We start from the raw sequence: 54143 nt of genomic DNA on the forward strand, positions 1-54143 counted from the left end.
GTAGCTCACGAGTTGCATCGGTGGTCTCCGGCGGGGTGCTCTGCAGGGATGACGAACGGCGCGGGCGCGAATCGACAGTCAGCGCGAATCAGGCGGCCACGGCGATTTCGGGGAAGGGTTCGCGCCAGGTTTCGAGCTCGTTCATGCGCTCGTGCCAGCGCTGGACGGCAGGGAACTCGGCCAGCGGGATGTGCGCGCGGGTCGCGTGCGGAAGCGCCACGGCGAGCGCGAAATCGGCCAGCGTGAGCGAGTCGCCGACGACGTAGTTGCGATGTTGCAGATGGCCGTCCAGCACCGCCGCAGCGCGGCGCCATTCGTGAGAAGCCCGCTCCACTTCGGCGGCGTCTGCCTCGCCCAGGTTGAAACGCGGCCTGATGATGTGCTCGAAGTAAAGCGCGCCGCCGGGCCGGGTGAAGTGCTGATGGTTCCAGCTGAACCAGCGGACCACCTCGATCTGGCGTGCGTCCTGCGGCCACAACTCCGAGTCGCAGCGCGCGGCGAGGTGGCACATGATCGCGTCCGCCTCCCACAGCGCCAGCGCGCCGTCGACCAGGGTAGGCACCTTGCCGTTGGGATTGAGCGCCAGGTAGTCGGGGCGGCGGTGCTCGCCGCGGCCGAGGTCGAGATAGACGTATTCAACCGGGGATTCCAGGTATTTCGCGACCGCGCACGCGGAGCGCGGCTTCAACACGTCGGACCAGTAGAGCTTCATGGTGGGGATTCCTCGCGAAGGTGGGGACTTCCTGCCACGACGAACGGCATCCCCGTGAATCGACAAGCGCCGCTCACCCGCGCGGATGATGCTGCGCGTGCAGCCGTTTCAGCCCCTCCTTCGCCACCAGCGTGTAGATCTGGGTGGTGCTGAGCGAGCTGTGGCCGAGCAGCATCTGCAGCGCGCGCAGGTCGGCGCCGTGGTTGAGCAGGTGGGTGGCAAAGGAATGACGCAGCACATGCGGCGAGATGCGTTTGGCGTGGATGCCGACCTGCTGCGCGTAGCGCTTGACCAGGGTCCAGAACATCTGCCGGCTCATGCCCTCGCCGCGGTTGCTCAGGAACAGCGCCGCGGGCTGCCGGCCGCGGGCCAGCGCCGGCCGGGCGTCGGCGAGGTAATCGCCGATGCGCGCCAGCGCTTCCTCGCCCACCGGCACCAGCCGGTCCTTGCCGCCCTTGCCGGTGATCCGCAACACGCCTTGGCGGGTGTTCAGCGCCGCCAGCGGCAGTTCCACCAGCTCGGACACGCGCAGGCCGGAGGCGTACATCAGCTCCAGCATGGCGCGGTCGCGCAGGCCCAGCATGGTGCCGGTGTCGGGCGCGCCGAGCAGGCCCTCGATCTCGCGTTCGGCCAGCGCCTTGGGCAGGCTGCGTGGCATTTTTGGCCGCTCGATCAGCAAGGTGGGGTCGACGAAATCCGGCTCGTCGCGGGCCACGCAGGCGTAGTAGCGGCGAAACGCCGACTGCCGTCGCGCGATCGAGCGGACGGCCGCCGCCTGGGTGCCGTGGTAGGCGGAGATGTCCTCGCGCGTGGCCGTGCGCAGGCTGCGTCCGCGCGACGCCAGCCAGCGCGCCAGCGCTTCCAGATCGCGCCGGTACGCTTCGAGCGTGCGCTCGGCCAGGCCGTCCTCTGACCACACCCGCTCGATGAACAGCGCGATGCCGCGGCGATCGGCTTCGGCGATACTGGCGGGGTTTTCTTCCTTGTCCATGCGCACGATGCTGACCATCGCGCGCGCTCCACGCAAGCGATCCGATGCCGATGCCCGCCCGTTCCGACACGCCCTCCGCCATGCCCTGTCCGCTGTGGCGGCGCCTGCTCGCACTGGTCTACGACCTGCTGATCGTGGTGGCGATCGTGATGGTGGTGGGCCTGCTCAGCCAGCTGGCCACCGGCGGGCAACTGGTGCAGGGCGCCGATCACGCGCAGGTGCCGGCGTGGTACCGGCCGCTGCAGGGGCTGGTGGTGTCGGCGTACTTCATCGGCTCGTGGCTGCGCGGCGGCCAGACCGTGGGCATGCGGCCGTGGCACATCCGCGTGACCGCTCGCGACGGCGCCGCGCCGACCTTGCAGCAGGCGGTGCTGCGTCTGCTGGTCGCTGCCGCGCCGATGCTGCTGCTGATGCTGGCGCCCGTGCTGGGCCTGCGCGCCACCTTGTGGCTGCTGCTGGCGGCCTGGGGTGCGTGGTTTGCGGTGGCCTTGTTCGACCCGCGCCGCCGCGCGCTGCACGATATCGTCGCGGGCACCGAGTTGCGGCAAACGGGCTGAGCTTCACGTATTGCACAGCGCCGACGCGGTTCAATCCGCCGATGCCCTCCCCGCCCGCCGCCGAGCTTCGCAGCAACGACGAGTCGATCCGCCGCAACCGTGGCTTCTACGAGCCGTTGTGGACGCGGGCGAACCTGGTCGAACCCTCGCGCTTCAATACCTGGCCCTTGCTGCAGGCGTTGGCGGACGAAGCACCGCGCCGGCTCGAAGTGGCGCCCGGACTGCGCCCGCGGCTGCCGCTGCGCGGCACCTGCTTCGTCGACTTGAGCCATGCCGCAGTACGGCGGCTGCAGGCCAGCGGGGCCACCGCGGTGCATGGCCTGATCGGCGCGCTGCCCTGGCGCGACGCCAGTTTCGACCTGGTCTGCGCGCTGGACATCCTCGAACACGTCGCCGACGACCACGGCGCGCTGGCGGAACTGGCCCGCGTGGCGGCTCCCGGCGCGCGCGTGCTGATGTCGGTGCCGCTGCACCCGCAGGCATGGACCGCGTTCGACGACTGCGTGGGCCACTGTCGCCGCTACGAGCCGGCGCAGATCCTCGCCCTGCTGGCCGAACACGGCTTCGTGCTGGAACACAGCGCGGTTTACGGCATGCAGCCGAATTCGCCGCGGTTGCTGGCCATGGCCGAGTGGTTCCTCGAGCACCAGCGCGAACGCGCGATGTGGTGGTACAACCGCGTGTTCATGCCGCTGGGCCTGCATTTCCAGCAGCCGCTGCGCTGGCGCGAGGGACTGGGCAATACCGACGGCGTGGACGAAATCCTGCTGCGCTGCCGCCGCGCAGGTTGAGACCCAGCTCTCTGCCGCATTGCAACACCAGCCGGTCATTCCCGCTAAGATGCAACGGTTTACGACCAACGGCCACCCCATCCGATGCTCTATCAAATCCATGAATGGCAGCGCTCGCTGCTCGGTCCGCTGAGCTACTTCGCCGAGGCCAACGCCCGCATGCTCAGTGCCCGCGGCAACCCGTTCGCCGCCTGGCCCGGCGTGCAGCGGCTGTCCGCCGCCAACGAGCTGGTCTACCGGCTGGGCAAGGATTACGAGAAGCCCGCGTTCGGCATCCATGCCGCCGAGGCGCACGGGCAGGAAATCGCGGTGATCGAACGGGTGGCGCTGGCCAAATCTTTCTGCCAGCTCAAGCGCTTCAAGCGCTTCAGCGACGACCCGGCCACCATCGAGAAGATGAAGAAGGACCCGGTGGTGCTGGTGGTGGCGCCGATGTCCGGCCATCACGCCACCTTGCTGCGCGACACCGTGCGCACGCTGCTGCGCGACCACAAGGTGTACGTCACCGACTGGGTCGATGCGCGCATGGTGCCGGCCGCCGAGGGTACCTTCAGCCTGGACGACTACGTCGCCTACGTGGAGGATTTCATCCGCCACATCGGCGCCGCATCGCTGCACGTGATTTCCGTGTGTCAGCCGACCGTGCCGGTGCTGGCGGCGGTGTCGCTGATGGCCGCGCGCGGCGAAGCCACCCCGCGCAGCCTGACCATGATGGGCGGCCCGATCGACTCGCGGCGCAGCCCCACCAGCGTCGACAACCTGGCCACCCGCCAGCCGCTGTCGTGGTTCAAGGGCAACGTGATCCATACCGTGCCGCCGAACTATCCGGGTCACGGGCGCGAGGTCTATCCGGGTTTCCTGCAGCACGCCGGCTTCATCGCGATGAACCCCGGCCGGCACATGAGCTCGCACTGGGACTTCTACCAGGACCTGCTGCGCGGCGACCAGGACGACGCCGAGGCGCACCGCAAGTTCTACGACGAGTACAACGCCGTGCTGGACATGCCGGCGCGGTTCTATCTCGACACCATCGAGAAGGTGTTCCAGCAGTTCCTGCTGCCGCGCGGGCTGTGGGATGTGGCCGGCGAACGCGTGGAGCCGGCCGCGATCCGGCACTGCGCGCTGCTGACCATCGAGGGCGAACTGGACGACATCTCCGGCCTGGGCCAGACCGAAGCGGCGCACGACCTGTGCAGCAGCATCCCGGCGAAGCGCCGCGCGCACAAGGTGATCGAAGGCGCCGGCCACTACGGCATCTTCAGCGGCAGGCGCTGGCGCGAGACGGTCTACCCGCAGGTGCGCGACTTCATCCGCCAGTTCGACCAGCCGTACAAGCCCGCCGGACGCCGCCGCGGCGACGCGAAGTAGCGCAACGGCTCAAGCGCCAGGCCAGCCCCACAACTCGTGGTCGAGGTCGCCGTCCAGGCCGAAGCGCGACAGCGGCACGCGGCCGTTGACCACCTCCACGCCCTCGGCGCGCAGGCGTCGGCACTGCTCGCGGAAACCGCGGCTGCCCGGCGGCATCGCGACGTGGCCGCTGGCCCGCAGCACGCGGAACCACGGCAGTTGCATGCCCTCGGGCACCTCGCCCAGCAGCCGCCCGACCAGCCGCGCCCGCCCCGGCAGGCCCGCGCGTGCCGCGATCGCGCCGTAACTGGCAACGCGGCCGGGCGGAATCGCGGCGATGGCGGCATAGATGCGGGCGTTGCGGTCTTGCATGGCGGTTCCGACCAGGTGGGGTGACTCGGCAGGCGAGGCCCGACAGAGTAACCTCGGGCTCTGTCCCACGGGAATGGCACCATGCGCCACTTCGAAGCCGTGCGCTCCCACCTTGCCGGCGCGCACCAGCTGCACCACAACGACCCGTACCTGATCAGCTTCGACCTGGCCCTGAGCCAGGGCCGCTACCAGGGCATCTACCTGGCCGAGCTGGAGGGCGAATCCGGCCGTCGCTACCTGCGCGTGTCCACCCCGATCGGCCCGCTCGCCGGCACCGATCCGCAGCGCTGCCTGCGCTTCAACTGGGAACAGCGTACCGGTTTCCTGGCCGTGGCCGACCTGGACGGCTCGCCCTACCTGCACCTGTGCGAGAACCGTCTGTACGAATTCCTCGACGCCGCCGAGCTGGACCGGGTGATCCGCGTGCTGGGCAAGCTGGGCGACCGACTGGAGCAGGTCATCGCCAGCGAAGAGGATGCCTTGTAGCGGCGGCTCAGAACGCCGCGCGATACGCCATCACGAAGCCGTAGGCCAGCAGCGCGGTGATCGGCAGGGTCAGGATCCACGCCCACACCATCCGCTCCACCACCGACCAGCGGATCGCGCTGAAGCGCTTGGCCGCGCCCACGCCCATGATCGAGGACGACACGATGTGGGTGGTCGACACCGGGATGCCGAACACCGAGGCGCTGAGGATCACCAGCGCACCGCTGGTTTCGGCGGCGAAACCGTTGATCGGATGCAGCTTGACCATCTTGTGGCCCAGCGTCTTGATGATGCGCCAGCCGCCGCCGGCGGTGCCCGCCGCCATGGTCAGCGCCGAGACCACCTTCACCCACACCGGGATCACGAAGCCGCCGGCGGGGTTCTCGTCGATGCGCAGGAAGCCGAGCATCCACGGCAGATGGTCGAACTGATGCGCCGCGGTGGCGCCGGCCAGCGCCAGCGCGATGATGCCCATGCTCTTCTGCGCATCGTTCATGCCGTGCGCCACGCCCATCGCGCCGGCCGAGAGGATCTGCGCCTTGCCGAACAGCGCGTTGACGAACGGCGTGCGGCCGAACCGACGCGACCAGCCCTGACGGCTGGCGAACCACGACAGCAGCGCGTACAGCAAACCCATCACGATGAAACCGATGATGAAGCCGCCCACCGGCGACACCACCATCGGGATGATGACCTTGGGAATGACGCCGCTGCCTTCGAACCAGCCGCCATGGATCCAGATCACCGAGTCGAAGTTGTTGCCCGACGCGGCCAGCGCGGCGCCGACCAGGGAGCCGATCAGCGCGTGGCTGGAGCTCGACGGCAGGCCCAGCCACCAGGTGATCAGGTTCCACACGATCGCCGCCAGCAGCGCGCAGATCAGCAGCTGCGAGCTCACCTCCAGCACGCCGGCATTGATCAGGCCCGAGGCGATCGTGGCGGCCACGGCGGTGCCGAGGAAGGCGCCGACCAGGTTGGTGCCGGCGGCCATCAACACGGCCTGGCCCGGACTGAGCACCTTGGTGGCCACCACCGTGGCGATGGAATTGGCGGTGTCGTGGAAGCCGTTGATGTAGGTGAACGCCAGCGCGATCACCACCACCGCGATGACGACGCTCATGCGCGAACTCCCGCGGCAAGGCGGCGGCCGGCGGCCGAACGAGGCGAAAGGCGCAGGGTCACGAGCGGGCCCTCAGGAGTTCTTCAGCACGATCGAGTAGACGATATTGCCCACGTCGCGACACTTGTCGATGGCCTTCTCGATCAGCTCGAACAGATCCTTGGCCAGCATCGCGCGCATCGCGTCGCTGCCTTCGACATACAGGGTGCGGTACGGCGCCAGCAGCATGCGATCGCCCTCCGACTCCAGCGCCTGCAGGCGATCCTGCAGCTTCTTCACGCGATCGATGCGCAGGCCGTTGCGCAGCTCGCCGACCATCTCGGCCACCACCTCGCTGGAATGCAGCAGCACCTGCGCGCGCTGCGCGAAATCCACGCCGCCCAGGCGGGCGGAGACGATCTCGTAGCGCTCGGCGAATTTCTCGATGGTCTTGGGGATCTTGTAGAGCGAGGAGTTCAGCGCCTCGATGTCCTCGCGATCCAGCGCGGTGACGAAGGTGTTGACCAGCCCCTCGCTGATCTGCGCGGCCAGCTCCTTCTCCCGCGCGCGGGTCGCCGCGAAGCGCGCCATCACCGAGCCCTGGTCCGGCTTGGTCAGCAGATCGTGCAGGGCCTGGGCGCTTTCGCTGGCGGCGCTGGCGCTCTGTTCAAGCAGGCCGTAGAACTTGTCGCCTTTGCCGAAAATCGTCTGCAATGAAAACATGCTGGCCATGCCTGAAGGAGCGGGATGACGGAAATGTTACAGGATGCCCGTGCTGCCATGCATCAATATCCGCGTGAAGCGGAGCCCCGCTGCCCTTACACTGTGCCCATGCACCCTCCGACACCTTCGCCGCGATGCTGACCGAAATCGCGCTCGTCTTCGTGCTTGCGCTGTGCAACGGCTTCTTCGCGCTGTCGGAGATGGCCATGGTCGCGTCGCGGCCCAGCCGCCTCAAGCAGATGGCCCGCACCAGCCGCAAGGCCGCGGCCGCGCTGCGCCACGCCGAGGCGCCGGAGCGCTTCCTCTCCACCGTGCAGGTCGGCATCACCCTGGTGATGCTGGTGACCGGCGCGGTTGCCGGCGATGCACTGGGCGCCCACATCGCCGCCGTGCTGACCGGCGAGCACATGGCCTGGCTGCTGCCGTACGCGCGCGGCGCGGGCATCGTGCTCGGTTTCGCGCTGATCTCGTACATCCAGATCGTGATCGGCGAACTGGTGCCCAAGCGGCTGGCGCTCGCCGCACCGGAGAAGGTGGCGTCGTACGCCGCCATCCCGATGCTGGTGCTGGCGCGGATCACCTCGCCGTTCGTGTGGCTGCTCAACGCATCCAGCGGCCTGCTGCTGCGCCTGCTGCGCATCAATACGCACGGCCGCGGCGTGGTCACCGAGGAGGAGATCCGCCTGCTGGTTGCCGAGAGCGTCGAGGCGGGCGTGATCGACGAGGACGAACACAACATGGTCAACCGCGTGCTGCGCCTGGGCGACCGCACGGTGGACAGCGTGATGACGCCGCGCATGCGCATCGCCTGGCTGGACCTCACCGCATCGCGCGAGGAGAACATCGAGGTGATGCGGCAGACGCCGTACTCGCGCTACCCGGTGTACCGCGGCGACGAGAGCGACGTGGTCGGCGTGGTCGAGGTCAAGCGCATGCTGCACAGCTTCGCCGAAGGCAGCCCGGAGTTGTTCGGCCATCTGTCCCGGCCGCTGTTCGTGCCGGCCACGGCGCGCGCCCTCGACCTGCTGGAGGAGTTCCGCGACGCGGAGACGCCGCTGGCCCTGGTGGTGGACGAGTACGGCGACATCGAGGGCGTGGTCACCGTCAACGACCTGCTGGCCGCGGTGGTCGGCGCCAGCCAGATCGGCCACGGCGGCAGCGACGAAAGCCCGATCAAGCAGCGCGCCGACGGCAGCTGGCTGATCGACGGCAGCCTGTCCACCGACGACCTGCGCGAACTGCTGCGCACCGGCGAACTGCCGGGCGAGGCGGACCACGATTTCCGCACCGTGGCGGGCATGGTGATGACCGCGTTGGGCCACGTGCCGCAGGTCGGCGAGGTATTCGCCTGGCGCGGCATCCGCTTCGAGGTGGTCGACCTGGACGGCGCCCGCATCGACAAGCTGCTGGTCACCCCGGCGCCGTCGCTGGCGGAAGAAGGGGAAGAGGAGAGTGGCTGAAAGCGCAGCTCAGGCGTGAGTGAAGAGAAATGTAGGGCGGGCACCGCCCGCCGCCCTTGCCCCGTTGCGGCATCGCCAAAAATGGCGGGCAGTGCCCGCCCTACGGATCGTGCCGTTTCGCCAGGCCGGCCATGCGCTGCGCGTCGGCCAGGATGCCGTGCAGCACACGCAACTCGCGCTGGTCCGGCTGGGCGCGCTGGAACAGCTTGCGCAGGCGCAGCATGATCGTGGTCGGCTCGCGGCCCTTGTGGAACTCGATGTCGTCCAGTGTCTGCGCCAGATGGCGGTAGAACTGTTCCATCAGGGCGGCATCGGCGAGCGGCTCGTCGTGCTCCGGCGGTGGCGCGGGCACTTCGTCGCCCAGGGCCGCCATGCGCAATTCGTACGCCATCACCTGCACCGCCTGCGACAGGTTGAGCGAGCTGAAATCGTCCACGCTGGGAATCCGCACCATCGCGTGGCAGTGCGCCAGCTCCTCGTTCGCCAGCCCGCTGCGCTCGTTGCCGAACAGCAGCGCCACTTGTTCGCCGCGCCGCGCGACAGCCAGCGCCTGTCGCGCGGCTTCGCGCGGCCCGATTTCCGGCAGGGTGATGCCGCGCCGACGCGCGGAAAGGCCCAGCGCGAAACTGCAGCCGGCCAGCGCGTCGACCAGCTCGCCGTGCACGCCGGCATGCTCGAGCACTTCATCGGCACCGGCCGCCAGCGCGTTCGCCTCGCGGTCGGGGAAATGTGCCGGGCTGACCAGCTCCATCCGCGCGAAACCCATCGTGCGGATCGCCCGTGCCGCGCTGCCGATGTTGCCCGGGTGCGAGGTACGCACCAGCACGAAGCGGAGGCGGGAAGCGAGGTCGGCGGTGTCGGGCATGCGCGGATCGGCGTGGCGGGCGGAACACGCAAGGATAACGGACAAGTGCCGGCGCCGGCCGCTTTCCGCCCGCAGCGGCGGGCGGCCTGCTAGAATCGGCGGCCGCAAACCCCGCTCTCTTCCAAAGTCGATACCCATGGCCAGACCACACGTCACGATCGCGGCGCGCGCCGCGCGTTCCGCAGGCAATGTGATCCTGCGCTACATGAACCGCATCGACGGCCTGCACGTGGTCGAGAAGCAGCAGATGGATTTCGTCTCCGAGGTCGACAAGCTGGCCGAGGCGGAAATCGTCAAGGAACTGCGCCGCGCCTACCCCGACCACGCCATCCTCGCCGAGGAAAGCGGCGCGACCGGCAAGGGTCCGCTGACCTGGGTGATCGACCCGCTGGACGGCACCCACAACTACCTGCGTGGCATCCCCCACTTCTGCGTGTCGATCGCGCTGCTGGAAAAGGGCGTGCCGATCCACGCGGTGGTATTCGACCCGCTGCGCGACGAGCTGTACACCGCCAGCAAGGGCGACGGCGCCTACCTCAACGATCGCCGCATGCGCGTGGGCAAACGCGAGAACCTGGGCGGCGCGATGATCGCCACCGGCTTCCCGTTCCGCCAGCGCGAGCACCTCGGCCCGCAGCTGGACATGACCCGCGCCATCCTCGGCCAGGCCGAGGACATCCGCCGCTCCGGCTCCGCCGCGCTGGATCTGGCCTATGTCGCCGCCGGTCGCTACGACGGCTATTTCGAGATCGGCCTGAAGCCCTGGGACATGGCCGCGGGCGTCTTGCTGGTGCACGAGGCCGGCGGCCGCTACTGCGACTTCGCCGGCCGCGACGGCATCCCGGAAAGCGGCAACCTCATCGCCGGCAACCTCAACGTGGCCAAGGCGATGGTCGACGCCATCGGGCAACAGGCGACACCGGCGCTGCTCAAGGCTTGAGGTAGCCGCGCGCTACTGTGCCCACGCAGTTCACCGGTTCCCATCTGAAAGCGGCGGACACTTCGCGATATCAGGTTCACCGATGCGAGTCGCCGAAATGATGTCCGGCGGCACGGGCGGTGAATCGGGTGCCACGGCCCCGACAGCACCTCCCCAAATAGCGCTCGTGCCGCCGAGCCCCGTCGGCGTAGGGTGCAGACTTACTCCGTAACCACCATCGGGGGAGCGCACGAGTTCCAGTTCGACGGTGTGTTCGCGCAGGCTCCAGGAAAAGAAGCCTTGCGCGGGAACGTAGTCACCCTCCGCTGGTGCGCCAACGCGTTCAAGCACGAAGCAGGCATTGTCAGGATCACGCCGAAGCGAATCGCGAAACGTGTAGCCCTGCCGATCCAGCAGGGGTTGCTCGAAGAGAACCATCGTCCCGCTACGGAACACACGAGCTGACGACCCTGCACAGGAACCATGGCAGATTCGCACCACATAGGTGCCCGCGTAAACCGCAGGATGAGTTGCCGAATAGGGCTCGACCGTGCTTCCAAGAAGCGCCGCGATCACGACGCCGGAGAACAGCCACGACATGGCATCGACTCCCGATGTTGCTCCGAGGAATCATGCGCGTGCGAAACAGCTCGCACAAGAACGACTCGACAACTGCGCGCGCCAACAAGGCCATCGGCGCCTGGCGCGGTTCGCCCGGTCGCACGCTGGCGACCGGGCAATGGACAGACTACTTCACGACCAGGTTCGCCTGCATCGTCGGGTGGAACTTGCAAAACACCACGAAGGTGCCGGCCTTCGCCGTCAGGCGCGCCGTGGCGCCCGGCTTGAGATCAACGTCGAAGCTGCCGTCGCGGGCGGTGGCGCTGTGTTCGAGGATGCCGTGGTTGGCCCATTCGATGATGTCGCCGGCGCGCACGTCGGCAGGCATCGGGCCGAAGGCCATCTTGTCGATCACGACCACGTGCACGCGCGGGGCGGTCGCCGCGCCGGCGGCGGTGGCCGACACGAAGCCGCCCACCAGCGCCAGCGCGATGCCGAGCCAAAGCATCATGCGAAGCATGGCGCGCGCCCTACTTCAGGCTCTGCGCCAGATGCTCGGCATGCATCTGGTGCGACTGGAACAGCTTCAGCCCGGTTTCCAGCAGCGACTTCAGCTCCGCGTTCTGTGCCGCCGGAATCAGCGTGCCGCTCAACGCACCGTTGACGGTCTGGTGGAAGGCGACTTCGTTGGCAGCGTAGGCCTTGTCGTAGGCATCGCCGCTCAACGCGGCGAGTTTGGCCTGTTCGGCCGCGGCGGCGCTGGCCAGCGACTGGCTGGTCGCGTTGTCCTCGGGCGTCACGCCCAGCTTCTTCACCAGCGCCAGCGCCTGCTCGTTCACCGCCGCGTGGTCGCGTGCCATTTCCTCGGCGAAGGCGCGCACCGCCGGGTTGTGCGACTTCTGCAGCGCCTGCTTCGCCGCGGTGACGTCGATCGCGCCGGCGGTGTAGGCGATGTGCGCGATCTGCGCGTCATTGGGAGCCGGCGCGGCGGCATCGGCCTGCATGGCGGGACCGGCGGCCAGCGCCAGACCGAGGATGAGGGCAAACAGCGGCTTGTTCATGATGGGTGATTCCTTGGGTTTGATGGGCGGCACGCAGCGGCCGCCCGTGCCCATCTGATGCAACCGCGGCGCGCCGGTTCCCGCCAATCGGTCACGGGCCGCGGGAACCTCGCGGCATGCAAATGCATCGGATCGGGTGTAGAAGGAGGAAACCATGCCCAACCAAGCCCGTATTGCACCCGTCGACTACGCCACCCTGGATGACCACGCGCTGGTGGCGTGCGTCCGCAACGGCGAGCGCGCGGCGTTCCGACACATCATGCAGCGCTGCAACCAGCGCCTGTTCCGCGTCGCGCGCGCGGTGATCGGCGACGACTCGGAAGCGGAAGACGTGCTGCAGGAATCGTATATGCGTGCCTATGACAAGCTGGATTCATTCCGCGGCGATTCGACCCTGTCGACCTGGCTGACCACGATCGTGCTCAACGAGGCCCGTGGCCGCCTGCGCAAGCGCCACACCATGGTCGGGCTGGAACAGGTGGACGCCGCACCCGACGACACGCACCAGATCATCCGCTTCCCCTCGGCCTTCGGCAGCGAGGACCCCGCCGCCTCCGCCGCCCGCGCGCAGATCCGCCACCTGCTCGAGCACGCCATCGACGAACTGCCGCCGGCTTTCCGCGTGGTGTACATGCTGCGCGAGGTCGAGGAATGCAGCGTGGAGGAAACCGCCAGCCAGCTCGGCATCAAGCCGGAGACGGTGAAAACCCGCCTGCATCGCGCCCGCCGCCAGCTGCGCGCCGCGTTGCACGACAAGCTCGCCACCACCGTCGGCGAGGCTTTCGCCTTCATGGGTCGCCGCTGCGCCCGCGTCACCGACGCGGTGATGGCGCGACTGGACGCCGAGACGGGCGAGGCCTGACGCCGGTCAGGACGCGCCAGCCCCACCCTCGCGCAGGAAATCGCGCAGGAACGGGATGGTGACGCGCCGCTGCGCGGCCAGCGAGGCGGCGTCCAGCTTGTCGAGCAGGTCGAGCAAGGCGCCGAGGTCGCGCGCATAGCGGGCGAACAGCCAGTCAAGCACGCTGTCGTCCAGCTCGATGCCGCGCGAGGACGCCTGCGCCTTCAACACCGCGCGCCGTTCGTCGTCGTCCAGCGGCTTCAACGCGAACTGGGTGCAGGCGCCGAGGCGCGAGCGCAGGTCGGGCAGCTCGATGCCCATCTGCGCGGGCGCGGCGTCGGCGGCGAACAGCAGCGCGTGACCTTCGGCTCTCGCGCGGTTGTAGAGGTCGAACAGCGCATGTTCCGCATCGCGCTTGCCGGCGATGGAACCGAGATCATCCAGCGCCAGCAGCTCGCTGCCGGCGACGCCGCGCATGACGGCCGCGGCATCACCCATCGTGGCCAGCGGCAGGTATTGCGCGCGCCGGCCGGCCGCGGTGGCGGCCTGGCAGGTGGCCAGCAGGAGGTGGCTGCGGCCGCTGCCGGCCACGCCATGCAGGTAGATCCAGGGCACACCGGGCTCCACCGCGAAGCGGCGCAGCGCGGCCAGCGCGGCCGCGTTGGCGCCGGCGTGGAAATGCTCGAAGCGCTGGCGTCGCGGCCAGCGCAGCGAGAGCGGCAGTTGCCGGTTCATTCGGCCGGCCGGTCCCCCGGCGCGGGCGCCACCTGCGCCCCGGCAGCGACGTCGCCATCGGCGCGCACGGCCACCTCGACCTCGGCGATCACCGGATCGGCGGGCCCCTCGTCGTTGTAAAGCTCGCTCATCCGGTAGCGCTCGACCAGATAGCGCAGCAACACCACGATCACCGACGCGGCGGGCAAGGCCAGCAGCACGCCGAGGAAGCCGAACAGGTAACCGCCGGCCAGCACCGCGAAGATCACCGCCACCGGATGCAGGCCGATCTTGTCGCCAACCAGCTTGGGCACCAGCACGTAGCCTTCCAGCAGCTGGCCCAGCATGAACACGCCGCACACCATCAGCACGTGGGCCCAATCGCCGAACTGCACCAGCGCAGCGATGATCGCGGCGACGAAGCCGATGATGAAACCGAGATACGGCACGAAACTGAGCAGGCCGGCGACCATGCCGATCAGCAGGCCGACCGACAGGCCCACCAGGCCCAGCCCGGTGCCGTAGAACACGCCCAGCGCGAGCATCACCAGCAGCTGGCCGCGCACGAAGGCGCCGAGGATGGCATCGGACTCACGCGCCAGGTGCGCGATGGTCGGCTGCACCGAGCGCGGCAGCATACCGTCGATGGTGGCCACCAGCCGATCCCAGTCGCGCAGCAGATAGAACGCCACCACCGGGATCAGCACCAGGTTGGTCAGCCACATGGCGATGCCGACGCCCGAACGCGAGACCTTGCCGATCACCGCGGTGGCGACGCCGCCGATCGAGCCGATGTGCGCCTTGAGGGTGCCGAGCAGGCGCTCGCTGTCGAAGGTGTGCGGGTCCAGGTGCAGTCGCGCCTGCAGCCATGGCCAGGCCACGTTCTGCGCCCAGTCGCCGTAGCGCGGCAAGTTGCTGACCAGGTTCTCGACCTGGTGAACGATCATCGGGATCAGCAGCAGCAGCACGCCGACGACCACCACCAGGAGCACCACGAAGACGATCGTGGCCGCCCACATCCGCTTCAGCCCCAGCCGCTCCAGCCGGTCGGCCAGCGGATCGCCCAGGTAGGCCAGCATCGCGGCGATCGCGAACGGCATCAGCACCGGCGCCAGCAGCCACAGCAGATAGACAATGACGGCGGCGAGCGCGAACAGCTGCCAGCGCCGCGAGATGTCCTTGTCCCGGGTCACCCGATCCACCGCCTTCACCGCAGCCAGCGCAAGTTGGCGTCCGCACCCTCGTGCGGTTCGCCCTGCAGCAGCAAGCGCCCGCCCGCGGCGAGGCTGGTGGCCAGCGCCTTGATCGGCATCGACGCGGTGACACCCAGCAGGACGCCGTCGTTCAGCGCACCGATCGTGGTCACCTGGTGCACCGAGGGATCGCTGTCGAGCGTGGCGAGCAGGCTGGCGTACTCATCGGCCGAATCCACGCCGCTGATCCACAGCTTGCCTTCGCTGGTCGCCGCGCCGATCACGTTGAGCTGCTTGCCCAGCCGGTCGACCAGGCCGTTGCCGGCATCGGCCAGCACGCCATCCTCGTCCGTACCCTGGTTGCTCCAGCGCTGCGCCTGGCCGCCGGCAATCAGCGTCCAGTCCGCGGTGCCGGCGTGCAGGCTGCCGAGCAGGACCAGGCCGGTGTGGTACTGCCGGTTGATGCGCGCCAGAGTGGCCGGGTCGGCCGCCGCGACCAGCGCCGGATCGGGCTCGCTGCCGGGCTCGGGGAAGACCACCGTGGTGCCGCGCGCCGCGGCAGTGGTGGCCAGGCTGGCCAGTTGCGCCGGATCGACGGCGCTGCCGTCGGCCTGCCGCACCAGCAGCAGCACCGGCGGCTTGATCCCCGCGCTGGCCACGCCGAGCTTGCCGATCAGCCGACGCACCGAGGCCGGCGCGAAATCCACGTCCAGCACCAGGCCGGTGGCGGCGCGCTGGTACTGGAACTTCTGCACCAGCGAACTGGCGCTGCCCAGCGCCTCGGCGTAGCCCGGGTTGGCGCGCAGGTCCTGCCCGCCGGCCACCCGCGCCATCACCTGCGCCAGCGCGGTGGAGAACGCCTGGTCGCGCTGCTCGTCGCTGGTGTCGGTCACCGGCACGGTGACCGAATACGGCGAGCCGGCCGCCTGCGCATGCAGGCGCGGCAGCGCCGCCAGCCCGAGCAGCAGGAACACGATCCACAGACGGTGCAGGCGCATGGGCACGGCGATCTTCCTGAAGAAAACACGGGTGAAGTCTGCCCAATCCCGCCCGCAGCGTCCATCCATGCGGTGCGGCGGCGACCGGATGCCGCGGGTTTCGGTGGCGCATGCTGCTAAACTTGCGTGTTTCTGCCACGCCGGTTTCCGCCATGTCCGACGCCCTCACCTACCGCGCCGCCGGCGTCGATATCGACGCCGGCAATGCCGTGGTCGAACGCATCAAGCCGCTGGTCAAGCGCACCTTCCGCCCCGAGGTGATGGGCGGGCTGGGCGGCTTCGGCGGCCTGTTCGATCTCTCCGGCCGCTACCGGGAGCCGGTGCTGGTCTCCGGCACCGACGGCGTCGGCACCAAGCTCAAGCTCGCCCAGCAACTGGGCCGGCACGACACCATCGGCATCGACCTGGTCGGCATGTGCGTCAACGACGTGCTGGTGCAGGGCGCCGAGCCGCTGTTCTTCCTCGACTACTTCGCCACCGGCAAGCTGGACGTGGAGACCACCGTGGCCGTGGTCGGCGGCATCGCCAGGGGTTGCGAGCTGGCCGGTTGCGCGCTGATCGGCGGCGAAACCGCCGAGATGCCCGACATGTACCCGCCCGGCGAATACGACCTGGCCGGCTTCACCGTCGGCGCGGTGGAAAAGTCACGCATGCTGAGCGGCGCGTCGATCGTGGCCGGCGACGTGGTGCTGGGCGTCGCCTCGAGCGGGCCGCACTCGAACGGCTATTCGCTGGTGCGCAGGATTCTCGAGCGCGCCGGCAACCCGTGGGAGCTTGATCTCGGCGGCGTGACCCTGGCCGATGCGCTGATGGCGCCAACCACGATCTACGTGAAGCCGATGCTGGAGTTGTTGAAGGAAAGCGTGGTCCACGGACTCGCCCACATCACCGGCGGCGGCCTCAAGGAAAACATCATCCGCGTGGTGCCCGACGGCCTCGGCCTCACGCTGGACGCATCGGCCATCGTGCTGCCGCCGGTGTTCGACTGGCTGATGCGCGAAGGCAAGGTCGCGCGCGAGGAAATGTGGCGCACGTTCAACTGCGGCATCGGCTTCACCGTGATCCTGCCGCCCGACGCCGTGGCCGACGCGTCCGCGCTGCTGGCGCAGCACGGCCTGGTCAGCTCGGTGATCGGCGCGGTGGTGAAGGCACAGGACGACGAGCGCGTGCATATCGGCTGACATATCGTGCCCGCCCGCGCTGCGCCGACATACCGTTCGCCCTGAGCGCAGCGCACGCGGAAAGCAGCCGGAAATGGCTGCTTTTTCAGGAAGCGAGGAAGCCGAAGGACCCTTCGACTCCGACCCTGCGGGTCCACGCTCAGGGCGAACGGCGAAAACCATGACCTCACCAACACGCATCGCCGTCCTCGCCTCCGGCCGCGGCAGCAATCTCGCCGCGCTGATTGCCGCGCGCGACGCCGGCACCCTGCCGGTGGAATTCGCCCTCGTGGCCAGCGACAAGGCCGACGCCGGCGCGCTGCGCCTGGCCGAGGCGGCCGGCATCCCCACCCTGGCGCTGTCGCCGAAAGCCTATCCCGATCGCCGCGCCTACGACCTGGACCTGTTCGGCCGCGTTGCCGCCAGCGGTGCCGAGCTGCTGGTGCTGGCCGGTTTCATGCGCGTGATCGACGCCGAGGCATTGCGTCCGTGGGTCGGCCGCGTGATCAACATCCATCCTTCGCTGCTGCCGAAGTACCGCGGCCTGCACACCCATCGGCGCGCGCTGGAAGCCGGCGACGCCGAACATGGCGCCAGCGTGCATTTCGTCACCGCCGAGCTCGATGGCGGCCCGGTGATCGCCCAGGCACGGCTGGCGATCGAGGCCGGCGACGACGAACAGCGCCTGGCCGAGCGCCTGCTGCCGCTGGAACACCGCCTGCTGCCGGCCGTGCTCGGCCTGCTCGCCAGCGGTCGCCTGCAATGGCGCGACGGCACGGCGCACCATGCCGGGCAGCCGCTGTCGGCCCCGCTGCTGCTGGGCGACCACGGCCTGGAGTGATGCACCATTCAGGCCGGCGCGGGCAGACTCCGGGCATGACCATGCGACCCCTGCTCGCCACCCTGCTGGCCCTTTCCTTCTGGCTTGGCACCGCCACCGCGGCCACCACGCCGGGCGCCTTCACTGCCACCTACGAGGTGTCGCGCGACGGCAGCCCGATGGGCACCGCCACGGTGAGCCTGCAGAACGACGGCAACGGTCAGTGGACCTACCGCAAGGCGGTCAAGGGCACCGGCGGCCTCGCCGCGCTGCTCGGCGCCAGCACGGACGAGACCTCACGCTTCCGCTGGAAGGGCCAACTGCCCGAGGCGATCAGCTACGACTATCAGCTGCGGACCGGGATCAAGGACAAGACGCGCCACCTGCGCGTGGACTGGAACGCCCGCCAGGTGCACGTCGAGAGCGGCAAGGGCAGCGAGAGCTATCCGGCGCAGCCGGGCATCGTCGAGCGCAACACCTTGCCGCTGGCGCTGGGCGTGGCCCTGCAGGACGGCCAGCAGCAGGTGGCGCTGGCGGTCGCCGTGCGCCAGCGGGTGGAAACCCAGCAGTTCAGGGTCGTCGGCAAGGAAAACATCCAGGTTCCCGCCGGCAGCTTCCAGGCCCAGCGGGTCGACCGCACCGATGCCGACCGCGGCTTCAGTGCCTGGTATGCGCCCGAGCGCTACCCGCTGCCGGTCAAGCTGTCGCAGCACGATGGCGGCGACCTCACGATGGAGCTGGTGAGCTACAAGGCCGACTGATCCGTAGGAGCCCGCTCGCGGGCGATGCTTTTGGCGAATCCCCAATGCCGAGTCCCGGCACAAAAGCATCGCCCGCGAGCGGGCTCCTACGGGTGGGGACGCGGTCCTAGGACGCCGGATCAGCTCGGCAGGCGGCGGATACGCGCGCCGAGCACGCCGAGCTTCTCCTCGATGTTCTCGTAGCCGCGGTCGATGTGGTAGACGCGGTCGACCACGGTTTCGCCGCTGGCGACCAGGCCGGCCAGCACCAGGCAGGCCGAGGCACGCAGGTCGGTGGCCATGATCGGCGCGCCGCTCATGTGCTCCACGCCCTTCACGATCGCGGTGTTGCCTTCCAGTCGGATGTCGGCGCCCAGGCGCTGCAGTTCGTGCGCGTGCATGAAGCGGTTCTCGAACACCGTCTCGGTGACCACGCCGGTGCCTTCGGCCACGCAGTTGAGCGCGGTGAACTGCGCCTGCATGTCGGTCGGGAACGCCGGGTACGGCGCGGTGCTGATGTTGACCGCCTTCGGCCGGCGCCCGCCCATGTCCAGCTCGATCCAGTCGTCACCGGTGGAAATCTGCGCGCCGGCTTCCTCCAGCTTGGCCAGCACCGCGTCCAGCGTGTTGGCGCGGGCGTGGCGCGCGCGCACCTTGCCGCCGGTCATCGCCGCGCCGACCAGGAAGGTGCCGGTCTCGATGCGGTCGGGCAGCACGCTGTACTCGGCGCCGTGCAGGCGCTCCACGCCGTGAATCACCATGGTGGAACTGCCGGCGCCCTCGATCTGCGCGCCCATCGCCATCAGGCAATGCGCCAGATCCACCACCTCGGGCTCCTGCGCGGCGTTGTCGATGATGGTGGTGCCCTGCGCCAGGGTCGCGGCCATCATGATGTTCTCGGTGCCGGTGACGGTGACCATGTCCATGGTGACGCGCGCGCCCTTCAGCCGCGACGCCTTCGCCTTGATGTAGCCGTTCTCCACCGTGATGTCGGCGCCCAGCGCCTGCAGCCCGCGGATGTGCTGATCGACCGGGCGCGAACCGATCGCGCAGCCACCGGGCAGCGAGACCTCGGCCTGGCCGAAGCGCGCCACCAGCGGGCCGAGCACCAGGATCGAGGCGCGCATGGTGCGCACCAGGTCGTACGGCGCCACGCAGGTGCTGGTGGTGCGCGGGTCGACGTGCATCTTCATGCGGTCATCCAGCACCAGTTGCACGCCCATCTGGCCGAGCAGCTCGATGAAGGTGGTGACGTCGTGCAGATGCGGCACGTTGCCGATGCTGACCGGCTCGTCGGCCAGCAGGCAGGCGGCGAGGATCGGCAGCACGGCGTTCTTGGCGCCGGAAATGCCGACCTCGCCATGAAGTGGCACGCCGCCGTTGATGAGGATTTTGGCCATTGAGCTGGGAATCGGGAATTAGGGAATAGGGAATGGAAAAGCCGGGATTGTCGCGAGTCAGGATGGGGAGCGGCTCTTGCCATTCCCTATTCCCTACTCCCTGTTCCCGGCCTCTTCCGGCGTCAAGGTCTTCAGTGCCAGCGCGTGGATCGCGCCGCCCATCAGCTCGCCCAGGGTGGCGTAAACCAGTCGGTGGCGCGCCAGCGGCAGCTTGCCGGCGAACTGGCTGGCGACGACGGTGGCTTCGAAATGCACGCCGTCGGCGCCGTCGACCTCGGCCCGGGCGCCGGGCAGGCCTGCTTCGATCATCGCCTGTATGCGGTTGGGGTCCATGGGCGTTCCATACGGAGTCGTGCCGGCGAAGCCATGGGTGGCGCGCGTGGCGGCACCATGGGGCAGGCAAAGACGTTAAAATGCGAATATGCCATGGTAATGGAATTCTTCTGGCACAGAAACGACGTCGGCGCCCTTCCCCCACTTGAGCTCACATGAACGCACGCATCGCCCCACCCGCGTCGAACGCACCGAGCCCCGACGCCATCATCCGCAGCGCCCGTACCGTGATCGCCACCGAGGCGACCGCGATCGCCGCGCTGGAGCAGCGCATCGGCGACGACTTCGCCGCCGCCTGCAGCCTGATCCTGGCCTGCAAGGGCCGCGTGGTGGTCAGTGGCATGGGCAAATCCGGCCACGTGGCGCGCAAGATCGCCGCCACCCTGGCTTCCACCGGCACCCCGGCGTTCTTCGTGCACCCGGGCGAAGCCAGCCACGGCGACCTGGGCATGATCCTGCCGCAGGACGTGGTGCTGGCGATCTCCTACTCGGGCGAGACCGACGAACTGCTGTTCATCCTGCCGGTCATCAAACGCCAGGGCATCCCGCTGATCGCGATCACCGGGCGCGCCACCTCCTCGCTGGCGCGCGAGGCCGAGGTACACTTGGATGGCAGCATCTCCAGCGAAGCCTGCCCGCTCGGGCTGGCGCCGACCACCAGCACCACGGTGGCGCTGGTGCTGGGCGACGCGCTGGCGATCGCGCTGCTGGAAGCGCGCGGCTTCACCGCCGACGATTTCGCCCGCTCGCACCCGGCCGGCGCGCTGGGCCGGCGCCTGCTGCTGCACATCAGCGACGTGATGCACAGCGGCGACGACGTGCCGCGGGTGTCGCCCGATGCCTCGCTCACCACCGCGCTGATGGAAATGACCCGCAAGCAACTGGGCATGACCGCCGTGGTGGATGCCGAGCAGCGCCTGCTGGGGGTGTTCACCGACGGTGACCTGCGCCGCGCGCTGGACGACGAGGAGGTCGACCTGCGCGGCGCCCGCGTCGCCGACCTGATGACCCGCGGCCCCAAGACGATCGGCGCCGAGCGCCTGGCCGCCGAGGCCGCGCAGCTGATGGAGAAGCACCAGATCCACGCGCTGCTGGTGGTCGACGACGAACAGCACGTCGTCGGCGCGCTGAACATTCACGATCTGCTTCGTGCGCGCGTGGTCTGATTTGCCTTGGCAAATCAGAAAATCAGGCAAGCTCGCGCTTTCGCTCTGAAACCCGAAATCACAATCGTGCCCAATCCCGTCTATCTCACCAATCTTCCGGCAGCGATCCTTGAGCGCGCGGCCCGCGTACGCCTGGCCGTGTTCGATGTCGACGGCACGCTCACCGATGGCCGCCTGTGGTACGGCGAGGACGGCCGCGAGACCAAGGTGTTCCACGTGCACGACGGGCTGGGCCTGAAACGGCTGCAGGCCTACGGCGTGCAGGTCGCGCTGATCACCGCGCGGATCAGCCATCCGGTGGCGCTGCGCGCCGAGGAGCTGGACATCGCCCACGTCTACCAGGGCCAGGGCAACAAGCGTGCCTGCCTGAACGAATTGCTCGACGCGCTGCAATTGCAGCCCGCGCAGGTGGCCTACGTCGGCGACGACCTGCCCGATCTCGCACCGATGCGCGTGGCGGGCCTGGCCGTGGCGGTGGCCAATGCACACCCGTGGATCGCCGAGGCGGCGCACTGGCAGACGCGCGCGCCCGGCGGCGAAGGCGCGGCGCGCGAGGTGTGCGACCTGATCCTGCATGCGCAAGGCCACGGCGACGCCGAGCGGGAGCACTGGCAGTGAGCTTGCGCCAGTGGCTGCGCGACCGGCGCCTGCCGGCCGCCATCGTGCTGGTCGGCCTCGCCGCGGGCACCAGCCAGTTGCTGCTGTGGTGGCTGGGCCCGGCGCCGCGCGCGCGCGACTTCGTCGGCCCGCCGCGTTCGAGCTACACCTTGAACGATGCCCGCGTCACCGAGTTCGGCGTCGACGGCAAGCCCAGCGTGTACCTGCAGGCGCCGCGGGTGGACCGGCGCGAAGGCGACGAGTCGCTGTATCTCGACTCGCCCACGTTCCAGATTCCTGCCGAACAGGCCGGCGTGCCGCCGTGGCGCGGCAAGTCGCGCTACGGCTGGGTCAACAAGCCGGGCACCGTGCTCAAGCTGCAGGGGCCGGTCGAGCTGCACCGGGATGCCTTCACCGACGCGCACGGCGTGGCCCGCCCCGATGCCGGCGTGAAGACCTCGGAAGTCACCGCGTGGCCGCGCGAAAACCGCCTGGAAACGGCCCAACCCGCCCAGCTCACGCAGGGCGACAGTAGAATGAACGGGGTCGGCATGCGCGCCAACCTCTCTGACAACCACCTGGAACTTCTCCATGACGTCCACGGCATCCTCTTTCCGCAGCCACGGAATGCTCCGGCTCGCCCTGCTCGTGCTGGGGGCGCTGCTGCTGCAGCCCGCCCTGGCCCGGAAGGATGACCGCAGCCAGCCGATGCGGGTGGTGCATGCCGATTCGTTCAGCGGCTTCAATGCGCCCAACAGCGTCACCACGCTCAACGGCCACGTCGAGCTGAGCCAGGGCACGCTGCGGATCACCGGCGACCTGGCCAAGATCTACGTCGACGGCAACCAGCAGCTGAGCCGCATCGTGGTCACCGGCAACGCCCACATCCAGCAACTGGACGATGCCGGCAACCTGATGTCTGGCGACGCGCGCACGCTGGACTACGACAACATCAAGGGCATCGCCACGCTCAAGGGCCAGGCCGCGGTGCACCAGCAGGGTCGCGGCGAAGCCCATGGCGACACCCTCACCTACAACACGCAGACCAGCGAGATGACCGGCAGCAGCGGCAACGACGGCATGGTGCACATGATTTTCCTGCCCAAGCCGCAGCCTGCTACCGCGCACTCCGCCACCATCCCTCCCGCCCCCGCGTCTTCCGCCGCGGCGCCGGCCGCCGCGGCCAGCAGCCCGGCGCCGCAGGGGCAACACTGACCCCATGCTCTCCGCCGAAGGTCTGCAGAAAAGCTTCAAGTCGCGCCAGGTCGTGCGCCATTTCGCGTTCTCGATCCGCGAGGGCGAAGTAGTCGGCCTGCTCGGCCCCAACGGCGCCGGCAAGACCACCTGCTTTTACATGGTGGTCGGCCTGATCGAGGCCGATGCCGGCACGATCACCCTGGACAAGCGCGACATCACCGGCCTGCCGATGCATGCACGCGCCAAGCTTGGCATCGGCTACCTGCCGCAGGAGGCGTCGGTGTTCCGCCGGCTGAGCGTGGCGGACAACATCATGGCGGTGCTGGAACTGCGCGAGGGGTTGACCTCGAAGCAGCGCGACAGCGAGCTGGAAAGCCTGCTCGACGAGCTGAAGATCGCCCACATCGCCGGCCAGAAGGGCATCAGCCTGTCCGGCGGCGAGCGGCGCCGCGTGGAAATCGCCCGCGCGCTGGCGGCCAATCCGCGCTACATGCTGCTGGACGAACCGTTCGCCGGCGTCGACCCGATCTCCGTGGGCGAGATCCAGCGCATCGTGCGCCACCTCAAGGAACGCGGCATCGGCGTGCTGATCACCGACCACAACGTGCGCGAAACCCTGGGCATCTGCGACCGCGCCTACATCCTGAACGAGGGCGAGGTGCTCTCGCGCGGCACGCCGGCGCACATCCTGGCCGACGAAAAGGTCCGCGAGGTCTATCTGGGCCGCGAATTCCGGCTCTGAACGAGGGCGTGACGGGCCGCGCTGGCCGCGTCTCCGGCCACGCGCTAGGATGGCCGCACGTTCCTTCGACCTGGCTGGCATGAAACCCGCATTACAGTTTCGCCTCCACCAGCAACTGACCCTGACGCCGCAACTGCAGCAGGCGATCCGCCTGTTGCAGCTGTCGCAGCTGGAGCTGGAAGCCGAACTGCGGCAGATCGCCGAGAGCAACCCGTTGCTGGAGTTTGCCGAGGAGGTCGAGGACGAGGAAACCGAAGGTCTCGACGACGCCGAGAGCAATTTCCAGCTCGCCGACAAGGCGCCCGAGAGCCACAGCGAGAACGATGAAGGCGCCATCGACTGGGCCGACGGCGGCGGCGTGGCGGAGTCGCCGATCGACTTCTCCAGCAACAGTCCCGGCAACGGCAGCGGTTCGCGCGGCGACGAGGATTTCGAGCCGCAGAACGCCGCCCCGGAAACCCTGCAGCAACACCTGACCTGGCAGCTCAACCTGGCCTCGTTCAACCCGCGCGAACACCTGATCGCCACCGTGCTGATCGACGCGCTCAATCCCGCCGGCTACCTGGCCGAGGGGATGGAAGCGGTGCTCGCCGCGCTGCCAGCCGGCTTCGACGCCAGCGTGGAGGAAGTGGAGGCGGTGCGTCGCCGGCTGCAGGGCTTCGACCCGGCCGGCGTCGGCAGCCTGGACCTGCGCGACTGCCTGCGCGTGCAACTGGAGCAATTCGACCCCGACACCCCGCATCGCAGCCTGGCGCTGCGCATCGTCGACAGCGAGCTGGAATTGCTGGCGCGCAACGACATCGTGCGACTGGCGCGGCGCCTGCACGCCACGCCCGACGACGTGGCCGAGGCCGCCGTATTGATCCGCAGCCTGGACCCGCGCCCCGGCGCGGCGCTGGACGCCACCCCGGTCGAGTACGTGGCGCCGGACGCCTATGCGATCCGCGACGGCATGCGCTGGCGGGTCAGCCTCAACCCCGATTCGCAGCCCCGGCTGGGCCTGAACCAGCACTACTGCGGCCTGATCGCCAAGGCCCGCGGCGAGGATGCCAGCTGGATGCGCGGCCAGCTGCAGGAGGCGCGCTGGCTGATCAAGAGCCTGGAATCGCGCGCCGAAACCCTGCTCAAGGTGGCCGAGGCGATCGTGCGCCGGCAAAGCGCCTTCCTCGACTACGGCCCGGAGGCGATGCATCCGCTGGTGCTGCGCGAGGTGGCCGAGGAGGTGGGCATGCACGAATCCACAATCTCGCGGGTCACCACGCGCAAATACCTGCACACGCCGCGCGGCACCTTCGAGCTGAAGTATTTTTTTTCCAGCGGCGTCTCCACGGAGGATGGCGGCAGCGCCTCGGCCACCGCGATCCAGGCCATGCTGCGCAAGCTCATCGACGCGGAGAATCCGCGCAAGCCGCTGTCCGACCAGGCCATCGCCGAAGAATTGCAATCCAAGGGCATCCAGGTCGCCCGCCGCACCGTGGCCAAATACCGGGAGGGGCTGCGCATACCCACATCCAGCGAACGCCAGCGCGCCGGCTGATCGGTCGCGGCATGGCGCGGGCGGGAACTTGCTTGTCGCCAAAGTGTTCCCATGTCTTGTAGACGAGATGACTGAAAGGCGTGCCAGGTCGAGCCGACCGCGGCACGTCCACCCGCCGCGAAACGCGGCACTGCACCACCAGAGGAGGCGCCTCCATGCAATTCCAACTCAGCGGCCAGCAGATTGAAGTCACCCCGGCGCTGCGCGACCACGCCACCGCCAAGCTCGACCGCCTCACCCGCCTCGACGACAAGCTGAAAAGCCTCGTGATCGTGCTCTCGCTGGACAAGCTCCAGCAGCGCGCCGACGGCACCCTGAGCGTGGTCGGCGGCACCCTGCACGCCGAAGCCACCGAGGCGGACATGTACGCCTCCATCGACGTGCTGTTCGACAAGCTGGTCGCGCAGTTGCGCAAGTACCGCGAGAAAGTCGCCGACAAGCATCAGCGCGAGGCGCGCGAGGAACGCCAGTACGGCTGATCCCTCCGCGTCGGTTCGACCATTCGCATGCAGCACGGCTCGCCGGTTCTCCGGCGGGCCGTTCTTGCCTCTGCACGCCGTGCAAGCCGCAAGCTGGCACAATGGTGGCGGTTCGGGCGGCCCACGTCGCCCATCACGCGACACAAGGGCCGCAGGCTTGGATCGGATCAGCGCGCGACAACTCTACGACGGCGTGCACGAGCGCATGGCGCTGCGCTGGGTGTCGGGCATGCGCGGCGAATCGCGGCTGCTGGAGCCGGGCGTGGCGCAGGCGCGGCGGCCGTCGCTGATCGGCTACCTCAACATCATCTACCCGAACAAGATCCAGATCATCGGCTCGGAGGAGCTCAACTACCTCGACGGGCTCGACTCGCGCCAGCGCTGGGAAGTGATGCACAAGATCGCCGCCTACCAGCCGGTGGCCCTGATCGTGACCAAGGATCAATCCGTTCCCGCCGACCTGCGCGAGGTCGCCGAGGAAACCGACATGCCGCTGTGGATCAGCCCCAAGCGCGGCCACGAGTTGCTGACCTACCTGCAATATCACCTGGCGCGCATGCTGGCGGCCAAGACCACGCTGCACGGCGTCTTTCTGGAAGTGTTCTCGATCGGCGTGCTGATCACCGGCGAGGCCGGCTCGGGCAAGAGCGAGCTGGCGCTGGAACTGATCAGCCGCGGCCATCGGCTGGTGGCCGACGACGCCACCGAGTTCACCCTGATCGCGCCGGACGTGATCGACGGCACCTGCCCCGAGCTGCTGCAGGACCTGCTCGAAGTGCGCGGCCTGGGCGTCCTCAACGTGCGCGAGATGTTCGGTCACATGTCGGTGAAGACTTCCAAGTACCTGCGCCTGGTGGTGCACCTGAAGCCGCTGCGCGACGGCGAGGAGGCCGATGCGCTCACCCGCCTCACCGGCGACATCGGCCATCGCCCGATCCTCGACGTGCAGGTGCCGATGATCACCATCCCGGTGGCGTCCGGCCGCAACATCGCGGTGCTGGTCGAAGCCGCGGTGCGCAGCCACGCGCTGAAGAGCAAGGGCATCGATCCGGCGCAGACCTTCATCGACCGCCAGGCGCACCAGCTGCGCCGACTGCCCCCGTGGTGAACGCATGAACGAGAACGAGCCGCCGCTGACCCCCTTCAACGCCCGCGAGGGAATCCACCTGATCGTGCTCACCGGCCTGTCCGGCGGCGGCAAGACGGTGGCGCTGCGCGCGCTGGAGGATCTGGAGTTCTACTGCGTCGACAACCTGCCCGGCAGCCTGCTGCCGCACCTGGTGCAGGCCGTGCTGCAGGATCGCAGCAGCCGGCGCCGGCGCATCGCGGTGGGCATGGACGTGCGCAATCGCGGCGAGGACTTCGCCCACCTGCCCCATGTGTTGTCCGAGCTGGCCGCCTCCGGGGTGGAGCCGCACCTGATCTTCCTCGACTGCCGCGACGAGGTGCTGATCAAGCGCTACTCGGAAACCCGCCGGCGCCACCCGCTGGCCTTGCGCGGCGTGTCGCTCGCCGATGCGATCGTCGAGGAGCGCCGCCTGCTGCGCCCGCTGATGGCGATCGCCGAGAAGGTGATCGATTCCAGCGACCTCAACGTGCACCAGCTGCGCCGGCTGGTCGCCACCGGCTACGCGCAGGCCACCGAGGGACTGACCCTGATGTTCCAGTCGTTCGCGTTCAAGCGCGGACTGCCACTGGATGCGGATTTCGTGTTCGATGCGCGCTGCCTGCCCAACCCGCACTGGCAACCGCATCTGCGGCCGTTGTCGGGCAAGGACGCGCCGGTGCGCGAATACCTCGACGCCGAGCCCATGGTGGGCGAGTACTTCGCCGACACCGCGAGCTGGCTCGACCGCTGGATTCCGCGCTTCGAACAGGACGACCGCAGCTACCTGACCGTCTCCATCGGCTGCACCGGCGGACGCCACCGCTCGGTCTACCTGGTGGAGAAGCTCGCCGCGCACTACCGCAGCCAGCGCGAAGGCGTGCTCACCTTCCACCGCGAGCTCGAATGATGATGCGCGCGAGCCACCCGGCGAGGCCAACCCCATGAGCGTCGGCGTGCTGCTGATGACCCACGAGGCGGTCGGCCACGCGCTGATCTCCGCCGCGCGCCACGTGATGCCGCAGCTGCCGCTGCGGGTGGCCGCGGTGGAAGTGCCGCCGGAGGCCGACCCGGAGGTCATGCGCTCGCTCACCGCCCACCACGCGCGCGAGCTGGACCAGGGCGGCGGCGTGCTGATCCTGGCCGACCTGTACGGCGCCACCCCGTGCAACATCGGCCTGTCGCTGGGCGCGCTCGGCGTGCACCTGCGCTGCGTGTCGGGGCTCAACCTGCCGATGCTGCTGCGCGTCCTCAACTACGCGGAGAAGCCGCTCGACGAACTGGCCGAAATCGCCGCCAGCGGCGGTCGCGGCGGCATCTTCATCGACCACGCCTGACACTGCCCATGCTCGAACAAGAAATCGTCGTCTCCAACAAGCTCGGCCTGCACGCCCGCGCCTCGGCCAAGCTGGTGCAACTGGTGCAGGGCTTCAAATCCACCGTCTGGCTGGTCAGCAAGGGCCGCGAGGTCAACGCACAAAGCATCATGGGCGTAATGATGCTCGCCGCCGGCATCGGCACGCCGCTGTCCGTGCGTGCCGACGGCCCCGACGAAGAAGCCGCTCTGGCGGCGGTGATCGCGCTGTTCGAGCGCAAGTTCGACGAGGGAGCCTGAGATGCAGGGAATCGGGAATAGGGAATCGGAAATGGTAAGAAGCGGAGTGCCCGCGAGCGCCCCGCTTCCCGCAAGCACCTTGCTTTCTGCTTTGCCTATTCCCTATTCCCTATTCCCTATTCCCGCGATTGGCCCCCAAGGCGACCAATCGTGAGACACGTCCTCCCCGGCACGCTGGCGGCGCGCGGCATGGCGCTCGGACGGGCGCGGCTGGTGCAGCCGAGCCGCTACGCCGTCGACACCCGGCCACTGGACGAGGGCGAGGTCGAGGAGCAATTGCAGCTGCTGCACCGGGCGCTGGAAACCGCGCGGCAGGAACTGCGCGAGTTGCGCGGCAAGCTGCACGGCGCGCTGGCACGCGAGGTCAACGAGTTCATCGACGCGCACAGCCTGCTGCTGGACGATGCCGAACTGCTGCGCGGGCTGGACGACCTGGTGCGGGTCGGCCGCTACCGACCCGGCGCGGCGCTGAAAAAACAACGTGACCGCCTCGCCGCCGTGTTCGAGGCGATGGACGACCCCTACCTGCGCAGCCGCAAGGAGGACGTCGAGCAGGTGATCAACCGGGTGATCTCCGCGCTGCAGCGCCAGACCAGCCCGGAGGAACGCAAGCTGGCCGCCCGCGTCGGCGAGATCCTGATCGCCGACTCGATCGCCCCCGCCGACATGGCGCAACTGGCCGGCGCCGGGCTGCTCGGCGTCGTCGCCAGCTCCGGCAGCGCCTACTCGCACAGCGCGATCCTGGCGCGCAGCCTCGGCCTGCCGATGCTGGTGGGTACGCGCGACGCGCTGGCCGACATCCACGACGACGACCTGATCCTGCTCGACGCCGAGCGCGGCGAAACGGTGGTGCATCCCACCGCGCAGGACCTGTCGCGCTACCGCGCCTGGCAGCGCCAAGCCGCCGACGAAGGGCGCCGCCTGGCCAAGCTGGCCAACGCGCCCACGCGCACCCGCGACGGCGTCGAGATCGCCCTGCTGGCCAATGCCGAAACCCCCGCCGACGTGGCGATGGCACGCGCCCGCGGCGCGGACGGCGTGGGCCTCTATCGCACCGAGTTCCTGTTCCTGCGCAAGCGCGCGCTGCCCTCCGAGGACGAACAGTTCATCGCCTATCGCGACCTGGTGATGGGCATGGGCGGCCTGCCGGTGACGATCCGCACGCTGGATCTCGGCGCCGACAAGGCCGACGCCGCCGGACTGACGCTGCGCGGCGAGGACAACCCCGCGCTCGGCGTGCGCGGCGTGCGCCTGTCGTTGCGCTACCCGGCCGTGTTCACCACCCAGATCCGCGCGATCCTGCGCGCCGCGTGCTACGGCCCGGTGCGCGTGCTGGTGCCGATGGTGACCCAGCCGGACGAGCTGATCGCCGTGCGCACCCTGTTCAAGCTGGCGCGGCAGGAGCTCAAGCGCGAGAACATCGACCTGCCGGAGAAACTGCCGCTGGGCGCCATGATCGAAGTGCCCGCCGCGGCGATCAACGTGCGCGCGCTGCTGGAACACAGCGACTTCCTCGCCATCGGCACCAACGACCTGGCCCAATACGTGCTCGCCGCCGACCGCGGCAACGATGCGCTGGACAACATCTACACCCCGCTGCAACCGGCCCTGCTGCGCCTGCTCTCGCACGTGATCGGCGCCGGCCGCCGCGCGAAGAAGCCGGTGAGCCTGTGCGGCGAGATCGCCGGCGACATCAGCTTCACCGCACTGCTGCTGATGCTCGGCCTCAACGAGTTCAGCATGCACCCAAGCCAGATCCTGCAGGTCCGCGACCGCCTCGCCGCGCTCGACCGCGCCCACCTGCGCCGCCATGCCGCAAAGCTGCTGCGCGCGCATACCCACGAGCAGGTGGCGGCGACGTTGAACGCCATCCTCGCGAACGCTGCGCCCTGTTAGGCCGTATATGGATCGTGCGTCGCTAAACCAAGCAAAAAAACTCGCCTACCGCGATCCCGAGGTCGCGCTTCGGGAGCTCCGCGAAATCGAACTCTCAGCCGTCAGCTTGGATGTTTCTCCACAAGTGCGGCATCTACGCACGAACGATCTCAAGGGGCCGCGTGAGTATCGTCAAGCTGCGCTGTTTAGCCTAGGCATGTCGCATAACCTCGGCCTTCCGGTTCGCTTCTGCCCTATCGAAGCATCCGACTACGACTTCATTGCAACGTGGCAAGAGCAAGAGGTAAGACACTTCGCTCCGGTTCAACTCAAGGAACTTGCCCCAGAATCCCTCAATGCCACCGCCACGGTTCAGGACATCGTGGATGGGCTGGCAAAGTACTCCTCCAGCTCGCTAACGGTTGGCGTTTTCCTGAACCGCCAAGGATCGTTCGTACCGCAGGACCTGAAGATCCCACCGCTCCGCATTGGTGCCCTGTGGTTTATTTTCGCAACCGCACCTGATCAATCGGAGTGGGTGCTTTACGGAGATGTTTTGGGCCAATCACATGCAACCACTTTTGCGTATCCGGCCTGACAATTCGTTCAAGCCGAAGCCGCTTCGCGGCTCGGCTTAATTCAGGCGATGCCTGACTCCGACAGACCCCGACGACCGGCTTAGGCCGGGCAACGCCCGCCTGCTCCCTTACGCGACGACAACGACCAGAGCCGAAATCAGCGGGCAGCATCTCCTCTACAGCTTCTCCAGGAACGCATCCAGCAACGCGCCGCGATATTTCTGCCGGTGCAGGAGCAGGGAGAGTTTGCGGCGCAGGTCGAGGAAGGGGGTGCGCAGGGCCTTGAGGTGACCGGCGGCGACGGCGTCGGTGATCGCCACGGCGGGGAGGCAGGCGATGCCGAGGCCGGCGACCACGACCTGCTTGATCGCCTCGATCTGGTCGAGTTCCAGCACGGTTTCGCCGGGCGGCAGTTGCGAGAGCACGCGTTCGCTGGTGGCGCGGGTGGCCGAGCCGGGTTCGCGCAGCACCCAGCGCGCGCCGGCGAAATCGGCCGGTTTCAGGCTGCGCTTGCGCGCCAGCGGATGGTCCGGCGGCGCGCAGACCACCAGCAGGTCGTCGCGCCACGGCCGCACTTCTAGTTGCGGGTGGGTCACCGGGCCTTCGACGCAACCGATGTCCAGGCCATGGTCGAGCATGGCGGCGGCAATCGTCTCGGTGTTGGCCACGCGCAGGCGGATCGCCACCTGCGGGTTCGCGCGCACGAAGGCGCCCAGCAATTCGCCGACGCGATAGTTGCCCACCGTGTTGCTGGCGCCGATGCGCAGCTCGCCAGCCAGCGCGGCGCCCTCGACGCGCGCGCGGCGGCCGAACTCGGCGTGGCGCTCCAGCAGTTCCTGCGCCAGCGGCAGCAGCTCGCGCCCGCGCGCGTTGAGGTGCAATCGGCCGCGCTGGCGATCGAACACCGGCGCGTCGAGTTGGCGCTCCATCTCGGCCAGCGCCATGCTGGCCGCGGGCTGGGTCAGGTGCAGCCGTTCGGCCGCCGCGCGCACGCTGCCCAGCACGGCGACCTGCACGAACACATCCAGTTGGCGCGGGCTGATGTTGACCATCAAGGCATCTTATACACGGAATCAGAAGTTCAAAGTTCTATTGATGGATGGCCGGGTCGACAATGGCGGCTTCCCGCGGAGTCCCTGATGAACGCCTCGACCGCTGCCGTCCCCCGACCCTCCCTGCGCAGCCGCGCGCCCGGCCTCGCGCTGGCCGTGGCGATCGGCGTGCTGGCGCTGCTGCTGGGACGCTGGGTGCCGCTGATCGGCGGGCCGGTGTTCGGCATCGTGCTGGGGATCATCGTGCGCAACGTGTTTGCGCCTGGCGCGCGCTTCACCCCGGGCATCCAGTTCGGCGGCAAGCAGGTGCTGCAGTGGTCGATCATCGCGCTGGGCTTCGGGCTCAGCCTGACCCAGGTGGCGAAGACAGGGCTGGAATCGCTGTGGGTGACCCTGATCACCATGAGCATGGCCTTCCTCAGCGCCTGGGCACTGGGGCGCTGGCTGGGCGTGCACGACAAGCTGAAGATCCTGATCGGCGTGGGCACGGCGATCTGCGGCGGCTCGGCGATCGCGGCGGTGACCCCGATCATCAAGCCGGACGACCACGACACCGCGTTCGCGATCTCCACCATCTTCCTGTTCAACGTGATCGCGGTGCTGCTGTTTCCGCTGCTCGGCCACCTGCTGAACCTGTCGGATCTGGGCTTCGGCCTGTGGGCCGGCACGGCGATCAACGACACCTCGTCGGTGGTGGCCGCCGGCTACAGCTACAGCCATGCCGCCGGCGACTACGCCACCATCGTCAAGCTGACCCGCGCCACGCTGATCATCCCGATCTGCCTGGTGCTCGCCTTCGTGGTGGCGGCGCGCGAGAAGCGCCAGCACGCGCAGGCCGGCGACAGCGTCGGCTTCAGCCTGGCGCGCATCTTCCCGTGGTTCATCCTGTGGTTCGTGGTGGCCTCGGGCATCCGCACGCTGGGCCTGGTGCCGGTCGCGATCCAGCCGGCGCTGCACATGCTGGCCGAGTTCATGATCATCGTGGCGCTCACCGCGATCGGGCTCTCCGCCAACCTGCGCAAGATGGTTTCCAGCGGCGCGCGGCCGATCCTGCTGGGGCTGGGCGTGTGGATCGCGGTGGCGGTCAGCAGTCTGCTGGTGCAGTTGCTGATCGGGCGGCTCTAGCGGTTTTTCGGGATTCGCTGAAAGGGATCGCCCGCGAGCGGGCTCCTACGGTCCCGCGGGCGGCCGGCGGCGTTGCAGGTCGAGGCCACCCCTTAGCTTGAGGAACCGGGCTCAGCGCTTGTCCAGCGAGTACTTGCCCGGCCCGGTGATGCTCAGCAGGATCAGGCCGCCGACGATGCTGATGTTCTTGTAGAAGCTGATCATGCTCAGGTAGTGGGCCATGCCTTCCATGTTCCAGTAGCGGTGGCCGATCAGCGCCGCGGCCAGGGTGTAGAGGGCGAGCGCGAGTGCCAGCGGCCGGGTGTAGAAGCCGAGCACGATCAGGATGCCCACGACGAACTCCATCAGCACCGCGATCAGGGTCAGCAGCCCCGGTAGCGGCATGCCGGTGGAGGTCATGTAGGTGACGGTGGCGGTGAAGCCGGTGAGCTTGTCCAGCCCGAACTTCACGAACAGCACCATGAGCAGGATGCGGGCCAGCAGGATCAGCTCGTCTTTGCGATTCGCGAACAGGTCGTAGCGCATGGTTTCCTCCCTCGCCGTCGGCGTCATCAGCGCAGCGCACCTTCGCGCTGCGGACCAGGCTCGCCGCCGCACCGTGGCGCATGCGTGGACGCCATCCACGCGATGCCCGGCGAGGCCCCTCGCGGTCATCCTACGCCATTCGATCGAGGTGTACACCGGTGCCGGGACGACCATGCGTGGCTCCGCGGCGATGTTCCGGGCCGCTTTCCCGCGCGGGGAAAGCGGCCCGGGCGTCATGCGCCCCATCAGCGGGCAGGGTTGTAGGTCAGCTCCGCGTCGCGGCGGTCGATGTGCGACGATTCCTGTTCGATCGTGTCGCCGAGCGTCTTGCGCAGGTCGGTGGCGCCGTCCTTGCCGTACACGCTTTCGACCATCTTCCACAGGCTGGGATTGGCGTCGGCACCCAGCTCCGCCCAACTGGGCGAATAGCTCACCACCATGAAGTCGGGCGCGTCGGCGCCGCCGTCCATGACCCGCACGAAACGGTAGGAGTAGGCCCATTTCGATTTTGCGGCGGCCGCGGTGATCTTCTTCACTGCATCGGTGAACGCCTTGCCCTTGCCGTAGCCGGACTTCAGCTTGAAGTAGGTGATCTCCATGAGGTCGCCTGACATGCCTTTCGATGCGCTGTGGCTCATCTCGGCCTCCTCCTGGATGAAGACGCTGATCTCGCCCTTGAGGTGCGGATTCACCTCCTGCTGGAAGGTCGCGTCGCAGGCCTTGCCCTGCGTGCGCATCACGTCGAAATCCGCCCAGCTGACGGGGTCGGTGACATACGAATAGGCGTAGACGTCGCCGGTCTCATGGGTCAGTGCCGTCCAGGCGTACTTGAAGCCGTGCTCGGCCAGGCACTTGTTGTAGCTCTTGATGCCGGCGAGATACGCCTGCTGGCTCGCCGGTGCCACGGTGTCGGTGTAGATGCGCGAGACTTTCGCGGGCGCGTCCGCCGCGGCTGCGCCGCCCATGGCCAACAGCAAACCCGCAGACAACACACTCAGTGCAATGCCTTTCATGAGTCCTCCCCGCAGGGTCGAAAACCCTGCCCGCATGGTGTCGGGTCTCCCCCGCCACGCCTGTGGCGGCGGCCCAACCGCGCGAGTATGCGCGCGCCACCTGGCCGCCGGCGGGCGCGCGGCAGAAAATAAATTCCGGGAAACGGGTTCCTCGCCGAGCGTTGCTGGCGCGGAACATGCTACGCGGCGATGCTCGCCGCGGGAGGCTTACCCCCGCCCCTGCTCCACCAGGGTCAGCGCCACCTTGTCGCGCAGGTACACCGGCAAGGCCTGTTCCGGAGCCAGCACATGGCCGGCTTGGAACTCGCGCAGCGCCAGCTCGGCGACATGCGCCGCCTGCGGATAACGCAGCCCGTCGGCGGAATGCAGGGTGCCGCTGAGGCGCTGGCTGATCGCGGTGGCGTAGGTCGCCCAGCCCGTGCCGACCACCTGCCAGCTGGTGGCTTCCGGCAACACCAGCGTGTCGGCGGTGCAGATGCGTTCCTCGTCCAGCGCGAGCAGGCCACCGCTGCCGTCGCGGCGATAGCTGGCGGCGTAGATCTCGCCCATGCGCGCATCGATCACGGCGAGGATCGCGCTGCCCTCCTCTTCCGGCGCCTCCAGCGCCAGCGCGGCCAGCGAGGAAATGGTGACTACCGGGAGATCCAGCGCGAGGGCCATGCCCTGCGCCAGCGACACGGCCAGGCGCACGCCGGTGAACGCGCCGGGGCCGCGGCCCACCGCGATCGCGTCCAGTGCGTGGCGGCCGATACCGGCTTCGGCCAGCAGCGCGTCAGCCATCGGCAGCACCAGGTCGGTATGCCGGCGCGGCGCGATTTCGCTGCGGGCGATCAGTTCCTCGCCGTGGATCAGGGCGACGGAGCAGGCTTCGGTGGCGGTTTCGATCGCAAGCAGGTTCATGATCGCTCCATGATAGCGGCTGGCGGTTCGCCCGACGCAGGGCCGCAGGCATACCAGTCGATGCGTCGGGTCAGGAACATCATCAGGCCGACCACCGCCAGCAGCACCAGCGCGCCGACCAGCAGCGCGTACTGCTCGGCGGCGATCAACCCGTACAGCATCGCGTAGATCAGGCCGAGCACGCCGCCGAGCAGCGCGCCCGCGCGCCGCGCGCGCAGCACCGCCATCGCATAGCCGCCCACCAGCAGCACCACCGCCGTGGCGGCCAGGGCGTAGGCCGGGCCGAACCCGATCTGCTCGGACAACGCCAGCAACACCACGTAGAACGTGGCCAGCGCCGCGCCGACCAGCAGGTATTGCACCGGATGCACGCGCAGCTTCTTCAGCACCTCGAACAAGAAGAACGCCACGAAGGTCAGCGCGATGAACAGCAGCCCGTACTTCCCCGCACGCACGTTGCGCTGGTACACGTCCACCGGCTGGTACAGCTGCACGCCGAAGCTCGACGCCGCCAGCGCCGCGTCGATGTCCTCGCGATCGGTCCAGTGCTGGCCGTAGCTGCGGTTGAGGTCGAGCAGATGCCAGCGTGCGCTGAATCCGGTGGCGTCGATCCTGTGTTCCAGCGGCAGCGCCGCGCCGATGAAGCTGGGATCGTTCCACGGCGCGTGCATCTTGACGTCGGTGCTGCGCGCCAGCGGCAGCCATTGCAACGCCTCGGTGCCGGCGAGCTTCAAGGTGATCTGCACGTCGACCGGCTGGGCGCCCAGCGCATCCAGGTCGATCGGCACCACCACGTTCGGCCACGGGCCGAGCCGCTCGGCGGAGGATTCGAAGCGTGCCGGCTGGCCGTTGATGCGCAGCTCGCTCACTTCCTGCAGGCCGCGCAGGTCGGCCAGCGCCAACCGCAGCTCGGCCTTGCCGGCCCGCCACGGCGCATCGCTGGCGCGGCGGAACTGGGCCAGATCCTGCGCGCGGAACTGCGCAGCCAGCTTCACCGTGGCCACGTACACCGGCGCGCTGTAGATGCCGTAGCTGCGTGTGTCCACGCTCATCGCCACGTCCATCGCCAGCGTGTCGGCCAGGATGCTTTCGCTGCCGGCCTGCCACTGCGGCGTGGTGGCACCCGCCGGCGTCACCTCGCGCAGCGTCGGCACCACCAGCAGCGGCCCGCCCAGCACCTGCTTGCCGCCCCAACCCTGCGCGATCTGCGTGATCGCCGTCGTGCGCAGCTGCTGGCGCTCACTGACCAGGCCACGCACTTGCAGCAGCGGTATCGTCATCAGCAACGCCAGCAACCCGACCCCCAGCACCTTGGCGGTCACTGTCTGTGTCCACTTGCCCATCGCATTCGCTCCCCGTTGGCGGAGCGTCGATCACACCAGTGCGGGCGGCCTTGCAGCGGGCGACGGCGGGCGGGATGCGGGCCGAGTCATGGCATCGCGGGGGAGCCGGCAGCCACGATGGCGGCGCGCAACTGCCGATAGCCCTCGACCAGCCGTGGACCGGGCCGGCCAAGGTAGGCCTCGCTGATCGCATGGATGCGGTCGTGCTGCACTGCCGGCACCTCGGCCCAGTCCGGGCGCCCGCGCACCTTGTCGGCGCGGTAGTTCTCCACCTTCACGCCGCACCAGCTCATCACCACGATGTCGGGGCGCTCGGCCGCCGCGTCGGCATAGTGCAGCGGCACGCTGCGGGCATCCACCTCGCCCCACGGGTTGATGCCGCCGGCAAGGTGGATGATGTCGTTCACCCACGACTGCCGGGCCACCGCGATCACCGGCTTGGGCCACCATTCCACCAGCACGCGCGGACGCGCGCCGGGCACCTCCGCCGCCGGCATCGCCGCACGCATCGACGCCACCAGCGAGGCGCCGCGTTCGACCACGCCCAACGCGGCGGCGATGCGCCGGATGTCGTCGTACACGTCATCCAGTGATTGCGGATCGCACACCAGGGTGGCCAGCCCCGCCGCATGCAGCTCGGCGACCACCTGCTCGTGCCCCGGCACGGTCAGCGAACTCAGCACCATATCCGGTTCCAGCGCCTGCACCGCCTCCACGTCCAGATCCAGATCGCGCCCGGTACTGGGCAACCGCGCCACCACGTCGGGCGGGTAATCGGAATCGGCATCCACGCCAACCAGCTGGTCGGCGCAGCCCAGCGCGCAGACGATCTCGGTGTTGGAGCAGGTGTGGGAGAAGATGCGCATCGGCATGCCGGCCTCGGGAACTGCCGCAGTGTGGCGCAATGCCTGCTTGCGAGCCAAGGCGTGCCTGCCGGCCTTGCTCGGGCCGGGCTGGCTTCCGGCAGGCCGAAGGCGAACGAATCCATCGACAGCACGCTGCAGGTCATGCCGCCATCGGCCGGAAGCGATCGCCCGAACGTGCGCTGCGGGCGAATCTTGCGCCGCTGTCCCCGCGTGGCGATTCGCAATTTCCTGCATGTTTTTCTTGCGCCGGTGGCCGCCGATCGGGTGCGCCCGTGATGGCCCGGTGATATTCCGCGGGCCGCTCAAGCGCCTGCGGCCTTGCACGCGAGAGACGTATCGCCGGCGTTTGATGGACGTCAATATCGCGGGCATCCGATCGGCAAAGACTGCCCCCGTATCCAGCCATCACACTGGAATCGTGGGGAGCATGTCATGAACGCTTGCCGGAACAGCCTCATTGCGAGCCGGTTCACTGCCTTCGCCCGACCACCGCGCTGGATCGCGCTGATCGCGCTCGCATGGCTGGGGATACCCACCCCGGCATCGGCGGTGCCCTCGTACGCGCGGCAGACGCAGCAACCGTGCGTAGCCTGCCATGTGGGCGGCTTCGGGCCGGAGCTGACCCAGTTCGGGCGCCAGTTCAAGCTGATGGGCTACACCATGAAGGTCGGCGAGCAGACCGACGTGCCGCTTTCGGCGATGCTGGTGGAGTCGTTCACGCACACGCAGAAAGCCCAGGCGGAAGCTCCAGCCAAGGGCTTCGGCACCAACGACAACACCGAGCTGCAGCAGGCGTCGGTGTTTCTGGCCGGGCGGTTGAGCGAGCACACCGGCGTCTTCGCGCAGGCGACCTACTCCGAGAACGGCGGCCTGCTCGGCTGGGACAACGTGGACTGGCGCTATGCGCGCATGTTCAGCCATGGCAAACACAGCGGCATCTGGGGCATCTCGGTCAACAACAACCCCACCGTCAGCGACGTGTTCAACACCGCGCCGGCGTGGATGTACCCGTACATGTCGGCGGATCTGGCGCCCGGCGCCCCGGCTCAGCCGATGTTGTTCGGCGGCCTGGGCGGTCAGGTGATCGGCGCCAGCGCCTACGTGCAACTGGACGGCGCGTGGTACCTGGAGGCTGGCGGCTACCGCTCGCTGTCGCCGGCGTTCCTGCGGCACGTCAATGCCGGCTACGACGGCCGCCTGAGCGGGGTCACGCCATACACGCGGGTGGCCTACACGTGGAACCTGCCCACCGGCAGCCTCTCCCTCGGCGGGTTCATGCTGGACATGCGCCGCGGACTGGCTGGCCCGAACGCGGTCGGCGACGCGGTCGCGCTGCCCGGGCCGACCGACCGGTTCCGCGACTTCGGCGTGGATTCCAGCTACATGTACGCCAATGGCGACCACGTCGTCACCGTCGACGGGCTGTACGTCCACGAGAGCCAGCGCCTGGATGCCACCTACGGCGATGGCGGATCGGACCATCTGCACGACACGCTGCAGTCGCTCAACCTCAAGGGCAGCTACTGGTACCGCCACACCTACGGCGTGACCCTGGCGTCGTTCGTCGACAACGGCAGCAGGGACGTCACGCTCTACGGCAACGACGGCTCGCCGAACACCCAGGGCGAAAGCGTCGAGTTCGACTACCAGTCCGGCTCGTGGCATCAACCCTGGGCCAACGTGCGGCTGGGCCTGGAATACACCTGGTTCAACCGTTTCAGCGGGCGCGTGCACGGCGTCGACGGCGCAACGCGCAACGCCAGGGACAACGACACGCTCTACTGCTACGTCTGGCTGGCGATCTGAGCAGGTCGGCCCTGGCGAAAAACCCGGCCCCGGCTCACGGACTTGCCGGACAGGAGTCCGGCAAGCGCCAAGCGGGGCGGCCTTCTCTTCTGGCTGCGGTTCTCCTGGCCGCGCAAGAGAAAAGTGACTCGGTCGCCGAAGACGATCGACCGCTCTTCGCGTTGGGGTGTCACGAGCAAGAGCATCGCGCACAAGGTGCGCTCCTGCGGGCACGCGGGAACGCCCATGTCGGAAACCGCGATGGTGAACGTGATGTCCGCGACGGTGACGGAAAACTGCCGGGCAATGCCCGCGCTGCTCCGGGCGCATCCGGAGCCGCTGGATGTTTCCATCCCCTTAGACAGGCTCACACGATCCCCGTGCGCATGTTGATGGGCCAGGTCACCGGCCGTCGCGTTTCCGGATCGCCCCAGCGCGCGGCCAGCTCCGTCGAGAAACGCTCGATCAGCTGGCCATGGCCTTCCTTCACGGCATGTTTCACGGCCGACCAGGTCGCGATGTAGCCCATGAGCTCGCCGAGCGACCACGTTTTCCGTATCGCCATCGCGGGCGGCGGGAACTCCGCGAATGGAAAGTCGAGGTCCGCGTAGCCGCGGTCGACCAGCTGCCGTTCCGGCGGCCAGAAGCGGCCGATGCCCTCGCGGTAGAAGCGCAGGAAGCACGCATCCAGCTCCTCGTCCAGTTTCGGCACGCCGTAACTGACCAACGCCAGCAGGGCGCCGGGCCGGGCGATGCGCCGGACCTCGGCATGGAACGCGGGGAGGTCGAACCAATGGGCGGCTTGCGCGGCAGTCACCAGGCTCGCGCTGCGATCGGGCACGGGCAGGTGTTCGGCGGCGGCCTGGGCATACCGCACGCGTTCGCTGACTGGCGCGTGTGCGATCTGGTCGACGCTGGGATCGAGGCCGAGCACAGCGTCGAAGTGCGCACCGAGCTGCGCCGTCAACTGGCCGCTGCCACAGCCGACATCGACGGCAAGGCGGGTGTCGGGCGCGGCCTGCGCCAGGAAGGCGGCCAGCGCCGGAGGGTACTCCGGGCGGAATCTGGCGTAGTTCTGTCCACCGGCCTGGAACCAATTGGCGACGTGATCACCTCGTTCAACGGACATGCGTTTCTTCCGGGTTAGTGCATGGGCCTCGGCAGGCGCCTCGCAAATCCATGCTGCTCCAGCGCGTGCGCCATGTCTTCGCGCACGCGCAACCTAGGGTAGACGGTTTGTGTTTCCAGCGCGTGGATGACGTGCCTGAAGCCGAACCCGCGGGGCACAACCCCGTGCAGTCATCGCGCGTATCGCGCGGGTGACGCGCCACCCAGCGCATATCGAAACCGGGTCACCCCTGCCCCATGCGCCCGCGCCGTGCGGCGTCGCGGCGCAGGCGCGGCGCGCCCGCGCGGCATGCAAGGCCGTGGCACACGGCTTGCTCATCCATCGTCATGGCGGCATCGCGAATCCGATGCCGGCCATCGCCGTTCCGCGCGTCGCGATCGCACCGATGCCGCGGGACGGGCGCCACCACACACCTGTCTTCAGCCAAGGCTTCACGGAGATCACGATGGCCAGTCGCAACGAAAAGGAAAAACCGCTGGATCTGACAGTCACCTTTGTCGGACTCGATGATGGACAGCAGCCGCCGCGCTTTGCGGCGTACAAGGTGGACGTCAGCGGCCGCCCGATCAGGAAGCTGGGCAGTTACGACGGCAAGCTGTTGCGGCTGGACCCGGGCGAGGCCAGCGCGATCGCGTTCGGACCGGACGTCGAGGATTTCAGGACGCTGCCGACGGACAGCCTGGCGCGCTACCGCGTGGCGCAGCAGGTCGACCTGTGGCGCAAGCAGGGACTGGTGCTGGGGCCGGATATCTGGAACCGCTTCCACTTCCGTTTCCAGTGCGTCAGCGGCACCGTGAGCAAATGCCGGCCGTGGTTCTGGGACCTGCTCGACGATATCCGGCTGCAGCCGATGTATGCGCTGGCCCAGGTCGCGCGCATCAAGCCGATCACTGCGGAGCTGCGCCCGCATCTGCGCTTCCCGCTGCGTTGCGAGACATTGTGCGACGGCGTCGTGGAGATCTACGAACGCGAATGCTGTTGCCGCTGGTTCCGCATCCCGGACCTGCTGGACCGGTTGCGCGAGATTCTCGCGGTGCTGCCGATACCGCTGCCGGACCCGATCCCCGACCCGATCCCCGGGCCGGACCCGGCGCCCTTCGACCCGCGCTCGCTGCGTGCCGCGGCGCGCGACATCCAGCAGCGCAAGGCGGCGTTCGATCTTGCCGCCACGCCACCGGAAAACCTGCACCAGGATTTCCTGGCGCTGCGTGCGATGCCGGAAGATGCGGCGCGCGAGTACGTGCTGGCGCGCCCGTACCTGTACCCGATCTTCTGCCACTGTTCGGTGCGCAAGGTCGGCGAGACGATGATCCAGCCTGGTGGCCGTTTCGACCTGTGCTACCTGCGCCCGCCGTTCCACCTGGCGCGCGAGCATTGCGTCACGACCTACGCCTACCGCGTGCGGCAGATGATCAACGGCGCCTGGCACGTCGTCTACGACGGGCTGGCTGCACACCAGTATTTCGCCGCCGGCAGCACGGCGGACATCCACAGCTACGATCCGCAGGCGCGCGTCTGCGCCGACGGCCCGGGCGAGCCGCCGCCGAACGGCAACCTGCCGTTCGTGATGCTGGAGCACGTCGGCAGCTATGGCAGCTTCCACTTCAACTTCCCGGTGCAGACCGGGGTGTCGCAAGTCGGCGCGCTGGATGCCGACGACGGCACCTTCACCACCTCGTACGCGCCGGACTGCCCGTGGGGCGGCGGGCTGGGCCTGCGCCTGTGGTTCTCGCCGGAGCTGGAGCCGCTCGTGAAGTACTACCGGCTGAAGGTGTTTGCGCTGAGCGATGCCGGCACGCCGGTCGGTGCGCCGATCGTGCTGAACGACTCGGTCACCTGGGACAAGCTGGTGGACATTCCCGGCGACGTGGTGCGCGCACCGGAACTGCTGGGCCCGGCCACCGTCGGCGCGGAAAGCGACCTGTTCAAGGTGCCGTACTGGAGCTCTCCCGACCACCGCTACCTGAGCGGGCAGTTCCACCAGGGCTGGAACACGGCGCAAAGCCAGTTCCCCGACGGCAAGTACATGCTGGTCATCGAAGTGTTCGATGCCGCCGGCAACCGGGTGAAGCCGAACGGCGCAAGCGGGCCGGGCACGGCGCAACCGTTCGAATTCCGCCGCTGGATGTCCGCGGTGGATACCGACCCGGTGCCGTTCGCCGACGCGGCGCACGTGTTCTGGGTGGACAACACGCCGGTGGGCGGCGACATTGTCGACCTGCGCAAGAACGGCGTCGCCAACACCAGCCAGTGCCAGTTCATGACGGGCCCGGCGGCGAGCACCTTCGCCATCGGCTTCCGCGCCTACCACCTGCACGGCGTCGAGCACGCCGGCAACGGCGACGGCAATTCGTTCATGTGGCACTACGGCATCGGCTGGCAGCGAGGCCTGAACGGCAACAGCGGTGCGCTCGGCCCGGCACCGTCGGGCGGCAACAACCATACCGACGTCGGCGAGACCGGCGGCGCGGTGTCCTCCGGCAGCGAGACGTTCCAGACCATGCTGACCGACACCACGCAGGTGCCCAGCGTCGTGCTGAGCAAGTGCACCTTCAGCGTGACCCTGCACGTGTACGCCAAGCACTTCACCGGCAGCGGCCGCATCCAGGGTTACGACTATGCGGAGACGGCCTCGTTCGCACTGGAGATCACCAGCTGACGGCAGGCCAAATGGAGGCAACGGCATGGATGCCGCCGTTGTGGCTGCGCACAAGGTACTTGCGCGATATCGGCAAGCGCCTGGCGCGCAGCCTTCTTTTCGCTCCAGACGTCCGGCCCGCCACCCTTCAGGCCGGCTTTGCCATTTCGCGCCGCTGCCGCGACGCGACGGCAACCTCTCCCGGCCATACCGGATAGAAGGCGACCCGGCCGCCCCTGCAGGCGAAAACCCTTGCCTGCGGACCGCGAGCCTCGGCCTGGCAAGCACGGCCACGCTTTCGGCTATACCCTGCCCGGGCGTCGGGCGGCTTGAGCCGCCCGCGAGTTCCCAGGAGGCGCCGCGATGAGCCTGCAGCCGGAAGCACCCCGCCACGCCGCGGCGAAGACGCCGTCCGCGCTGCGCCGGATTCCGGCCGGCATCTGGGCACTGGGCATGGTCTCCATGCTGATGGACACCTCCTCGGAGATGATCCACGCGCTGCTGCCGGTGTACCTGGTCGGCGCGCTTGGTGCCTCGGCGCTCGCGGTCGGCGTGATCGAGGGCATCGCCGAATCCACCGCGGCGATCACCAAGGTGTTCTCCGGCGCGCTGTCGGACTGGCTCGGCCGGCGCAAGCTGCTGGTGGCGATCGGCTACGGGCTGGCCGCGTGCACCAAGCCGGTCTTTCCGCTGGCGAGCACGCTCGGCTGGGTGGTCGCGGCGCGCTTCGTGGATCGTGTCGGCAAGGGTATTCGTGGCGCGCCGCGCGATGCGCTGATCGCCGACCTGGCACCGGCCGAGTTGCGTGGCGCCTCGTTCGGTCTGCGCCAGTCGCTTGACACCACCGGCGCGTTCCTCGGCCCGGGGCTGGCGATCGCGTTGATGTGGCTGACCGCCGACAACATCCCGCTGGTGTTCTGGTTCGCGGTGGTGCCGGGCTTTGCCGCGTTCGCGCTGGTGGTGTTCGGCGTGCGCGACGCGCCGGGCGACCGGGAAAGCAGGCGGGCGCGTTCGCCGTTGTCGCGCACCGAGCTGGCACGTCTGCCGCCGCTGTACTGGGGCGTGGTGACGATCGCCGCGGTGTTCACCCTGGCCCGTTTCAGCGAGGCCTTCCTGGTGCTGCGCGCGCAGGAGCTGGGGCTGGGACTGGTGCTGATCCCGCTGGTGCTGGTGGTGTTGAACGTGGTGTATGCGCTCTCGTCCTATCCGGTCGGCGTGCTGGCCGACCGTTTCGACCACGGCACGCTGCTCGCGCTGGGCGTGCTGGTGCTGGTGTTGGCCGATCTCGCGCTGGCCTTCGTCGGCGGGTTGGCGGGGCTGGCGCTGGGCGTGGCGTTGTGGGGACTGCACATGGGCATGACCCAGGGCCTGCTGGCGGCGATGGTTGCCGACGCCGCGCCGGCCGATCTGCGCGGCACGGCGTACGGCATGTTCAACCTGGTCGGCGGGCTGGCCCTGCTGGCAGCCAGCGTGGTGGCCGGCGCGCTGTGGGACGCGTTCGGCTCGCGCGCCACCTTCCTCGCCGGTGCCGGTTTTGCCGTGATGGCGTTGCTGGCGCTGGTGCCGGTGGCGCGGCAGGTGCACAGGCATCGCCCGGCATCGCACTGAGCGACGCGCCAGCAGCGGGGTCCCGCCTCATGGAAGCTGCACCCGGACGCTCAACGAGCGCCGCCGGACGGATGCTCCGCGGGACGGCCGCGCAGCGCATGTCGCGTGCGCACCGAACTCGCATCGGCGTACCATCGCCGGGCTGATTGGGGGGCCGGCCGCGCCACGCGGGGATGGCCGTTTCGTCACTTGACCCGGGGAAATTCCATGAGCGGAGAATGGCGCAGTGCTGCGGCACAAACCTTTGTGGGCGGTCGAATCACGCAGGTGGACAGCTACTGGCCGGCGAATACATTGGCCGCCGACGTCTTCCAGCTCATCGACGACTGGGATCTGTGGGGCGAAGCGTTCGGCGGCAAGGCAAAGAAGATCAAGGATCGCTGGCGCACGATGCTGGTGCTGCGCAACGGCGTGAAGTCCGCCGGTGGCCTGGTGCGCAAGGTCGGCGGCGTGCTTGGCGGCAAGAGCGAGGCCGGGTTGGGAACGGACCTGCTCCAGGAGCTCAAGGCCAACGTGGTGACCCCGTTGCAGAACCTGGCCAACCAGGCGCCGCTGACGATCAATTTCAGCGCAACCGGCTGGTTCGGCACGGGGCCCGGCTTCGACGAATACATCACCATGTGGGATCGGCATACCACCGATGCGGCGCTGACCGCCAACCAGGACCCGAAAAACCCGGCCCATGTGCGGGCCAAGGCCGACCGTCACGCGCTGTACGGCCAGTTCGCCGACGGCAAGACCCAGGTGGGCGCTGCCGGCCTGGTGCTGCCGCACGTGAAGAAGCAGGGCGGCACCACGGCGCCGGCCACCATGCATTACTCCCCCAACCATGTGCGTGCGCCCGGGGCGGCGGCGGACTCCCAGGTATTTGCGGCGCTGAACTACGGCCGCCGAGTGCATGGCTCCAATACCGAGTACGGCAAAAGCGTGTTCGAGCTGGACGACGGCTTCAAGAAGGACGCGATCTACTTTGCGATGGACACCTTCACACCGGTCTCCAACGGCAGCGGCTTCAAGGCGAAGGGCGATCGCGGCAAGCTTTACCAGGTGAGCTTCAACACGTTCGGCGGCGCCATCCTGCTGGCGACCCGATCGCAGTACCAGGCCAACCCCAGCGCGACCCACCTGGCCAACGCCAAAGCCCTGGTGGCCGACTTGCTGGCCTCCGCACACAACGGCAATCCGCGGCCCGACAGCGCGGAGAACCACCTGCTGATCGAGGCACACATCTTCCGGCGGGTACGCATGGTCCCGGCGCAAGTGCGAGCCGTGCACATATCGCGCGGGGAATGCGGCGCCAACCTCAACGCCGTCCAGACCAACGCCGCGCAGTTCAGCCGGCGCACCGGGGTTCAGGTGGATTACATCGACTGAGTTGCCGCAGGCGAGCGAGCGCTCCTGCCCTCGAATGCAAAAACATCCCGACGCGACGAGGGCGCCCGCCTCCCGGCGGACGCCCTCGCAGGTGCCTCGCGGAACTTACAGGGCCGCGTTCAGCGCACTCACGATGCCGCTGCCGAAGCCGCTGGCGTAGTCCCAGCCGACCGTCGCCGTCTCACCGCCATTGCTGCCGGAGGTGACGTCGTGATAGCTGGCGGTGGATACGCTGTACAGGTGCGGCCCGGCGAAGCCCAGCGTCGGATGCGCCGCGAGCATGCGGGCCCAGGTGGCCGCGAACAGCGGTGCCGCCAGGCTGGTGCCGCCGTACTGCGCATTGCTGCCATTGACGATGATGATCGCACCGGAGTTGGGATCGGCGTCGAAGGCCACATCCGCCACGTCGCGGGTAGTGCCGCCGCCCTGGGTCTGCCAGCTCGGTTTCGGTTCGACCGTACTCGGGCTGCCGCCCGCGCCGCTCCACAGTGTCTCGCTCACCCAGCTGTTCGACGCGCCGGTGCTCAGCGACGTACCGCTCACCGCCACCACGTACGGCGAACTGGCCGGGTAGCTCGGCGTGGTGCCGGTCGGCTTCTTGGTGCATTCGTTCGAGCCGGAGTCGCCGGTCGAGATGGAGAACGTCTGGCCCTGCGCCACGCCCAGCGCGAGGATCTGGTCATCCGCCGCCATCGAGCCGTCCTGGTAGGCGCTGGTTTCGCATTCGCCGAGCGAGACGTTGACGACCTGTGCCTGGTTGTCGCTCACCGCCTTGTTGAACGCGGCGGTGAGATCGCTGTTGGAGAGCGAGTTGGCCGCGTAGAAGATCAGCTTGCCGACCCCGCCGGACATCGCGACGATGTCCTGGCTGTCCAGATCCCACTCGGGCGTGCCGCTGGTGTCGGTACCCGGCGTGCTCACCGTCACCACCTGCGTGTTCACTGCCGGCAGGCCGTTGGTGCTGGTGAACTGGTTGAGATCCTTCAGCGGCTGGGTCATGTCGCCATCGCTGATGATGCCCACCGTGACCGTGGAAGCGGTCGGGGTGCCGACCACGTTGTAGATGGTCGGAAACGCGGTGGGGTTGTGGCCGACCAGGGTCGCGCCGCCACCGCCGCCCGGCCGGCCCTTCTCCACGCGTCCCTGCGTCGAAGCCTTGGCCAGCATGGTGTGCGGATGCGTCACCGTCTGCAGGCCGCTCACCGACAGCACGACGTCGGCCAGTGCCGCCGGCACCTTGGCGTCGTCGATGTTGGCGTAGGCGGCGCGACCGTGCTCGTCAGTGGCCTTGACCAAGCGCGTGCCGAACGCGGCCCCCGCATTGCCGGCGGTACCGTCCGCCGAAACCAGCAGGCGGTTGGCCGATATGCTGACGTGACTGAAGCCGGCCTGGCTCAGGTAATCGGCCACGGCCTGCGCCTGCGCCTGGCTCGGCAGGAAGTTCGCGGCCACGTCGCTCGACTGCAGCTTGGCGCGGAACAGCGGGCTGGCCGGGTTGTGTGCGGCGGCGATGAAATCGTCGAGCGCACCCTTGTTCCGGATCTTCAGCGTCACCTGCACGTGCAGCGGCATGCTGGATGCCACCAGGCTGCTCATGTTCACCGACGCGGCCGGCACGTGCGCATGCGTGGCCGTCGTCTTCCACGTCGAGTCGACGCCGGCCGCCGCTGCGACCGTGGACGCCAGCGCCCAGATTGCCCCCATTGCCAGACACAGCGAAGTCTTCTTCATCTGCATGGTTGATCCCCGAGGTTGATGGTGCGAACAGAAAAATTCCGGTCATTGACGAATCGGAATCCCGTGACGCGGCCCTGGTCCCACCCAACGAATCCCTGGCCTCGCCAGTCCTCGACGCTAACACGCGGGGGGGGCGAATAATCCGTGCAGCCGTCAAAAAAACGCATGCAAGTGGTTGATTCGCAAAAGCTTGCGGAAACGCATGAAATCGCGACAGGCGGCGAGGCGGTCGAATCCGGCCTGCCGCACCTGGCCATCAGACCCGCCGATGACGGTCTGTCCTTCGGTGCCCGCAAATGCCGTTGCAGGCACCGCCGCTACTTGAGGTAGCTGCGCAACACCGCCAGTACCGGGAGGAGTTCGTCCTGCCGTTTGCTGCTGCCGCGGCCGGCCACGTGCGAGCGCAGATGGCCCTCCATCACCTGCAGGATCAACCCGTTGACCGCGCCGCGCACGGCTGCCAGCTGCTGCAGCACGGCGCCACATTCCGTGTCGCCTTCGATGGCGCGTTCGAGCGAGGCCAGCTGGCCGTTGATGCGGCGCACGCGGGCGACCAGCTTCCGGCGGTTTTCCTGGATGTGCGACACGGCGACTGCCTCTCGTCATATACTGCGGGGGAGTATATGACCAGAGCACGCAGCATGCCCGCCCCCGACGTCTCCGCATTCACCCACAGCCACCAGTTCAACCACGTCGACGCCAAGGCGGAGCGCAACACTCGGCGCGTGGTGTACATCACGGCGGCGATGATGGTGGTGGAGATCGCGGGCGGCTACTGGCTGAACTCGATGGCCCTGCTGGCCGACGGCTGGCACATGAGTTCGCATGCGCTGGCGATGGGACTTTCGGTGATGGCCTATGCGCTGGCCAGGCGCTACGCGAAGGACGGCCGCTTCGCCTTCGGCACCTGGAAGATCGAGATACTCGGCGGCTACAGCAGCGCCCTGCTGCTCGCCGTGGTTGCCGCGCTGATGATGGTGCAGTCGCTGGAGAGGCTGTTCGTGCCCGCCACGATCCACTACGACGACGCGATCCTGATCGCAGTGCTCGGCCTGGGCGTCAACCTTCTGTGCGCATGGCTGCTGAAGGGCGAGCACCCCCACGCGCACGGGCACGCGCATGGACACGATCACGGCCACGGGCACGACAACCATCATCATGACGTGAACCTGCGCGCGGCCTACCTGCACGTCATCGCGGACGCGGCAACTTCCGTGCTGGCCATCGTCGCGCTGGTCGGCGGCAAGCTATACGGTGCTGCCTGGCTCGATCCGGTGATGGGCATCGTCGGCTCGATCCTGGTCGCGCGCTGGGCGTTCGGCCTGCTGCGCGAGTCCGGCAAGATCCTGCTGGACGCCGAGATGGACCAGCCGGTGGTCGATGAAATCCGCGACGTGGTGCGCGATCAGTTCGCCACGGCGGCGGTCAGCGACCTGCACGTCTGGCGCGTCGGCCGCGACAGCTACGCCTGCATCCTCGGCCTGGTGGCCACCTCGGCGATCAGCGCCGAGGAAGTCCGCCGGCAGTTGGCCGTGCACGAGGAACTGGTGCACGTGACTGTCGAGGTCGCGGTGGCCTAGTGACGCTCTGATCTCGCACTCGCCACAACGTCGGTATGACGCGCCCGCCTGGGCAGCCGCTACCCGGGCGCGCCGAATCGATGGCGCCGGTCGCGGCTACGCGACCAGCGTCCCCTGGTGAAACACGATGACCCAGTCGTCGCCGTCGCGTCGCCAGATCGTGCTGCGCCGGCTGACGCGCTCGCCCTGTTCCAGCGTGTAGCTGAGCAGGTAGGTGTGCGCGCCGAGTTCGCGGCAGTGGAAGTCGCGGGTGATCCAGCTGTGTTCGGCGGGATCGGGGGTGCGGTGTTCCAGCACGTCGAGCACGCAGGCGCGGCTGTAGCACTGGCCGGAGGCGCCGATCTCGAAAAAGTCGGCAGCGGTCATGCGTTCGAAGTCGGCGCGCGTGCGACCGAACTCGGGGCGATGGAAGATCGGCTCGCGCTTGCGCAGGGCCTGCAGCACACCCAGCAGTTCCGGCGGCGTGACGGGATCGGGTTCGGGTTCGGGTTCGGCCGAAGGATGCATCGGCGGACTGTTCCTGCGCGAAAGGTCGGCTGATGGTATCGCCGCCTGCGTCCGCCGTTCCACGGCAAGGTCGCGCGTGGCGGCCTTGCCGCTGTGGTGCGGTCAAGCGTGCGTCTGGTCGAGCTTCTGCATCTTGAGCGCGCGCTGCACGCCGGGGTCGGCGCGCATGCGTCGCTCGAATGCCTGCAAGTTGGCGAGGCCGCCAAGGTCGACGTTCACCGCGTGGGTCCAGCGCAGGGTGACGAACAGGTAGGGGTCGGCAATGGAACGCTCGCCGGCCAGCCAGTCGCGTCCTTCCAGGTGCTTGTCCAGCCGCTCGAACCAGGTGCGCAGCTGCTGGCGCGCGGCGTCCTTGCTCTTCTCGATCATCGCCTCGTCGCCAAGGTAGCTGGTGGCGCCGAACAGCGGTTTGAACGCCGGGTGCACGTCGGAGTTGATCATTGCCAGCCAGCGGTTCACCTCGGCGCGGCCGCGCGGAGTAGGTTCGCCGCCCAGCTTTGCGGCGGGGAACTTGTCGGCAAGGTAGTTGAGGATGGCGGCGTTCTCGTTGAGCGCCCAGCCGTCGTCGACGAGGATCGGCACCTGGCCGTTCGGGTTCAATGCGCGGATCGCCGGGCTCGCCAGATCATTCTTCTGCAGCAGTTGCAATTCGTAGGGCTGGCCGATCCATTCGAGCACGATGTTGGCGCCCAGCGCGCACGAGCCGGAAAAACTGTAAAGCTTCATGGATGTCTCCTTGGGTGAAGCGGATGCCGCGTGGCAGACGCGGCGGAATGGCGTGCAGCAGCACGTCCTGTCCAGATGCCGGCGGCAGCGGCGAACTTCAAGCCGCCGTCGGGGCCTGGGCCGGCGGTTGCCACAGTTCGATGCGGGTGCCTTCGGGATCGGTGATCCAGCCGAAGCGGCCGAACTCGCTTTCGTCGACGCGCTCGTCCACCTGGACGCCATCGGCGCGCAATTGCGCCAGCAGCGCGTCGAGGTCGTCGACGCGGAAGTTGATCATGTACGACTGCGGGCCCGCGCCGAAGTAGCTGGTGTCGGCCGCGAACGGCGACCACAGCGTGTAGCCGGGCCGCTGTTCGTCCTCGTCGAAGCGCACGCCGCCCCATGCCTCGGCATCCAGGCCGAGATGTTTCGCGTACCACGCCGCGAGCGCGGCGGGATCGCGCGACTTGAAGAAGATGCCGCCCAGTCCGGTGACCTTGGCCATGTCGTTGTCCTGTCGCGTCGGATGTTCCGGCCCATCGTATACCGGCGCGTCACGTGCAGGGCGGGCGCTGCCCGCCGCTCCCCGGCCATGCAGATAAGGGGGGGAGTATCAACTAGGACAGGACAAGGAGCTCTCATTGCCTTCGTCCCCTTGTTCCTGTTCCGGAGAACCTCAAGCCGCCGCCGGCTCAGGTCTGCATCCTGACTGCCGGTTCGCGAAATGCGGGTCAACGAGCCGCGCCCTGTTCCCGTATCATCTGCGCCGCCCGCCTCGACCTCGGTACGAATGGAATCGGATGAAACGCAACAAGCTCGTCACGCTGGCAATCCTGCTCGCCGTTCCCCTCGCCGCGTGCATGCAACCGCAGGATGCCGGGGAAGCACCACCGGCAAACCCCGCCAACAGCCCTGACCTGTCGGAAGCCTGCAGTTCGGTCGATGCCGAAACCGGTGCGCTTGTTCCCTTTGCGCGCCTGATCCAGGTGCACGTGGAATTGCGCTACCGCGTCGACTACCTCGACGAATTCAACGACAACGACGGCACCGCAAGCAATCGAACCGAAATGCACGCGCTCGTCCAAGGCTCCGCAGACCTGCTCGCCTGTACATGGAAGGAGTTCGGCTACAACCAGTACATGTTCCATCCAGCGCGCGAAGAGGAACTGCCTCCCTTTCCCGCCCCTGCGTCCGGCACGGTGAGCCTGAAGGGCCTGCGCACCGGGCGTGCCGTGGTACACGGCGAAACCATCACCACGAAGGAAACCGTGCAGGCCAGCGGCAAGCTGCGGGGGGTCACGCTGTCCGTCCCGACCCGCGATGAAACCATGCCGGACGGCGACGGCACCTGCATTGAAGTGGGTTTTGATGCGCCGATGTCCGGCAACTGGACTCTCGATGTCGCAAGCACCGATGGCACTCGCAAGCATGAGGAGAGGTCGCCGGAGTCGCTGGAAGGCAGCGTCTATTCGGCCTTTGCCGTCAGAACCTACGACACCGGCGAATCCGAGTTCATCAATCATTCGCTGACGCTCTGCGATGGCCCGCGCAACCGGCCCGACCAGATGACGCAGGGTCTGCCCGCCGGCGGCATGACGATCAGTCCGGACGAGTCCGTGTGGACCCGCAGCGGCGAGTGGGTCGGCCACAACACGGTACCGGCCGAGCATCGCTACATCGACTTTTCCCTCAAGGTCGTGCCTCGAACCCTGCCATATCCGAATCCGTAGCTGCCCGGGGCAACACGGCGGCTGTCAGGGCGTGCCGGCAGCCAGCGCGGGTCTTCGGCCGGGTCTGTGAAGCAAAGGCTGGCGGGCGGCGCAGCCCTACGACGGCAGGTCGAAGAAGGCCTGCACGTCCGCCAGCTCGCGCGTGCGCGGCATCGGCGGCACGCTGGCGAGGAACAGCTTGCCGTAGCCCTTGCTGGTGAGGCGCGGGTCGCACAGCACCAGCACGCCGCGGTCGTGCACGCTGCGGATCAGGCGGCCGGCGCCCTGCTTCAGCGCGATCACGGCGCTGGGCACCTGCCAGCCCATGAACGGATTGATGCCGGATTGTTCCAGCGCGGCGAGGCGCGCCATCAGCACCGGATCGTCGGGCGCGGCGAACGGCAGCTTGTCGATCACCACCACGCTGAGCGCCTCGCCGACCACGTCGACGCCTTCCCAGAAACTGGCCGCACCGAGCAGCACGCCGTGCCCGCTGGCGCGGAACTCCTCCAGCAGTCGCGGCCGCGGCGCGCTGCCCTGCACGAACAGCGGCCACGGCACCTTGTCCTGCAGCAGCTCGGCGGCGCGGCGCAGTGCGCGGTGCGAGGTGAACAGCAGGAAGGCACGGCCGTTGGAGGCCTGCAGCACCGGCAGCACCGCCTCGATCACCTGCTCGGTGTAGTCGCGTGCGTTCGGGTCGGGAAGGCCAGCGGGCAGGTAGCACAGCGCCTGGTGCGCGTAATCGAACGGGCTGTCCAGGCACAGTGTCTGCGGCTCGTCCAGGCCGAGCTGGCGCGCGAAGTGGTCGAAGTTGCCGGCCACCGACAGCGTGGCCGAGGTGTGGATCCACGCCGCCTGGGTGCGTTCGCGCAGGCCGCGCATCGGCGCGGCGAGATCCAGCGGCGTGGCGTACAGCGCGAAGCCGCGCGGGAAGGTTTCGTACCAGCGCACGTCCTGGTCGCCATGCGTCTCGATGATGCGCTCCAGCCGCCCGCCGAACAGCGCGGCGCGTTCGTGCAGGTTGGCGAAGCCACGCGAGCGCTCGGCCTGCGAGGCGAGCAGCTCGGCCAGCGTGGCCAGCAGTTCGCCCAGTTCGTGCAGTGCGGCGCGCACCTCGGCGCGATCCTCCAGCAGCGCGAAGGCGCCGCGCGAGGGCAGCGGCTCCAGCGCCAGGCGCAGCTTGCGCAGCGCGTTCTGCAATGCCTCGACCGGTTCCAGCAGCAGGCCGATCGCGCCGGTGATACCGCTGCATTCGGTCAGCGTGTCCTGCGCCATGTCGGTCAGCTGGCGCGCGCTGACGCTCTGCGAGAAGAACTGGCCGGCGAGTTCGGGAATCTGGTGCGCCTCGTCGAGGATGAAGGCCGTCGCGCCGGGCAGGATCTCGCCGAAGCCTTCCTGCTTCAGCGCCAGGTCGGCGAACAGCAGGTGATGGTTGACCACCACCACGTCCGCCTCCATCGCCTCGCGGCGTGCCTTGAACACGTGGCAGTCGTCGTAGAAAGGGCACTCGACG

At 68.4% G+C, this 54143-nt stretch carries 60 protein-coding genes (2 of these 60 running past the window's edge); 31 read left to right on the forward strand and 29 right to left on the reverse strand.

Going from position 1 to position 54143, the window contains the following annotated elements:
* The 3 genes from ACVCL9_RS10105 to xerD form a co-directional block, all read right to left on the reverse strand.
* Positions 1-18, reverse strand: partial view of a VOC family protein gene (locus ACVCL9_RS10105; protein ID WP_447098229.1) — the start only. 399 nt of this gene lie to the left of the window's left edge; only the first 18 of its 417 coding nucleotides appear in the window; the start codon lies at positions 16-18; the stop codon falls past the left edge of the window.
* Positions 19-88: 70 nt separating this feature from the next.
* Positions 89-712, reverse strand: coding sequence for a glutathione S-transferase family protein (locus ACVCL9_RS10110; protein WP_447098228.1), 624 nt, complete (start codon positions 710-712; stop codon positions 89-91).
* Between the two features lie 73 nt (positions 713-785).
* Positions 786-1721 carry a site-specific tyrosine recombinase XerD gene (gene xerD / locus ACVCL9_RS10115; RefSeq protein ID WP_447098227.1) on the reverse strand — a complete coding sequence of 312 codons (936 nt, stop codon included), beginning with the start codon at positions 1719-1721 and terminating at the stop codon, positions 786-788.
* Between the two features lie 32 nt (positions 1722-1753).
* On the opposite strand from xerD, the gene ACVCL9_RS10120 reads away from it, so the two are divergent.
* The 3 genes from ACVCL9_RS10120 to ACVCL9_RS10130 all read left to right on the forward strand — a co-directional run bounded on the left by ACVCL9_RS10120 (position 1754) and on the right by ACVCL9_RS10130 (position 4419).
* Positions 1754-2260 carry an RDD family protein gene (locus ACVCL9_RS10120; RefSeq protein ID WP_447098226.1) on the forward strand — a complete coding sequence of 169 codons (507 nt, stop codon included), beginning with the start codon at positions 1754-1756 and terminating at the stop codon, positions 2258-2260.
* A 41-nt stretch (positions 2261-2301) separates the two neighbouring features.
* Positions 2302-3051 carry a class I SAM-dependent methyltransferase gene (locus ACVCL9_RS10125; RefSeq protein ID WP_447098225.1) on the forward strand — a complete coding sequence of 250 codons (750 nt, stop codon included), beginning with the start codon at positions 2302-2304 and terminating at the stop codon, positions 3049-3051.
* An 84-nt stretch (positions 3052-3135) separates the two neighbouring features.
* Complete coding sequence (locus ACVCL9_RS10130; protein ID WP_447098224.1) at positions 3136-4419, forward strand: polyhydroxyalkanoate depolymerase; 1284 nt, start codon at positions 3136-3138, stop codon at positions 4417-4419.
* Between the two features lie 9 nt (positions 4420-4428).
* On the opposite strand, the gene ACVCL9_RS10135 is transcribed toward ACVCL9_RS10130, so the two are convergent.
* Positions 4429-4770, reverse strand: coding sequence for an MGMT family protein (locus tag ACVCL9_RS10135; protein WP_447098223.1), 342 nt, complete (start codon positions 4768-4770; stop codon positions 4429-4431).
* A gap of 81 nt (positions 4771-4851) precedes the next feature.
* On the opposite strand from ACVCL9_RS10135, the gene ACVCL9_RS10140 reads away from it, so the two are divergent.
* Positions 4852-5256, forward strand: a complete 405-nt coding sequence (locus ACVCL9_RS10140; RefSeq protein WP_447098222.1) for a hypothetical protein — start codon at positions 4852-4854, stop codon at positions 5254-5256.
* Positions 5257-5263: 7 nt separating this feature from the next.
* Here ACVCL9_RS10140 and ACVCL9_RS10145 read toward each other — a convergent pair whose 3' ends face one another.
* Positions 5264-6376, reverse strand: a complete 1113-nt coding sequence (locus tag ACVCL9_RS10145; protein WP_447098221.1) for an anion permease — start codon at positions 6374-6376, stop codon at positions 5264-5266.
* A 72-nt stretch (positions 6377-6448) separates the two neighbouring features.
* Entirely contained in the window at positions 6449-7078 is a 630-nt protein-coding gene (locus tag ACVCL9_RS10150; RefSeq protein WP_136259163.1) for a DUF47 domain-containing protein, read from the reverse strand.
* A gap of 134 nt (positions 7079-7212) precedes the next feature.
* Here ACVCL9_RS10150 and ACVCL9_RS10155 point away from each other — a divergent pair, with 134 nt between their 5' ends.
* Entirely contained in the window at positions 7213-8538 is a 1326-nt protein-coding gene (locus tag ACVCL9_RS10155) for a hemolysin family protein (RefSeq protein WP_447098220.1), read from the forward strand.
* A 100-nt stretch (positions 8539-8638) separates the two neighbouring features.
* On the opposite strand, the gene ACVCL9_RS10160 is transcribed toward ACVCL9_RS10155, so the two are convergent.
* Positions 8639-9403: an RNA methyltransferase gene (locus ACVCL9_RS10160; RefSeq protein WP_447098219.1), complete on the reverse strand. Its 765-nt coding sequence runs from the start codon at positions 9401-9403 to the stop codon at positions 8639-8641.
* Positions 9404-9539: 136 nt separating this feature from the next.
* Between ACVCL9_RS10160 and ACVCL9_RS10165 the strand changes: the two genes are divergently transcribed.
* Positions 9540-10343: an inositol monophosphatase family protein gene (locus tag ACVCL9_RS10165; RefSeq protein WP_395120013.1), complete on the forward strand. Its 804-nt coding sequence runs from the start codon at positions 9540-9542 to the stop codon at positions 10341-10343.
* A gap of 30 nt (positions 10344-10373) precedes the next feature.
* Here the strand turns inward: ACVCL9_RS10165 and ACVCL9_RS10170 are convergent, their stop codons facing one another.
* The 3 genes from ACVCL9_RS10170 to ACVCL9_RS10180 form a co-directional block, all read right to left on the reverse strand.
* Positions 10374-10922 (reverse strand): hypothetical protein, encoded by a 549-nt coding sequence (locus ACVCL9_RS10170; protein ID WP_447098218.1) that lies wholly within the window; start codon positions 10920-10922, stop codon positions 10374-10376.
* Between the two features lie 148 nt (positions 10923-11070).
* Positions 11071-11394 carry a cupredoxin domain-containing protein gene (locus tag ACVCL9_RS10175; protein ID WP_447098217.1) on the reverse strand — a complete coding sequence of 108 codons (324 nt, stop codon included), beginning with the start codon at positions 11392-11394 and terminating at the stop codon, positions 11071-11073.
* Between the two features lie 19 nt (positions 11395-11413).
* Positions 11414-11944 (reverse strand): DUF4142 domain-containing protein, encoded by a 531-nt coding sequence (locus ACVCL9_RS10180; RefSeq protein WP_447098216.1) that lies wholly within the window; start codon positions 11942-11944, stop codon positions 11414-11416.
* 154 nt (positions 11945-12098) lie between these two features.
* Here ACVCL9_RS10180 and ACVCL9_RS10185 point away from each other — a divergent pair, with 154 nt between their 5' ends.
* The gene (locus ACVCL9_RS10185) at positions 12099-12806 is read left to right on the forward strand and encodes an RNA polymerase sigma factor (RefSeq protein WP_447098215.1); all 708 of its coding nucleotides are present in this window, start codon (positions 12099-12101) and stop codon (positions 12804-12806) included.
* A 6-nt stretch (positions 12807-12812) separates the two neighbouring features.
* Here ACVCL9_RS10185 and hda read toward each other — a convergent pair whose 3' ends face one another.
* From hda to ACVCL9_RS10200, 3 genes are read right to left on the reverse strand one after another with little or no spacing between them, the layout of a single operon-like run.
* Positions 12813-13520: a DnaA regulatory inactivator Hda gene (gene hda / locus ACVCL9_RS10190; protein WP_447098214.1), complete on the reverse strand. Its 708-nt coding sequence runs from the start codon at positions 13518-13520 to the stop codon at positions 12813-12815.
* Positions 13517-14692 carry an AI-2E family transporter gene (locus tag ACVCL9_RS10195; RefSeq protein WP_447098213.1) on the reverse strand — a complete coding sequence of 392 codons (1176 nt, stop codon included), beginning with the start codon at positions 14690-14692 and terminating at the stop codon, positions 13517-13519. Before ACVCL9_RS10195 ends, hda begins: the two co-directional genes overlap by 4 nt.
* 14 nt (positions 14693-14706) lie before the next feature.
* The gene (locus ACVCL9_RS10200) at positions 14707-15690 is read right to left on the reverse strand and encodes a DUF2066 domain-containing protein (RefSeq protein WP_447099531.1); all 984 of its coding nucleotides are present in this window, start codon (positions 15688-15690) and stop codon (positions 14707-14709) included.
* 152 nt (positions 15691-15842) lie between these two features.
* On the opposite strand from ACVCL9_RS10200, the gene purM reads away from it, so the two are divergent.
* The 3 genes from purM to ACVCL9_RS10215 all read left to right on the forward strand — a co-directional run bounded on the left by purM (position 15843) and on the right by ACVCL9_RS10215 (position 18431).
* Positions 15843-16871, forward strand: coding sequence for a phosphoribosylformylglycinamidine cyclo-ligase (gene purM, locus ACVCL9_RS10205; RefSeq protein WP_447098212.1), 1029 nt, complete (start codon positions 15843-15845; stop codon positions 16869-16871).
* A gap of 160 nt (positions 16872-17031) precedes the next feature.
* A complete protein-coding gene (gene purN / locus ACVCL9_RS10210; RefSeq protein WP_395120021.1) occupies positions 17032-17691 on the forward strand; it encodes a phosphoribosylglycinamide formyltransferase in 660 nt (219 codons plus the stop codon).
* Positions 17692-17726: 35 nt separating this feature from the next.
* Positions 17727-18431, forward strand: coding sequence for a DUF3108 domain-containing protein (locus ACVCL9_RS10215; RefSeq protein WP_447098211.1), 705 nt, complete (start codon positions 17727-17729; stop codon positions 18429-18431).
* Between the two features lie 119 nt (positions 18432-18550).
* On the opposite strand, the gene murA is transcribed toward ACVCL9_RS10215, so the two are convergent.
* Together murA and ACVCL9_RS10225 are read right to left on the reverse strand one after the other, a co-directional pair.
* Complete coding sequence (murA, locus tag ACVCL9_RS10220) at positions 18551-19810, reverse strand: UDP-N-acetylglucosamine 1-carboxyvinyltransferase (RefSeq protein ID WP_447098210.1); 1260 nt, start codon at positions 19808-19810, stop codon at positions 18551-18553.
* Between the two features lie 93 nt (positions 19811-19903).
* Positions 19904-20143 carry a BolA family protein gene (locus ACVCL9_RS10225; protein WP_395120024.1) on the reverse strand — a complete coding sequence of 80 codons (240 nt, stop codon included), beginning with the start codon at positions 20141-20143 and terminating at the stop codon, positions 19904-19906.
* A gap of 155 nt (positions 20144-20298) precedes the next feature.
* Here ACVCL9_RS10225 and ACVCL9_RS10230 point away from each other — a divergent pair, with 155 nt between their 5' ends.
* The 13 genes from ACVCL9_RS10230 to ACVCL9_RS10290 all read left to right on the forward strand — a co-directional run bounded on the left by ACVCL9_RS10230 (position 20299) and on the right by ACVCL9_RS10290 (position 31054).
* On the forward strand, positions 20299-21309 hold the full coding sequence (locus ACVCL9_RS10230) for a KpsF/GutQ family sugar-phosphate isomerase (RefSeq protein ID WP_395120025.1): 1011 nt from the start codon (positions 20299-20301) through the stop codon (positions 21307-21309).
* A gap of 66 nt (positions 21310-21375) precedes the next feature.
* A complete protein-coding gene (locus ACVCL9_RS10235) occupies positions 21376-21927 on the forward strand; it encodes a KdsC family phosphatase (RefSeq protein ID WP_395120026.1) in 552 nt (183 codons plus the stop codon).
* On the forward strand, positions 21924-22601 hold the full coding sequence (gene lptC, locus ACVCL9_RS10240) for an LPS export ABC transporter periplasmic protein LptC (RefSeq protein ID WP_447098209.1): 678 nt from the start codon (positions 21924-21926) through the stop codon (positions 22599-22601). Before ACVCL9_RS10235 ends, lptC begins: the two co-directional genes overlap by 4 nt.
* Positions 22534-23121 (forward strand): lipopolysaccharide transport periplasmic protein LptA, encoded by a 588-nt coding sequence (gene lptA / locus ACVCL9_RS10245; RefSeq protein WP_447098208.1) that lies wholly within the window; start codon positions 22534-22536, stop codon positions 23119-23121. The genes lptC and lptA overlap by 68 nt, the downstream gene beginning before the upstream one ends.
* 4 nt (positions 23122-23125) lie before the next feature.
* A complete protein-coding gene (gene lptB, locus ACVCL9_RS10250; RefSeq protein ID WP_395120029.1) occupies positions 23126-23845 on the forward strand; it encodes an LPS export ABC transporter ATP-binding protein in 720 nt (239 codons plus the stop codon).
* Positions 23846-23924: 79 nt separating this feature from the next.
* Entirely contained in the window at positions 23925-25382 is a 1458-nt protein-coding gene (locus tag ACVCL9_RS10255) for an RNA polymerase factor sigma-54 (protein ID WP_447099530.1), read from the forward strand.
* A gap of 155 nt (positions 25383-25537) precedes the next feature.
* A complete protein-coding gene (gene hpf / locus ACVCL9_RS10260) occupies positions 25538-25861 on the forward strand; it encodes a ribosome hibernation-promoting factor, HPF/YfiA family (protein WP_395120030.1) in 324 nt (107 codons plus the stop codon).
* A gap of 157 nt (positions 25862-26018) precedes the next feature.
* Complete coding sequence (gene hprK / locus ACVCL9_RS10265) at positions 26019-26969, forward strand: HPr(Ser) kinase/phosphatase (RefSeq protein ID WP_395120031.1); 951 nt, start codon at positions 26019-26021, stop codon at positions 26967-26969.
* 4 nt (positions 26970-26973) lie between these two features.
* Entirely contained in the window at positions 26974-27876 is a 903-nt protein-coding gene (gene rapZ, locus ACVCL9_RS10270) for an RNase adapter RapZ (RefSeq protein ID WP_447098207.1), read from the forward strand.
* 34 nt (positions 27877-27910) lie between these two features.
* Positions 27911-28303, forward strand: a complete 393-nt coding sequence (locus ACVCL9_RS10275) for a PTS sugar transporter subunit IIA (RefSeq protein ID WP_395120033.1) — start codon at positions 27911-27913, stop codon at positions 28301-28303.
* A gap of 8 nt (positions 28304-28311) precedes the next feature.
* Positions 28312-28581, forward strand: a complete 270-nt coding sequence (locus ACVCL9_RS10280; protein ID WP_447098206.1) for an HPr family phosphocarrier protein — start codon at positions 28312-28314, stop codon at positions 28579-28581.
* Between the two features lie 150 nt (positions 28582-28731).
* Positions 28732-30477, forward strand: coding sequence for a phosphoenolpyruvate--protein phosphotransferase (gene ptsP, locus ACVCL9_RS10285; RefSeq protein ID WP_447098205.1), 1746 nt, complete (start codon positions 28732-28734; stop codon positions 30475-30477).
* Positions 30478-30484: 7 nt separating this feature from the next.
* On the forward strand, positions 30485-31054 hold the full coding sequence (locus tag ACVCL9_RS10290; RefSeq protein WP_447098204.1) for a hypothetical protein: 570 nt from the start codon (positions 30485-30487) through the stop codon (positions 31052-31054).
* A gap of 156 nt (positions 31055-31210) precedes the next feature.
* Here ACVCL9_RS10290 and ACVCL9_RS10295 read toward each other — a convergent pair whose 3' ends face one another.
* Positions 31211-32086: a LysR family transcriptional regulator gene (locus ACVCL9_RS10295; RefSeq protein WP_447098203.1), complete on the reverse strand. Its 876-nt coding sequence runs from the start codon at positions 32084-32086 to the stop codon at positions 31211-31213.
* A gap of 87 nt (positions 32087-32173) precedes the next feature.
* On the opposite strand from ACVCL9_RS10295, the gene ACVCL9_RS10300 reads away from it, so the two are divergent.
* Positions 32174-33211, forward strand: coding sequence for a YeiH family protein (locus ACVCL9_RS10300; protein WP_447098202.1), 1038 nt, complete (start codon positions 32174-32176; stop codon positions 33209-33211).
* 111 nt (positions 33212-33322) lie between these two features.
* Here ACVCL9_RS10300 and ACVCL9_RS10305 read toward each other — a convergent pair whose 3' ends face one another.
* From ACVCL9_RS10305 to ACVCL9_RS10325, 5 genes are all read right to left on the reverse strand, one after another.
* Positions 33323-33736, reverse strand: a complete 414-nt coding sequence (locus ACVCL9_RS10305) for a DoxX family protein (protein ID WP_395120044.1) — start codon at positions 33734-33736, stop codon at positions 33323-33325.
* 245 nt (positions 33737-33981) lie between these two features.
* Complete coding sequence (locus ACVCL9_RS10310) at positions 33982-34749, reverse strand: hypothetical protein (protein ID WP_447098201.1); 768 nt, start codon at positions 34747-34749, stop codon at positions 33982-33984.
* Between the two features lie 207 nt (positions 34750-34956).
* The gene (gene tsaB / locus ACVCL9_RS10315; RefSeq protein WP_447098200.1) at positions 34957-35649 is read right to left on the reverse strand and encodes a tRNA (adenosine(37)-N6)-threonylcarbamoyltransferase complex dimerization subunit type 1 TsaB; all 693 of its coding nucleotides are present in this window, start codon (positions 35647-35649) and stop codon (positions 34957-34959) included.
* Positions 35646-36992, reverse strand: coding sequence for a cell envelope integrity protein CreD (creD, locus tag ACVCL9_RS10320; RefSeq protein WP_447098199.1), 1347 nt, complete (start codon positions 36990-36992; stop codon positions 35646-35648). Before creD ends, tsaB begins: the two co-directional genes overlap by 4 nt.
* Before the next feature lie 86 nt (positions 36993-37078).
* Positions 37079-37864, reverse strand: coding sequence for an ABC transporter substrate-binding protein (locus ACVCL9_RS10325; protein WP_447098198.1), 786 nt, complete (start codon positions 37862-37864; stop codon positions 37079-37081).
* A 54-nt stretch (positions 37865-37918) separates the two neighbouring features.
* Here ACVCL9_RS10325 and ACVCL9_RS10330 point away from each other — a divergent pair, with 54 nt between their 5' ends.
* Positions 37919-38134: a hypothetical protein gene (locus tag ACVCL9_RS10330; RefSeq protein WP_447099569.1), complete on the forward strand. Its 216-nt coding sequence runs from the start codon at positions 37919-37921 to the stop codon at positions 38132-38134.
* 156 nt (positions 38135-38290) lie between these two features.
* Entirely contained in the window at positions 38291-39664 is a 1374-nt protein-coding gene (locus ACVCL9_RS10335) for a cytochrome C (protein WP_447098196.1), read from the forward strand.
* On the opposite strand, the gene ACVCL9_RS10340 is transcribed toward ACVCL9_RS10335, so the two are convergent.
* Positions 39643-39996, reverse strand: coding sequence for a hypothetical protein (locus ACVCL9_RS10340; protein ID WP_447098195.1), 354 nt, complete (start codon positions 39994-39996; stop codon positions 39643-39645). The two genes, ACVCL9_RS10335 and ACVCL9_RS10340, sit on opposite strands and share 22 nt — an antisense overlap.
* A gap of 14 nt (positions 39997-40010) precedes the next feature.
* The gene (locus ACVCL9_RS10345) at positions 40011-40772 is read right to left on the reverse strand and encodes a class I SAM-dependent methyltransferase (protein WP_447098194.1); all 762 of its coding nucleotides are present in this window, start codon (positions 40770-40772) and stop codon (positions 40011-40013) included.
* A gap of 445 nt (positions 40773-41217) precedes the next feature.
* On the opposite strand from ACVCL9_RS10345, the gene ACVCL9_RS10350 reads away from it, so the two are divergent.
* The 3 genes from ACVCL9_RS10350 to ACVCL9_RS10360 all read left to right on the forward strand — a co-directional run bounded on the left by ACVCL9_RS10350 (position 41218) and on the right by ACVCL9_RS10360 (position 46392).
* The gene (locus ACVCL9_RS10350) at positions 41218-43431 is read left to right on the forward strand and encodes a hypothetical protein (RefSeq protein WP_447098193.1); all 2214 of its coding nucleotides are present in this window, start codon (positions 41218-41220) and stop codon (positions 43429-43431) included.
* Positions 43432-43773: 342 nt separating this feature from the next.
* A complete protein-coding gene (locus ACVCL9_RS10355; protein WP_447098192.1) occupies positions 43774-45018 on the forward strand; it encodes an MFS transporter in 1245 nt (414 codons plus the stop codon).
* Positions 45019-45225: 207 nt separating this feature from the next.
* Complete coding sequence (locus ACVCL9_RS10360) at positions 45226-46392, forward strand: hypothetical protein (RefSeq protein ID WP_447098191.1); 1167 nt, start codon at positions 45226-45228, stop codon at positions 46390-46392.
* Between the two features lie 105 nt (positions 46393-46497).
* Here the strand turns inward: ACVCL9_RS10360 and ACVCL9_RS10365 are convergent, their stop codons facing one another.
* Positions 46498-48129 (reverse strand): S53 family peptidase, encoded by a 1632-nt coding sequence (locus ACVCL9_RS10365; RefSeq protein WP_447098190.1) that lies wholly within the window; start codon positions 48127-48129, stop codon positions 46498-46500.
* Positions 48130-48446: 317 nt separating this feature from the next.
* Positions 48447-48716 carry a metal/formaldehyde-sensitive transcriptional repressor gene (locus ACVCL9_RS10370; protein WP_395120057.1) on the reverse strand — a complete coding sequence of 90 codons (270 nt, stop codon included), beginning with the start codon at positions 48714-48716 and terminating at the stop codon, positions 48447-48449.
* A gap of 54 nt (positions 48717-48770) precedes the next feature.
* On the opposite strand from ACVCL9_RS10370, the gene dmeF reads away from it, so the two are divergent.
* Positions 48771-49709 (forward strand): CDF family Co(II)/Ni(II) efflux transporter DmeF, encoded by a 939-nt coding sequence (gene dmeF / locus ACVCL9_RS10375; protein ID WP_447099529.1) that lies wholly within the window; start codon positions 48771-48773, stop codon positions 49707-49709.
* 96 nt (positions 49710-49805) lie between these two features.
* Here the strand turns inward: dmeF and ACVCL9_RS10380 are convergent, their stop codons facing one another.
* The 3 genes from ACVCL9_RS10380 to ACVCL9_RS10390 form a co-directional block, all read right to left on the reverse strand.
* Positions 49806-50216 carry a nuclear transport factor 2 family protein gene (locus ACVCL9_RS10380; RefSeq protein WP_447098189.1) on the reverse strand — a complete coding sequence of 137 codons (411 nt, stop codon included), beginning with the start codon at positions 50214-50216 and terminating at the stop codon, positions 49806-49808.
* A 102-nt stretch (positions 50217-50318) separates the two neighbouring features.
* Positions 50319-50942 (reverse strand): glutathione S-transferase family protein, encoded by a 624-nt coding sequence (locus ACVCL9_RS10385; RefSeq protein ID WP_447098188.1) that lies wholly within the window; start codon positions 50940-50942, stop codon positions 50319-50321.
* A 97-nt stretch (positions 50943-51039) separates the two neighbouring features.
* Positions 51040-51426 carry a VOC family protein gene (locus tag ACVCL9_RS10390; protein ID WP_447098187.1) on the reverse strand — a complete coding sequence of 129 codons (387 nt, stop codon included), beginning with the start codon at positions 51424-51426 and terminating at the stop codon, positions 51040-51042.
* A 295-nt stretch (positions 51427-51721) separates the two neighbouring features.
* Here ACVCL9_RS10390 and ACVCL9_RS10395 point away from each other — a divergent pair, with 295 nt between their 5' ends.
* Complete coding sequence (locus ACVCL9_RS10395; RefSeq protein WP_447098186.1) at positions 51722-52651, forward strand: hypothetical protein; 930 nt, start codon at positions 51722-51724, stop codon at positions 52649-52651.
* Between the two features lie 96 nt (positions 52652-52747).
* Here the strand turns inward: ACVCL9_RS10395 and ACVCL9_RS10400 are convergent, their stop codons facing one another.
* Positions 52748-54143: the 3' portion of an ATP-dependent DNA helicase gene (locus ACVCL9_RS10400; protein ID WP_447098185.1), read on the reverse strand. It continues 545 nt past the right edge of the window; 1396 of the gene's 1941 nt are visible here — the last part of the coding sequence; the start codon falls outside the window, past its right edge; the stop codon is at positions 52748-52750.

The organism is Rhodanobacter sp. UC4438_H5 (assembly GCF_052978405.1).

Excerpts from the sequence above, each read along its gene's own strand:
- ACVCL9_RS10155 (WP_447098220.1), top strand. The coding sequence starts at position 7,213 with ATGCTGACCGAAATCGCGCTCGTCTTCGTGCTTGCGCTGTGCAACGGC.
- ACVCL9_RS10350 (WP_447098193.1), top strand. The coding sequence starts at position 41,218 with ATGGCCAGTCGCAACGAAAAGGAAAAACCGCTGGATCTGACAGTCACC.
- ACVCL9_RS10335 (WP_447098196.1), top strand. The coding sequence starts at position 38,291 with ATGAACGCTTGCCGGAACAGCCTCATTGCGAGCCGGTTCACTGCCTTC.
- ACVCL9_RS10360 (WP_447098191.1), top strand. The coding sequence starts at position 45,226 with ATGAGCGGAGAATGGCGCAGTGCTGCGGCACAAACCTTTGTGGGCGGT.
- ACVCL9_RS10140 (WP_447098222.1), top strand. The coding sequence starts at position 4,852 with ATGCGCCACTTCGAAGCCGTGCGCTCCCACCTTGCCGGCGCGCACCAG.
- creD (WP_447098199.1), bottom strand. The coding sequence starts at position 36,992 with ATGGGCAAGTGGACACAGACAGTGACCGCCAAGGTGCTGGGGGTCGGG.
- ACVCL9_RS10120 (WP_447098226.1), top strand. The coding sequence starts at position 1,754 with ATGCCCGCCCGTTCCGACACGCCCTCCGCCATGCCCTGTCCGCTGTGG.
- lptA (WP_447098208.1), top strand. The coding sequence starts at position 22,534 with ATGCTCCGGCTCGCCCTGCTCGTGCTGGGGGCGCTGCTGCTGCAGCCC.
- ACVCL9_RS10200 (WP_447099531.1), bottom strand. The coding sequence starts at position 15,690 with ATGCGCCTGCACCGTCTGTGGATCGTGTTCCTGCTGCTCGGGCTGGCG.
- ACVCL9_RS10395 (WP_447098186.1), top strand. The coding sequence starts at position 51,722 with ATGAAACGCAACAAGCTCGTCACGCTGGCAATCCTGCTCGCCGTTCCC.
- hda (WP_447098214.1), bottom strand. The coding sequence starts at position 13,520 with ATGAACCGGCAACTGCCGCTCTCGCTGCGCTGGCCGCGACGCCAGCGC.
- ACVCL9_RS10230 (WP_395120025.1), top strand. The coding sequence starts at position 20,299 with ATGAACGCACGCATCGCCCCACCCGCGTCGAACGCACCGAGCCCCGAC.
- ACVCL9_RS10380 (WP_447098189.1), bottom strand. The coding sequence starts at position 50,216 with ATGCATCCTTCGGCCGAACCCGAACCCGAACCCGATCCCGTCACGCCG.
- ACVCL9_RS10385 (WP_447098188.1), bottom strand. The coding sequence starts at position 50,942 with ATGAAGCTTTACAGTTTTTCCGGCTCGTGCGCGCTGGGCGCCAACATC.
- purM (WP_447098212.1), top strand. The coding sequence starts at position 15,843 with ATGTCCGACGCCCTCACCTACCGCGCCGCCGGCGTCGATATCGACGCC.
- ACVCL9_RS10170 (WP_447098218.1), bottom strand. The coding sequence starts at position 10,922 with ATGTCGTGGCTGTTCTCCGGCGTCGTGATCGCGGCGCTTCTTGGAAGC.
- ACVCL9_RS10110 (WP_447098228.1), bottom strand. The coding sequence starts at position 712 with ATGAAGCTCTACTGGTCCGACGTGTTGAAGCCGCGCTCCGCGTGCGCG.
- ACVCL9_RS10175 (WP_447098217.1), bottom strand. The coding sequence starts at position 11,394 with ATGATGCTTTGGCTCGGCATCGCGCTGGCGCTGGTGGGCGGCTTCGTG.
- ACVCL9_RS10165 (WP_395120013.1), top strand. The coding sequence starts at position 9,540 with ATGGCCAGACCACACGTCACGATCGCGGCGCGCGCCGCGCGTTCCGCA.
- dmeF (WP_447099529.1), top strand. The coding sequence starts at position 48,771 with ATGCCCGCCCCCGACGTCTCCGCATTCACCCACAGCCACCAGTTCAAC.
- ACVCL9_RS10145 (WP_447098221.1), bottom strand. The coding sequence starts at position 6,376 with ATGAGCGTCGTCATCGCGGTGGTGGTGATCGCGCTGGCGTTCACCTAC.
- ACVCL9_RS10290 (WP_447098204.1), top strand. The coding sequence starts at position 30,485 with ATGGATCGTGCGTCGCTAAACCAAGCAAAAAAACTCGCCTACCGCGAT.
- ACVCL9_RS10280 (WP_447098206.1), top strand. The coding sequence starts at position 28,312 with ATGCTCGAACAAGAAATCGTCGTCTCCAACAAGCTCGGCCTGCACGCC.
- ACVCL9_RS10130 (WP_447098224.1), top strand. The coding sequence starts at position 3,136 with ATGCTCTATCAAATCCATGAATGGCAGCGCTCGCTGCTCGGTCCGCTG.
- ACVCL9_RS10180 (WP_447098216.1), bottom strand. The coding sequence starts at position 11,944 with ATGAACAAGCCGCTGTTTGCCCTCATCCTCGGTCTGGCGCTGGCCGCC.
- purN (WP_395120021.1), top strand. The coding sequence starts at position 17,032 with ATGACCTCACCAACACGCATCGCCGTCCTCGCCTCCGGCCGCGGCAGC.
- ACVCL9_RS10305 (WP_395120044.1), bottom strand. The coding sequence starts at position 33,736 with ATGCGCTACGACCTGTTCGCGAATCGCAAAGACGAGCTGATCCTGCTG.
- ACVCL9_RS10275 (WP_395120033.1), top strand. The coding sequence starts at position 27,911 with ATGAGCGTCGGCGTGCTGCTGATGACCCACGAGGCGGTCGGCCACGCG.
- ACVCL9_RS10345 (WP_447098194.1), bottom strand. The coding sequence starts at position 40,772 with ATGTCCGTTGAACGAGGTGATCACGTCGCCAATTGGTTCCAGGCCGGT.
- rapZ (WP_447098207.1), top strand. The coding sequence starts at position 26,974 with ATGAACGAGAACGAGCCGCCGCTGACCCCCTTCAACGCCCGCGAGGGA.
- ACVCL9_RS10390 (WP_447098187.1), bottom strand. The coding sequence starts at position 51,426 with ATGGCCAAGGTCACCGGACTGGGCGGCATCTTCTTCAAGTCGCGCGAT.
- ACVCL9_RS10215 (WP_447098211.1), top strand. The coding sequence starts at position 17,727 with ATGACCATGCGACCCCTGCTCGCCACCCTGCTGGCCCTTTCCTTCTGG.
- lptB (WP_395120029.1), top strand. The coding sequence starts at position 23,126 with ATGCTCTCCGCCGAAGGTCTGCAGAAAAGCTTCAAGTCGCGCCAGGTC.
- ACVCL9_RS10340 (WP_447098195.1), bottom strand. The coding sequence starts at position 39,996 with ATGGAAACATCCAGCGGCTCCGGATGCGCCCGGAGCAGCGCGGGCATT.
- xerD (WP_447098227.1), bottom strand. The coding sequence starts at position 1,721 with ATGGTCAGCATCGTGCGCATGGACAAGGAAGAAAACCCCGCCAGTATC.
- ACVCL9_RS10355 (WP_447098192.1), top strand. The coding sequence starts at position 43,774 with ATGAGCCTGCAGCCGGAAGCACCCCGCCACGCCGCGGCGAAGACGCCG.
- ACVCL9_RS10365 (WP_447098190.1), bottom strand. The coding sequence starts at position 48,129 with ATGCAGATGAAGAAGACTTCGCTGTGTCTGGCAATGGGGGCAATCTGG.
- ACVCL9_RS10325 (WP_447098198.1), bottom strand. The coding sequence starts at position 37,864 with ATGCCGATGCGCATCTTCTCCCACACCTGCTCCAACACCGAGATCGTC.
- ACVCL9_RS10310 (WP_447098201.1), bottom strand. The coding sequence starts at position 34,749 with ATGAAAGGCATTGCACTGAGTGTGTTGTCTGCGGGTTTGCTGTTGGCC.
- ACVCL9_RS10150 (WP_136259163.1), bottom strand. The coding sequence starts at position 7,078 with ATGTTTTCATTGCAGACGATTTTCGGCAAAGGCGACAAGTTCTACGGC.
- ACVCL9_RS10125 (WP_447098225.1), top strand. The coding sequence starts at position 2,302 with ATGCCCTCCCCGCCCGCCGCCGAGCTTCGCAGCAACGACGAGTCGATC.
- ACVCL9_RS10185 (WP_447098215.1), top strand. The coding sequence starts at position 12,099 with ATGCCCAACCAAGCCCGTATTGCACCCGTCGACTACGCCACCCTGGAT.
- ACVCL9_RS10255 (WP_447099530.1), top strand. The coding sequence starts at position 23,925 with ATGAAACCCGCATTACAGTTTCGCCTCCACCAGCAACTGACCCTGACG.
- tsaB (WP_447098200.1), bottom strand. The coding sequence starts at position 35,649 with ATGAACCTGCTTGCGATCGAAACCGCCACCGAAGCCTGCTCCGTCGCC.
- ACVCL9_RS10295 (WP_447098203.1), bottom strand. The coding sequence starts at position 32,086 with ATGGTCAACATCAGCCCGCGCCAACTGGATGTGTTCGTGCAGGTCGCC.
- hpf (WP_395120030.1), top strand. The coding sequence starts at position 25,538 with ATGCAATTCCAACTCAGCGGCCAGCAGATTGAAGTCACCCCGGCGCTG.
- ACVCL9_RS10135 (WP_447098223.1), bottom strand. The coding sequence starts at position 4,770 with ATGCAAGACCGCAACGCCCGCATCTATGCCGCCATCGCCGCGATTCCG.
- ACVCL9_RS10300 (WP_447098202.1), top strand. The coding sequence starts at position 32,174 with ATGAACGCCTCGACCGCTGCCGTCCCCCGACCCTCCCTGCGCAGCCGC.
- murA (WP_447098210.1), bottom strand. The coding sequence starts at position 19,810 with ATGGCCAAAATCCTCATCAACGGCGGCGTGCCACTTCATGGCGAGGTC.
- ACVCL9_RS10160 (WP_447098219.1), bottom strand. The coding sequence starts at position 9,403 with ATGCCCGACACCGCCGACCTCGCTTCCCGCCTCCGCTTCGTGCTGGTG.
- ACVCL9_RS10225 (WP_395120024.1), bottom strand. The coding sequence starts at position 20,143 with ATGGACCCCAACCGCATACAGGCGATGATCGAAGCAGGCCTGCCCGGC.